The organism is Rhodoferax sp., assembly GCF_028689295.1.
Taxonomy (GTDB): Bacteria; Pseudomonadota; Gammaproteobacteria; order Burkholderiales; family Burkholderiaceae_C; genus Rhodoferax.
Genome location: NZ_JAQTWL010000010.1, coordinates 57,427 through 113,584 on the forward strand (window position 1 = coordinate 57,427; position 56,158 = coordinate 113,584).

Consider the following 56,158-nt stretch of genomic DNA (forward strand, 5'->3'; position numbering starts at 1 on the left):
ATGCTGCAGGTAGTTGCCCACAGGTGCTTCGTAGCTTTGATCAGGGCCGCCGATCTTGCCGCGCGGGTATTGGGTCCGGCTGCCGGGCTTCAGCGCGATGCGGCGTTTGGCCTCGGCCAGCAGATCCGATGTTTTGCCGTAGAGTGTGGCGCCGGTAGGGCACACTTCGGCACAAGCCGAATAGTTGCCATCTTTGTAGCGATGACGGCACAGCTCGCACTTGCCAATCTTGCCGGTGGGCGAGTCGTACTGGTATTTTGGGATGCCAAACGGGCATGCCACCACGCAGTAGCGGCAACCCACGCAGATGTCGGCATCGTAAGCCACGATGCCCGTCACCGGGTCTTTGGTCATGGCCGACACCGGGCAGGCCGACACGCACGAGGGGTCGGCGCAGTGCATGCAGGATGTCTTCATGAAGGCAAAACCGTTGTTTTCGGCATCCTTGGTTTCCATGGAGCCGTTGCGGTACATCTTGATGATGTTGAAGGTGTAGCCCGAGGTGTCGAGCGGGGTGTCCCACAACTGGTCTTCGGTCGAAAACTCGGCCGGGTTGTTGTTGGCGGCCTTGCAGGCGGCCACGCAGGCCTTGCAACCGATGCAAAGCGTGGAATCGTAGAGCAGGCCCAGGCCATCCACCGGGCGGATGTGCGTTTCGCGGGCGCAGGCTTCGGGTGCAACTGCGGTACCTGCCAGCGCCGCGCCGCTGGCCAGCAGCCCTTTGAGAAAGTGGCGACGGGAGTCCATGATCAGGCTCCGGCTTTGTCAACGTTCGTCGGCTTTGCACTGGCTTGGGCGGCTTCTTCGGCTGCATGCGAGCGTCCCAGGTTGCGCGCCAGCATGGCGGCCCCGCCGGCCGCCGCGCCCGCCAGCGCAGCCAGGGCTGCCGCAGCGGCAAAGCTGGCACCCTTGCCGTTTTCTTCGACGATGCGCGGGTATTGCTGCGGCGGCACGATGTTGATGACGGTGGCCACCTGATGAATGGGTTTGGTAAAGCCCACACCTTTTTCGGTGCAGCCAATGCAGGGGTGGCCGCAGCCGACCGGCCAGTTGTTTTCGCCGGCATCGCCAAAGCCGATGGTGGAGCAGTTGGCATAGGTCTCTGGCCCCTTGCAGCCGAGCTTGTACAGGCAATAGCCCTGGCGGTGACCGGCATCGCCAAACTCCATCGCAAAGCGACCGGCATCGAAGTGCGCACGGCGTTCGCAGTGCTCGTGAATCAGGCGCGAATAAGCAAACTTGGGACGACCCAATTGGTCAACATCCGGCAGTTTTCCAAAGGTCAAAAAGTGCACCACGGTCGCCAGGAAGTTGTAGGGGTTGGGTGGGCATCCCGGAATGGTCACCACCGGCTTGCCCAGCACTTCACCGACGCTGGATGCACCAGTGGGGTTGCCGCCCGAGGAAGGCATGCCGCCCCAGGAAGCACATGAGCCGATGGCAATCACGGCGGCGGCATCGGCAGCGCACTCCTTGACCAGATCAATCGCCTTGGTGCCGCCAATCTTGCAGTAAATGCCGTTGTCCTTGACTGGAATCGCGCCTTCTACTACCAGCACGTATTTGCCTTTGTTGGCTTTCATGGCGGCTTTACGGGCGGCTTCGGCCTGGTGCCCGGCAGCGGCCATCAGCGTCTCGTGATAGTCGAGCGAGATCACATCCAGAATCAGTTTTTCAAGCGTGGGGTGTTCGGCGCGCAACAAGGATTCCGAGCAGCCGGTGCACTCCTGAAAATGCAGCCAGATCACCGACGGCCGCTGGGCCGACTCAATGGCTTTGGCCACCGCCGCATCAGCGCCTTTGGGCAAGCCCATGGTGACGGCCAGTGTGGCGCAAAACTGCAGGTAGTCGCGCCGCGACATGCCCAGACGGTTTTCAATGCCCTGCAAGGCATTGCGCCCAAGCTCAAAAATTTCGTTCATGTTGCCCATGTTGTCTCCTCGTATAGTCAGGTGATGCATTGACCCGATCAATCCAAGAACCGCAATTTACGGGCCAAGCTAAAAAAGCAGGGTTTGAGCTTGAATTCAAGGGTTAACCCGGATTTTTTGCATCGTGTGAATCCTTGAAGTGGTTAGTAGATAGTCGGTCAACTAACCAGAGAAAACTTCATTTTTTTGACATCTGGAGAGCAGCATGGAACGCATCACCATTTCCATAGACAGCGCACTGGCGCTGGAATTTGACCGCCTGATTGCCGAGCGCGGCTACAAGAATCGCTCGGAGGCGGTGCGCGACCTGGTGCGTTCGCACCTGGAGGCCGCGCGCACGGTCCAGAGCCCGGCGGGGCATTGTGTGGCCAACCTGTCGTATGTCTATAACCACCACGAGCGCGACCTGGCCGAGCGCCTGACCGCCTTGCAGCATGAGCAGCATGATTTGACCGTGGCTACTTTGCACGCGCACCTGGACCACGACAACTGCCTGGAGAGTGTGATTTTGCGCGGCGCCACATCCGCCGTGCGCGCTTTTTCTGACGCCCTGATGGCCGAGCGCGGCGTGCGCCACGGCCTGCTCAACGTGGTGGCGGTGGAGGTCGGTGCAGGCCATACACATGCGCACGAGCATCCGCATGACCACCCGCACATGCATGGCCAGGACAAGCCCGCACACACGCATATTCACCTCAAGCCCAAGACCTGATTAAATCTGCCGCTGTCTGCCCAGTGGTAGCTCCAGATGGCAACGCGCCAGCAAGTTGGCATCGGCAAAAACAGCATCGGGAGTGCTGTCGGCTTCAATCATTCCTTCGCGCATCACCAGCACGCGGCTGCACAGGTCCTGCACCAAGTCCAGATCATGGGTGGCGATAAGCTGGGTGTGCTCCAAACTTGCCAGAAGGTTGATCAGGCTCCGTCGCGCCGCCGGGTCCAGGCCGGCGCTGGGCTCATCCATTACCACCACACCAGGGTTCATGGCTAGCACACCGGCCAACGCCACGCTGCGCTTTTCGCCTCCAGACAGGCGATATGGCGCACGATCTGCCAGGTGAGCGGCCCCCACCGTGGCCAGAGCTTGGGCGACGCGGGCCTGCACTTGCGCAGCGGGCAATCCGATGTTGACGGGGCCAAAGGCCACGTCTTCTTGCACGGTGGGCATGAACAACTGGTCGTCCGGATCCTGAAACATCATGCCAACCTGGCGGCGCACTTCCACCAGATGCGCGCCATCCACCGGCAACCCCTGCACCCGCACCTGTCCCGCACAGGGCAGCAACACGCCATTGAGGTGCAGCAACAAGGTCGATTTGCCAGCCCCATTGCTACCGATCAGACCCACGGTCTCGCCGGGTTGAATGGAAAAACTCACGCCACGCAAAGCCGCCTGGCCATCGGGGTAGCGGTAATGCACGCCCTGCACCTCGACAGCGGGGTGACTCACCGGACCATTCCCAGCACCAGTGCGCCCAGCTCGTGCACCAGATCAAGCTGGCGTACCAGCACAAACCCCAGCAGGCAAACCCCAACGAACACGGTGTCGCGGCGTTGCCAATCCATCACGGCGCGGCGATGCAACTGGCCGTTAAAGCCGCGCGCCAGCATGGCCTGATGAATGCGCTGGGCGCGTTGCAGCGCGCGCAGCAGCAGGTGGCCCAGCAGCGGACCATATACCGCCAGCGCCAAGGACCGGCCATTGGCACGCAGCTCGCGCGCCAGGCTCATGCGCGCCGCCTCATTGGCCAGCACCCAAGTAAAGCAGTGTAGCAGCAGCAATTGGGTGGTCATCACCTGCGGCAGGCCCAAGCGCCCCAAGCCAACACACAGGGGCGCAAAGCCGGTGCCCGCCACCAGGATCAGCCCGGCCGATACGGTCAGGGCAAAGCGAATCAGAATCGATGCAAAAGACAGCCAGCCACCGCCGATGCCGACACCAGCCACCCGCAGCTCCACTTGCGGGTCAAAGAGCGGGTTGAACGCCCCCAGCATCACGGCAAACGGCGAGGCCAGTAACACCGCTCGCCCGATCAAGCGCCCCGGGATATTGCCCAGAGCCGCCATCACCACCGGAAAAAATGCCAGCGGCAACAAGGCCGCCACAGCGTAGCGGTCAAACGACACCACGGTGACGATGAAGCCCAGCGTCACCAGAATCTTGGCTCTCGCGTCCAGCGCAGACAACGCAGAGTCTTTGGCCGCTAGCGACTCCAGCGACTGAAAGTCCTGCAACGCTTGCGCAATGGAGCTCACAACGGACGGGGTTTGCGCCGTTTGAGCCAATAGCACACGCCCATGACCAGGCCCAGGGTCACCAGGCCGCCCACCACACCCGCCAGCGAGGTGCCGGCATCGACTGCTGGCCAAGCTGCATCTGCTTCTTTTTTGGTGGCGTCTTTGGCTTGTTCCACTTCGGCCAGAGCCGATTTTGATCCAGAAGGCCAGGCGTAATCCGGGAACCATGCGGTGGCAGCCTGCCAAGCCGACAGCGTGGCGTGCACCGGTGAGGATGTCGCCAGTTCGGTCTGGCCCGTGGTGCGTTCAATCGACCATTCCAGCCCGTCTGGCTGGCTGGATGCAAACCACGAGAACACCCCTGCGGTCAACAACGCTACAGCGCCCAGCGCCGTCATCAGGCCCACCGGCCGTCGCGCCGACTGCGGTGCTGCCCGCGTGGTGGGCGCCAGCGGCGCAAACAGGTCGGGGCGTGCCTGGCGCACAAACAGCACCAGCGTGGCGGTCGCCAGCCCCTCCACCAGGCCGATGGCCAGATGAATCGGCTGCATCAACATCAGAAACGTCCCAAGGGGCAAACTGGTGATGCCAGAAAGCTGTGTCTCGGCAACGACTCCGAAGGCCCCCACCTGCAGCCCCAGCACCGCCGCCAGCAGCGCCGCCAACGTGAGGCGTTGGCGCGACGGCGACTGACCCCCGCGCTCCACCAGTGGCCGGTAAATCAGCGGATACGCCAGATAACAGGTGCACACACCCAGATTGAAGATATTCGCCCCCAACGCCAGCAGGCCACCGTCGGCAAAAAACAGCGCCTGCACCGTCAGTACCGAGGCCATCACGATCAGCGCCGCGTGCGGACCCAACAGAATCGACAGCAGCAGTCCGCCGCCCAGATGTCCGCTGGAGCCGGTGCCGGGGATGGTGAAGTTGATCATCATGGCGGCAAACACAAACGCCCCCAGCACCCCCATCAGTGGCACCAGATCGGGCCGGTCGTCGCGCTTGACCTGACGCGCCGACCAGGCCAGCGCAGCCCCCGAAGCCACCCAAAACGTCGCCCCGACGGCGGGGGAAAGCAGAGCATCGGCCATGTGCATGATGATTCCTTGTGGAATTAAAGGAAATTCATTGTATGACGAATTTATAAATTGTATGAATTGAGCGCAATCCAAGGCAAGGTGCGCGCCAAGCCGACGCGGTTTTCAGGCGCTGGCGCCCAGCACCAAACGGTTTTCCGACGCAAAGTGATACGCTGGAATGACCAGGTTGGCCGGTGCCGGCCCAACTTTGAAAACGCGCCCTGCCAGGTCGTAGTGCGAGGCATGGCACGGGCAGGTGAAGCCTTCAGCGCCGCGCAACTGGGGCGTGCAGCCAAGATGCGTGCACAGGCCCACGGCAACAAAAATGTCCGGCCTGAGCGAGCGGTGCCGGTTGCGGCAGGCTGGCGGCTGCACCGATTGTCGCGAGTCGGCGTCAAGCAGCAGCTCTTCGTGATCGGCCAGCGCAGCGATCTCAGCAGGCGAGCGGCGCATCACCCAGACGGGCTTGTCTTGCCAATTCAGGGTCAGCAGTTTGCCTGCCGGCAAGTCTTGCAGATCGACGGCCAATGGCGAACCCTGCGGAGCGTTGTCGGCGTGCTTTGCCTTCCACCAGTAAGCCAGCCCGGCGGCTGCGGCGCCCGCACCGGCTCCCAGCAGCAGGCCCCGGCGTTTGACGCGAACGGGTGCCACGTCGTCTCCGGTTTTTACAGGTTGTCGGTAAAGCTACGAAGCTTGTCGGAGCGGCTCGGGTGTTTGAGCTTGCGCAGCGCCTTGGCTTCTATCTGGCGGATGCGCTCACGCGTCACGTCAAACTGCTTGCCCACTTCTTCAAGCGTGTGGTCGTTGGTCATCTCGATGCCAAAACGCATGCGCAGCACCTTGGCTTCGCGCGGGGTCAGGCTGTCCAGAATGTCTTTCACCACATCGCGCAGACCGGCCTGCATGGCGGCTTCCATCGGGGCGGTGTTGGCGCCGTCTTCGATAAAGTCACCCAGGTGGCTGTCGTCATCGTCGCCAATCGGGGTTTCCATGGAGATCGGCTCTTTGGCGATTTTCATGATCTTGCGGATCTTGTCCTCGGGGATCTCCATGCGCTCGGCGAGCACCGAGGCATCTGGTTCGTAGCCAAATTCCTGCAAATGCTGACGGCTGATGCGGTTCATCTTGTTGATGGTCTCGATCATGTGCACCGGGATGCGAATGGTGCGCGCCTGGTCGGCAATGCTGCGGGTGATGGCCTGGCGAATCCACCAAGTGGCGTAGGTACTGAATTTGTAGCCGCGGCGGTACTCAAACTTGTCCACCGCCTTCATCAGGCCAATGTTGCCTTCCTGAATCAGATCGAGGAACTGCAGGCCGCGGTTGGTGTATTTTTTGGCGATCGAGATCACCAGGCGCAAGTTGGCCTCGATCATTTCCTTTTTGGCCGCGCGCGAGGCGTATTCGCCTTCGTTCATGCGCTTGTTGATGTCCTTGAGCTGGTCCAGCGGCACCACCACCTTGTTTTGCAGGTCCATCAGGCGCTGCTGCAGCTCTTGCACCGGCGGAATGTTGCGGCCCATCACCGCGCTCCAGGGTTTACCAGCGGAGGCGTGCCTTTCGATCCACTTCAAGTCCAGCAAATGGCTGGGAACCTTGTGGTGGTGTTTGTCGCGACCGCTGAATTCGGCAATGAAATGCTCTTGCGGGTAGCCGCATTTGTCGACAATGATGCGCCGCAGTTCGCGCTCTTTCTTGCGGACCTCGTCGACTTGGCCGCGCACCATGTCACAGAGTTTTTCGATGGTTTTGGCGGTAAAGCGGATCGACATCAGCTCGTCAGACAGGAGTCGCTGGGTCTTGAGGTAGCTGGGGGTGCCGTAACCTTCCTTGTCGTAGGTTTTGAGAATTTTTTCGTGGTATTCACGCAGGCGGTCGAAGCGGCTCATGGCCTCTTTTTTCAGCTCCTCGAGCTTCTTGGTCAGCGCTTTGGAACCGCCATTGCCATCGTCGTCGTCTTCGGCATCAAACTCGTCGAAATCTTCTTCGGCCACATAGTCGTCAGCCTCGTTGGGGTTGGTGAAGCCATCAACAATGGTCGTGATCACCACTTTGTCACTGCGAATGTCTTCGCCCAATTTCAGAATTTCGACAATGCTGGCGGGTGAGGCAGAGATGGCCTCCATCATGGCCATCAGGCCGCCTTCAATACGCTTGGCAATCTCGATCTCGCCCTCACGCGTGAGCAGTTCGACCGTGCCCATTTCGCGCATGTACATGCGCACCGGATCGGTGGTGCGGCCAAACTCGCTGTCCACCGTGCTCAGGGCGGCTTCAGCCTCTTCTTCGGCCTCTTCCTCGGTGGCGGCGGTGGGGCCGTTCTGGTTGAGCAGCAGGGTCTCGGCATCGGGGGTGTGTTCGTACACCGCAACACCCATGTCATTGAGCATCGAGATCACGACCTCGAGCGTTTCGGCATCGACCAGCTTGTCGGGAAGGTGGTCGGAAATCTCGCCGTGGGTCAGGTAGCCGCGGGTTTTGCCCAGCTTGATCAGGGCCTTGAGGCGCAGTCGGCGCTTGGCCAGGTCTTCTTCGGACAGCACCGTCTCGTCCAGGCCGAATTCCTTCATCAAGGCGCGTTCTTTGGCCTTGCTGATCTTCATGCGCAGGGGTTTGACCTTTTCGGTCGAGGCTTCCACTACCTCGGGTTCACCCACCAGGTCGTCCTCGATGTCGCTCATGTCGACATCATGGTCCTCGGCTTTGTTGCCGGCCTTTCCGGCCTTGACTTTTGGGCCGCGCTTGGCCGCAGCCTTGGCAGGGGCGGCAGCCTCGACTGCTTTGGCCGCCTTTTTCTTTTCGACAGGCTCAACCGATTTGACGGCAGTTTTTTTCTCTTCCGGGATGGCTTTGGCTTTGCTCTTGGAAACGGTCACAGGGGCGGCTTTCGGTTTGGAGGTGGATGCGGGAGGTTTGGCGGATTTCGCGGCAACGCTGGTCTGCACTTTGGACACAGCAGGTTTTTTGGGCTTGGTAGCAGGCATGGTGGCACCTCAAAAACAGTAACGGCAGAATGGGCTAACGCTATTGCAGCCAGCGTTGGGCAGGACGAGGCATGAAACGGGTCAGACAAGGTGGGTGGGCGAACATTTGGAATGCAGTCCTTGCGGTAAGTTGGCCGGATGAAAAGTAGGTCATCAATTGGCCGGGCCCGGAGGTGCTGCTGTCGCGCTTGTCAGAAGACGGCGGATTATACCTTTTGAGATCAACCCGGCAGGCGTTAAGGATTCAGGTGGCAGACTCCAGCAGCAAGCGTCGCGCCTGGAGTTCGCGGTAGCGTTTCAGGGAGCCGGGGTCCGTTTTTGCGGCTTCGATCGCTACTGTTTCTTCAGCTTTGAGGTGTTCGATCAGCATGCGGTTGATCAAATGGCGCAGTTCTTCGAGCTCTTCGCCGGCATCATCGTCTGCGCCCAACTCGTAGCCGGCCATCAGCTTGTAAGCGAAGTCTTCGCTCTCATGCCCGCGCAGTCCCTCGCGCAAGGCCGCCCAGGGCATCGGACCATATTCATGAAGCTGCCCTTCAAGCCAGGAAAAAAGCGGGCCATGCGGCGCTGCCAAGCCGCACAGCAGGGTGTGGTCTTCGGCCGACAACGACGCCAGCGCCGCCATGTTGTCCAGCAGGATGCGTGCGGCATGGTCGGCGCGGCTGGCAGGCAAGCGGCTGCTAGAGAGTCGCTCAAAGCCTTTGCTTTTGGACGTCCTGGCGCGGTAGTTTTTGGCCTCGCCTGTGGCGCTGCCCTCATTGAGATAAGGATCAAAACGCTCGCGTTTGACCTTGGCCTTGGCCAGCGCAGGGTGCCAGATGTCGCTGAGCTCGCGCGCGCTGAGCTGCACCAGATCGGCGATCTCTGTCAGCAGTTGTTGCTTTAGGGCGCCTGCGGGCAACAGTTCCCACAGCGGTTTGGCGTTGCTGGCAAGGTGGGCACGGCCCTCGGCGCTGTGCAAGTCGCAGCCGTCGCGGGCGGCATCAATCAGGAAACGGCTCAAGGGCACCGCTTCGCTGACATAGCGGGCAAAGGCATCTTTGCCATTTTCACGGATAAAGCTGTCGGGGTCGTGTTCGGGCGGCAGAAACAAAAACTTGACCGAACGCACGTCGGTGGCCAGCGGAAGCGCGGCGTCGAGCGCCTTGCGCGCCGCACGTCGGCCCGCGCTGTCACCGTCAAAGCTGAACACTACCGAATCGGTAAAACGAAACAGCTTGTGCACATGCTCCGCCGTGCAGGCTGTGCCCAGCGTGGCCACCGCGTTGGGAAAGCCCAGCTGCGCCAGCGCCACCACGTCCATGTAGCCTTCGGTCACCAGGGCATAACCGTACTCGCGCAGGGCGTTGCGCGCCTCGAACAGGCCGTAGAGTTCGCGCCCCTTGCTGAACACCGGTGTTTCAGGCGAGTTGAGGTATTTGGGTTTGTCGTCGCCCAGCACCCGGCCGCCAAAGCCGATGCACTCGCCCTTGATATTGCGGATCGGGAACATCACCCGGTCGCGAAAGCGGTCGTAGCGCCTGGCCTCCTGGCCCTCTTCCTCGCTCAGGATCACCAGGCCGCTCTCCACCAGCAGCGGGTCGTCGTAATTTGGGAACACGCTGGCCAGACTGTGCCAGCCCTCGGGCGCGTAGCCGAGGCCGAACTGCTTGGCAACCCGCCCCGAGAGGCCGCGGCCCTTGAAATAAGCCACGGCGCGCTCGGATGCCTTGAGGTGTTTTTGATACGCTTTGGACGCTTTCTCCAGCACCTCGTTGAGCGTGGTTTGTTTTTGCCGCTGCTCGGCGGCGCGCGCCCGGTCCTGCGGGCTGGCATCGTCTTCGGGCACCTTCATGCCAAATTGCTGGGCCAGATCATGCACCGCCTCAACAAAGCTCATGCCGGCGTGCTCCATCAGAAAACCGATGGCGTTGCCAGTTTTGCCGCAGCCAAAGCAGTGGTAGAACTGCTTGCTCGGGCTGACTGAAAAAGAAGGCGATTTCTCGCTGTGAAACGGGCACAGGCCCATGAAATTGGCGCCGCCCTTTTTAAGCGGCACATAGCGGCCGATAATTTCCACCACGTCGGCGCGCGCAAGCAATTCCTGAACGAAGGTCTGTGGGATGGACATGCCCGGATTGTAGAAACCCGCACGCCCAAGCTTCTGGCGCCGGTCAATGCGTCAGCGCGGGGCCAAACGAATGGCACCGTCAAGCCGGATCACCTCGCCGTTGAGCATGTCGTTCTCAAAAATGTGCACAGCCAGCTTGGCGTAGTCCTGCGGCGTGCCCAGGCGAGACGGAAACGGCACGCTGGCAGCCAGCGCGTCCTGCACTTCCTGCGGAAAGCCAAACAGCATGGGCGTGCCAAAAATGCCGGGCGCAATCGTCATGTTGCGGATGCCGTTGCGCGCCAGGTCGCGGGCAATTGGCAGCGTCATGCCGACAATGCCGCCCTTGGACGCGCTGTAGGCCGCCTGACCAATCTGGCCGTCAAAGGCGGCAACGGAAGCGGTGGAGATCAACACGCCGCGCTCGCCCGTGGCCTCGGGCGTGTTCTTGCTCATGGCGTCGGCGCTCAGGCGGATCATGTTGAAGCTGCCGATCAGGTTAACGCTAATGCATTTGCTGAACAGGGCCAGGGCGTGCGGACCGGTTTTGCCAACGGTCTTCTCGGCTGGCGCAATGCCGGCGCAGTTCACCAGCCCCATCAATTTGCCCAGGCCGGTGGCGCGTGCCACCACGGCCTGGCCATCGGCCTCGCTGCTGACGTCGCACTTGACAAACGCGCCGCCAATGGCTTGGGCCACCGCCTCGCCCTTGTCCGCCTGCATGTCGGCAATGACCACCTTGGCGCCCTTGCTGGCGAGCATGCGCGCCGTGCCTTCGCCCAGGCCCGATGCGCCGCCGGTAACGATGAATACTTTGCCTGCGATTTCCATTTGCTTCTCCAAAAATTGGTTGACGTTAACGTAAACGTCAATTATGTCGCAAGCGCCATCTGCGAATTTTCGGTCTCCCTGCTTTAGGGAGAGCAGATATTGCCGCTATACTCTCGTTCTCTTTTGAGACCCTTAGGCGCGTAGCTCAGCTGGTTAGAGCACCACCTTGACATGGTGGGGGTCGTTGGTTCGAGTCCAATCGCGCCTACCAAATTTGGTAGTTAAAACAAGCACTTAGCAATTTTGTTAGGTGCTTTTTTTTGTCGGTGTCTTATCAGTGTCCCATCTGCGTCCTGACATGCTGCAGCAATCCCCCGCTGGCATCTTCCGCAATGTCGAGCACCCGTTCAAAGTCATCCGCCTTGCCATAGAACGGGTCGGGCACATCCGGCCTGACCGGGTTGCTGCAGTACGCCGTGAAGTAGTCCAGCTTGTGCTGGTACTGTGGCGGGCAGCGCATGCGCAACGTCAGCAGATTGTTTTCTTCCATCGCAAGAATCAGATCGACGCGTTCAAAGTCCTCCGGCTGTAGCAGCCTGACCCTGAGGCTTGAGAGGTCATAGCCACGGCGCATCGCGTGTTTTTGGGCGTGATAGTCGATCGGCTCCCCCGCGTTAAGGTCGTGGGTGGCAGCCGATGCCACCTGCACCCGGCCAGCGAGGCCATTTTTGATGACCTTCTGGCGAATGACTTCCTCAGCCGTGGGGCTGCGGCACAGGTTGTCGGTGCATACGACGAGTATTGAATAGGTTTTCATGGAGATGGAGCGGGTGAAGAGAATCGAACTCTCGTATGAAGCTTGGGAAGCTGCCGTTCTGCCATTGAACTACACCCGCGAATGACCTGGAAGGTCTTCAAGAGGCGCTAGTGTACATGCTCGCATCGCCCGCCTTTGAGCGCTCCGCCTCGTCGCGATGGGCCGGCTATTTCAGGATGTCACCCAGGCACAGGTATTTGATTTCGACGTAGTCGTCGATGCCGTGGTGCGAACCCTCGCGGCCCAGGCCGGATTGCTTGACGCCGCCGAACGGCACATGTTCGGTCGCCAGAATACCCACATTGATGCCGACCATGCCGTATTCCAGCGCCTCGCTGACGCGGAAGATGCGGCCCACGTCGCGGCTGTAAAAATAGCTCGCCAGACCGAATTCGGTGTTGTTGGCCGCATCCACGGCTTCCTGCTCGGTCTGGAACTTGAAGATCGGGGCAAAGGGGCCAAAGGTCTCCTCCTTGGCGCACAGCATGTCGGCCGTGGCATCAGCCACCACGGTCGGCTCGAAGAACTGGCCGGGCAGGCGTTTGCCACCCACCAGCAGGCGGGCACCCTTGGCCACCGCGTCGGTCACATGGCGTTCCACTTTTTGCAGCGCGGCTTCTTCAATCAGCGGACCCTGGTTGACGCCTTCCTCAAAGCCATTGCCAACCTTGGCGGTCTTGACCTTGGCGGCGAACTTGGTGACGAATTCGTCGTACACGCCCGCCTGGACGTAAAGGCGGTTGGAGCAGACGCAGGTCTGGCCCGCGTTGCGGTATTTGGAGGCAAAGGCGCCTTCGACTGCGCTGTCGATGTCAGCGTCGTCAAACACGATGAAAGGCGCGTTGCCGCCGAGCTCTAACGAGAGTTTCTTGACGGTGGGCGCACTTTGCGCCATCAGAATGCGGCCCACTTCGGTGGAGCCGGTGAAGCTGATATGGCGCACCACATCGCTTGCGCACAGCACTTTGCCCACGGCGATCGAGTTGTCGGCGTCGGCGGTGATCATGTTGAGCACGCCAGCAGGAATGCCCGCGCGAATGGCCAGATCGGCAGCCGCCAAGGCGGTCAGCGGGGTCAACTCTGCCGGCTTGATGATCACCGTGCAGCCGGCGGCCAGCGCGGGCGCCACTTTGCGGGTGATCATGGCAATGGGAAAGTTCCAGGGCGTAATGGCGGCACAGACGCCGATCGGCTGACGCAGTACCATCAGGCGGCGGTTGTTGTCGAACTGGGGCAGGGTTTCGCCATTGATGCGCTTGGCTTCTTCGGCAAACCACTCGACAAAGCTGGCGCCATACGCCACTTCGCCCTTGGCTTCAGGCAGCGGCTTGCCCTGCTCGGCGGTCATGATGCGGCCCAGGTCGTCCTGGTTGGCCATCAGCAGGTCGTACCACTTTCGCAAAATGATGCTGCGCTCTTTGGCGGTCTTGGTACGCCAAGCCGGCCAGGCGGCGTTGGCTGCCGCAATAGCTTGCTCTGCGTCGGCCGCACCCAGGTTGGCCACATTGGCCAAATGGGCCCCGGTGGCGGGGTCGGTGACGGCAAAACGGCTGCTGCCCTGGACCCATTGGCCATTGATCAGGGCATCAGTTTTGAGCAGGCTGGGGTCTTTGAGAAGGGACAGTGGGGAAGCAGAGGTGGACATGAAGACTCCTGGTTTAATAGTTAAAGCGAGGTTTAACGCTGGTGGAATAAGCGTAAGATGCTATGAAAAAATAGTAAAAAAGGTGAGGCACGGTGCTTATAAAGTGGGACATACGGCATCAAACACGTTGACCACCATCAATGGCAATCTCGGCACCCGTGATGTAGGATGCCTTGGGGCTGCATAAAAACTCAATCAAATCCACCACCTCGCTGACTTCACCTAGGCGGTGCATCGGGATGTCGTTGTCGACAATCTTTGAGGTGCCTGGCGACAGGATAGACGTGTTGATCTCACCCGGTGCGATGGCGTTGACGCGCACGTTCATGCTGGCCATGTCGGCCGCCATTTCGCGTGTGAGCGCCGCCAAAGCCGCTTTGGAGGTAGCGTAGGCCGCGCCAGCAAACGGATGCACCCGGTAGCCTGCGATCGAACACAGGTTGACCACCGAGCCGTGCGCGTTGGACAACTCCTGCGCAAAGCCGCGGGTCAGGATCAATGGCGCGTAGAAATTGGCGTTGTACATCTGCTGCCACACGGTGAGGTCAGTGGTCAGCGAGTTGACGCGCTCGCCAGTCGGGCCTTTGGGTGACACCCCGGCGTTGTTAACCAGCGCATGGAGTTTGGAACTGCCCAGCAGCGGGCGCAGCGCCTCGACGGTGTGTTTGATCTGTTCCAGATCGGCCAGGTCTAGCTGCACATGGGTGTTGAGCTCACTGGCCCAGGGGCATTGGTCGGGCACCGGGCCGCGTGACACCGTAATCACTCGCCAGCCCAGATCGCGAAAGCGTTGGGCCACGCCGTGCCCGATGCCACGGCTGGCACCGGTGACGATGGCAACTTTTTGCTCTGACATCCGGCTTCAGGCTTTGCGTGCAGCGTTGCGACGCGAGCGACGTTGCAACATCTGCATCAGCAGGAACAGCGTGGTGGAAAAAATGATCATGATGGTAGCCACCGCCGTCAGCGCCGGGGTCATGCTGTCGCGCAGACCCGAGAACATTTCGCGCGGCAAGGTGCGCTGGTCGGGGCCAGCCACCAGCAATGCAATCACCACGTCGTCAAACGAAGCGGCAAATGCAAACAGCGCGCCCGATGCCATGGCGGGCATGATGCTGGGCAGCGTCACGCGAAAAAATGTCACAAGCGGTTTGGCACCACAGGCCGCTGCAGCACGCGCCAGATTGGGGTCGAGCAGTTCCAGTGCGGTGAGTACTGGCACCACCACAAACGGTACGGCGATCACCGTGTGTGCAATGACCATGCCGGTATAGGTGCTGGTCAGGTTCATTGGTGCGAGAAAGAAGTAGGTTGACACGGCGATCAAAATCACCGGCACGATCATGGGCGACAGCACGATCAGCTTGAGCGACTCGGCCCACCAGGTTTTCTTGCGCATCAGACCCAGCGAAGCCATGGTTCCCAGCAACACCGAGATGACGGTGGCCCAGGCCCCGATATACAGCGAGTTGCCCAAAGCGCCTAGCCACTTGCCACCAGTGAACACTTCCTCATACCAGCGCAGCGACAGTCCTGGCAGCGGATAGGTCAAAAATGAGCCACTGGAAAACGACAGTGGGATGATGGCTGCAATCGGCGCCAACAAAAAAACCAGCACACCGGCACAAAACAGCCAGTACAGCAGTTTCCAAGGAAATTTAAAGGTTTTCATGCGCAACTCATCCCATCGACAGCGCTCGGCCACCCGAGAGCTTGTGCGCCACGCCATACAACATCATGGTGGCACCCAGCATCACCAGACCGAGCGCCGATGCCATCCCCCAGTTGCCGGTATCGGTGGTGTAGGTGGCGACAAAGTAAGACAGCATCTGGTCTGACCCGCCACCCACCAGCGCTGGTGTGATGTAGTAACCCATGGCCAAAATGAACACCATCAGCGAACCGGCCACGATGGCCGGTGCCGCCATAGGCAAGTAGACGCGCAAGAACGCCACCACCGGCGGCGCGCCCAGGCTGGCCGCAGCCCGCATGTAATTGGGCGATATGCCTTTGAGCACGCCATACAGTGGCAGGATCATGAAGGGCAGCAGCACATGGGTCATGGCAATCAGCACACCCGTGCGGTTGTAGATCAGGGTGAGTGGTTCGGCGATCAGGCCCAGTTTCATGAGCACGGTGTTGATCAGTCCCTCGCGCTGCAGCACCACCACCCAGGCCGCAGTGCGCACCAGCAGCGAGGTCCAGAACGGTAACAGCACCAGAACCATGAGCCAGTTGGCGGTTTTTTCGGTGACTTGCGTGAGCAACATGGCCACCGGAAAACCCATCAGCAGGCACAACAGCGTCACGCTCAAACTGATGCCCAGAGTGCGCATCAGCACGTCGATATAGATCCGGTTGGATTCCGATGTCAGTTCGATGGCACCTTGGGCATCGCGCGTCAAGTCAAAGGCGGCCAGCAAGTAATAGGCGGATACCGGGCCGCGTGCGCGCTGCACGGCGGCGAAAAATTCCGGGGAAGCAAGGGTTGGGTCAATCTCGGCAAAAAAAGCAGCGGTAAACACAGTTTCGGGTTGGGCGGCACCCACTGCTCTGGCGGCACGCATCATTGTGCTGCGAACGCCATTGACCTCGTAGTTAAGGCGTCGCGCCGCATCGGCCAGCGTGTCGGCTTCACGCGCTTCAATCAGGTCTTTGGCCAGGCCCGCAAAGGCGGGTGCCGGCACGGGTTGACCGCCTTGCCAGGACTGCAAAGCCGTCAAGGTTCGGGGCAGCGCACGAGGCACCTCGGCCTCGCGCACCGCCAGTGACAACAGCCACAGCATCGGCACAACAAAAAATACCAGCAAAAACCCGGTCAGGGGAAGCAGCAGGGCAGTTCGTTGGCGGATCATCATGGTAGTGTCACTGTCTCAGATCAGCGGGCTTACTTGGTGCCGGCCCACTTGGTCCAGCGTTCAGCCAACTTGTCGCCGTTGTCGATCCAGAACTTGACATCTTCCGCAAAAGCGACTTTCAGGTTGTTCGGATTGGTGGGAAGGTCACCCAGCAAAGATTTGTCGACCATTGGGGCGGCTGCGGCATTGGTCACGCCATAACGCACGTATTTGGGCAGTTTGGCCTGGTTTTCAGCGCGGCCCATGAACTCTACCAGCTTCTCGGCGTTGGCCTTTTGAGGCGTGCCTTTCATGATGACCCAGCTATCCATGGTGTAGGGTGTGTCTTTCCAGACCATCTTGAAGTTCTTTTTGTCTTTGTCGTTGGCAGCCGTGATGCGGCCGTTGTAAGCGGTGGTCATGACCACATCGCCAGCAGCGAGCATCTGGGGTGGCTGGGCACCACTCTTCCAGAACACCAGATCACCCTTGATGGTGTCGAGCTTCTTGAACGCGCGCTCCACGCCATCATTGGTGCGCAACACCTTGTAGACATCTTTGGAGGACACGCCATCGGCGATCAGAGCCACTTCAAGATTCCACTTGGCACCGTTGCGAATAGAACGTTTGCCCGGAATTTTCTTGGTATCAAAAAAGTCAGCCCATCCATTGGGAGCGGTCTTCATCTTGTCACCGTCATAAGCCAGCACCAAGTTGTAGATGATGGCGCCAACACCGCAGGTATGGGTCGTGCCTGGCAAATAACGTGAGGCACCGCCGATTTTGTTGAGGTCGAGTTTTTCGTAAAGGCCTTCGTCGCAGCCGATTTCGAGCTCGTCTGACTCCACCTGCACCACGTCCCAGTTGTTGTTGCCACCCTTGATTTTGGTGCGCAAAACACCCAGACCACCATCCCATGCTTCGTCAGTCAGCTTGGTGCCGGTGGCATTGAATGGCTTGAAGAAGACTTCCTTTTGCCCGTCCTGATAGGCACCACCCCAAGACACGACGTTGAGGTCGCGCGACTGTGCCATGGCCTGACTGCCCATGCAGGCCATCGTAACGGCCCCGGCAACGGTGGCCCAAAGTTGTTTTTTCATGTAGTTTGCTCCAGAGTAATAAAGAAATGAACTTTTCGAACCATCAAAATACCCATGCGTCTTCAGGCCGAAAGCCCAGACACAGGTTTTGCCCCACCACCAAACCCTGAGGCAGCGCCCCGGGGTTGATCTTTGCAAACCATTGCGGCCGCTCATTGGCCTGACCCGTTGCGGCACCAGTGAGCTGTGCAACCAGGCGCCAGTGATCTCCCTGGTGGATCAGGTCTACCAAGGTTGCGCTGATGCAGTTACTGGTGCCAAGCGCCGAGGGGTCGCTTGCCACGCGCAAGAATTCGGGCCGCACACACAGCGTAGCGGCTGCGGCAGGTGCGCCGCTGAGGTCCTGGCGCTGGCGGGACACCAAGTTCAGGCCATCCGACGTTTTCACCACCGCATGGGTGTTGTCGCCGCTTGAGCCGGGCACCACCGAAATCATGTTGTTGTCGCCAAGAAAGCTGGCCACGAAGGGATTGATCGGCGCGTCATAGAGCTCTTTGGGCGAAGCGAGTTGCTCGATGCGCCCATGGTTGAACACCGCCACCCGATCCGACAGCGTCATGGCTTCAGATTGGTCGTGGGTGACGAACACCATGGTGACACCGAGCTCGCGGTGCAGGCGGCGGATTTCAAGTTGCATTTCCTCACGCAGCTTTTTGTCCAGCGCGGACAGCGGTTCGTCCATCAGCACCAGACGCGGCTCAAACACCAGCGCACGGGCCAGTGCCACCCGCTGCTGCTGACCGCCAGATATCTGGTTGGGCTTGCGCTGGGCAAAGGCTTCGAGCCGAACTTTCGCCAAAGCTGCGCGCACTCTCTCGGTAATCTGATCCTGGGGCAACTTGCGCACCGACAGCGGAAAGGCCACGTTCTCAGCCACCGTCATGTGGGGGAACAGCGAGTAGCTCTGAAACACCACACCCATGTTGCGTTGATGCGGTGGCAGCGATTCGATGGACTTGCCCTCGAAGCGGATGGCACCCGAAGTTGGTGCCTCAAAGCCGGCCAGCATCATCAGCGTGGTGGTTTTGCCAGAACCCGAAGGGCCTAGCAAGGTGAGGAATTCACCCGCTTCAATGTGCAAGTTCAGGTCATCCACGGCAGCTTGGTTACTGCCGACATAGTGCTTGAAGACGTGGTCAAACTCGATCAATGCCATCGTGTACCAACTTTCAGGTAGATCAGTCGCGCCAGGATTGCACCCAGGCCAGCGTGTCAGCCAGCGCCAGTGCGGTGCGTTCCATCATGGTGTCAATTTCGGCTTCGGTAATGATCAGGGGTGGCGAAAAGGCAATCACATCGCCCATGAGCACCCGCAATATCAATCCGTGCGCCTGCGCCCGGCGCACAAAGTAAGCACCAACGCCCCGCTTGGGGTCAAACGGCAGGCGCTTGGACGGGTCGGCGGCAAGCTCCAGCGCGCCAATCAGACCCAGGCCGCGCGCCTCGCCAACAATGGGGTGACCGGCAAACTTTTGCAGTCCGGCCTGCAGGCTTGGGGCGACCTTTTGCACATGACCGATCACGTTGTCTGATTCATAAATACGCAGGGTTTCGATGGCCACGGCACAGGCCAGCGGGTGGCCACTGTAGGTGTAGCCATGTCCAAAAATGCCAATGGCGGCGCTGGCATCGGCTACAGCCTGGTAAATTTTGTCCGACACATACAGCGCCGACAGCGGCACATAGGCAGAGGTGACCATTTTGGCCACGGTGATGATGTCGGGCTTCAAATCAAACACCTGGGTACCAAAAGCCTGGCCGAGCCGACCAAAGCCGGTGATGACCTCGTCGACAAGGAACAAGATATCGTGGCTCTTCAATATGGCCTGCACCCGGTCAAAGTAACCTGCGGGCGGAATAAGCACCCCACCGGCACCCTGAACTGGCTCGGCAATGAAAGCGGCGATGGTGTCTGCACCTTCGCGGGCGATGGTGTCTTCAAGCTCTTGCGCCAGTCGCTCGACAAACTCAGCTTCAGTTTCACCTGGCAGGCCAAACTGGTACAGGTGCGGGCAGCTCACCCGAACAATGCCAGGTATCGGCAGGTCAAAGCCCTGGTGCATGGTGCTCAGGCCCGACATGGAGGCAGCTGCCACGGTAACACCGTGGTAGGCCTTGTTGCGGGCAATGATTTTTTTCTTGTTGGGCCGACCCAGTGCGTTGTTGTAATAATGCACCAGTTTGAAAGCAGTGTCATTCGACTCCGACCCCGAGTTGGCAAACAGCACGCGTGCCATTGGAACCGGTGACCACTTGATCATGGCCTTGACCAGTTCGGTCACCGGGCCCGGAACCTTGCCGGTGAAAGAGTGGTAGTAGGGCAGGGTGGACATCTGCCGCGTGGCGGCATCGACCAGGCGTTTTTCGGAGAAGCCCAGGGATGCACACCATAGACCGGCCATACCCTCGATGTAGGCCTTGCCATGTTCGTCAAACACCTGCACACCTTCGCCGCGAACGATCACCAGCGGGCCTTCTTGTTCGAGCTCGCGAAGTTGGGTATAGGGATGAAGGTGGTGGCGGGAGTCGTTTTCGCCAGCGATGGTCATTGGTTTAGCAGTTTCGGTCATGACGGTTTTTCTTCAATGTCCTTGGGATGGCAAAACGCTCGTGTAAAAAGGATGACAAGCGGTTTTAGCGACGCAAATAGTGTGCCAGTCAGACCACTGCGGCCAGGCTGGCTTCGATGATGTCCAGCCCTTCGTTCACGATCGCATCGCTGGCCGTCAGAGGCACCAGAATACGCACCACATTGCCATAAGTGCCGCAGGTCAGCAGAATTAAACCGCGCTTGGTGGCCTCTGTCGCCAGGGCCTTGGCCAAATCAGCATTGGGAGCGTGAGCGTCGCCGTTTTTGCACAGCTCAATCGCCACCATGGCACCCAGGCCGCGCACATCACAAATGCGTTTGTCTTTGGTGGCCATGGTTTTCAGGCGCGCCATCATGTGGGCTCCGAGCTTGCGACTGCGCTCCAAAAGGTTTTCTTTCTCGAACACATCCAGCACCGCCAGCGCGGCCGCACAGGCAATGGGGCTACCGGCATAAGTGCCACCCAAACCCCCGGCAGCGGGCGCGTCCATAATCTCGGCGCGGCCCACCACGCCAGAGATCGGATACCCCCCCGCCATGGATTTGGCCACCGTGATCATGTCGGGGGCGACACCGCTTTGCTCAATGGCAAACCAGGTGCCGGTGCGGCCTGCCCCGGTCTGAATTTCGTCGGCAATCATCACAATGCCATGCTGGTCACACAACGCGCGCAGGCGCTGCAAAAAGTCTGTTGGGGCCACGTTAAAGCCGCCCTCACCTTGGACGGGTTCGACAATGATGGCGGCCACGCGACTGGCTTCAATGTCGTTCTTAAAAATGGTTTCTACAGAAGCTATAGCATCATCCACAGATACACCATGCGCTGCATTGGGAAACTGGGCGTGAAAGATTTCACCAGGGAAAGGGCCAAAACCCAGCTTGTACGGTGCCACTTTGCCTGTCAGGCCCAAGGTGAGCAGGGTGCGGCCGTGGTAGCCACTGGTAAAAGCGATGACACCGGGGCGCTTGGTGTATGAGCGAGCAATTTTGATGGCGTTTTCTACCGCCTCAGCGCCGGTGCTTAAAAATAAGGTTTTTTTGGCGAAGTTGCCTGGTGCCAATGCATTAAAGCGCTCAGCCAGTTCCACGTAGGGCTCATAGGCCAACACCTGAAAGCAGGTGTGGGTGTAAAGGTCGATTTGTTTTTTGACCGCTTCCTTGATTTCTGGGCGGCAGTGGCCGGTATTGAGCACCGCAATACCACCGGCAAAGTCGATGTAGCGTTTGCCCTCGACGTCCCACACCTCGGCGTTTTCGCCGCGTGCAATGAAGACTTCGTGGCTTTGGCCGACGCCACGGGGAATGGCAGCGCGGCGACGTTCCATCAGGGCGGCGTTGGTTTTTTGGGTTTGGGTCAGCATATCGCTCCTGATCAGTTGGCTGGCGTTGATAAAGTGGCGCAACTGTAGTTGTGACTCCCTTGCTTAACCATATACAGTTAGATCTTTTTTAAGGATGTACTGTGCAGCCTTGGCCGCCAATACAGACAAACCCTAATAGACCGATGTTCACGCTCAATCCGCAAAGTTCCACACCCCTGGTGATGCAAATCGTGGCAGGTTTCTGCAAAGCCATTGACGAGGGTGAACTGCGACCGGGCTCCAAGGCGCCGTCGATTCGCCAGTTTGCCCACGCCCACAACGTCAGCGTCTTCACCGTGGTCGACGCCTATGACCGGCTGGTGGCGCAGGGCTACTTTGCGTCACGCCCGCACTCGGGGTTTTTTGTCAAGCAGAGGCCGACCTCTGTGACAGTCCTGCCGGGGCACGGCCCCAACTTCAGTTTTGACTCGATGTGGTACCTGCGCCGCATTTTCGAGAACCGCGCCCTGCGCATGAAACCCGGCTGCGGCTGGCTGCCGGGCGACTGGCTGTTTCAGGACGGGGTGCGCCGCGGCCTGCGCAGTCTGGCCACCGACGAGGTGGATCTGGGTGGATATGGCGAGCCCAAAGGCTACCTGCCGTTACGCAAAATGGTGCGTGAAATGCTGGCCGAGCAGGAAATTGCCGTCACGGCCGATCAGGTGCTGCTCACCCAAGGTTCCAGCCAGGCCATGGACCTGGTGGCGCGCCGTCTGGTGCGCCCGGGCGACGCGGTGCTGGTCGATGACCCCGGCTATCCCAACCTGTTGTTTTCATTGCGATTTCTGGGCGCTCGTCTGATCGGCGTGCCGCGCACCCCGACGGGCTACGACCTGGTGACGCTGGAGCGGCTGGTGCTGGAAGAAAAACCCAAGGTCTTTTTTACCCAGCCCCGTTTGCAAAGCCCCACCGGCTCGGTGGCACAGCTGGCGCACCTGCACCGGGTGATGCAACTGGCGGACAAGCACGATTTCCTGGTGGTTGAAAACGACATCTATGCCGAACTGGATCCGGAACCGCGGCCTTCGCTGGCCAGTCTGGACCAGCTCAACCGGGTGATCTATATCAGCAGTTTTTCCAAAACCATTTCGCCCAACATCCGCGTCGGCTACCTGGCAGCCAACCCTGATTTGCTCGAAGACCTGGCCCAGCTCAAAATGATTTCAGGCTTGACTTCCTCAGAGTTCAGTGAGCGGTTGGCGCATGGCGCCCTGACTGACGGACGCTGCCGCAAACATGTGAAAGGGCTGCGTGAGAGGCTGGCCAAGGCGCATGTGGACGCCGCCTCACGCCTGCTGAAGGTCGGTTTCGAGATTTTTTGCGAACCCAAGGCGGGCATTTTTCTGTGGGCGAGGCACCCGGCCATTGCCGATTCGGCCGAACTGGCCTACAAGGCCGCCGAGCAGGACATTTTGCTGGGTCCCGGGCACTTGTTCAGCCCCGATTTGCAGACCAGCCCGTGGCTTCGCTTCAACGTGATCTTCTGTGACGAGCCGGCCCTGTTTGCCTTTTTGGAGGCGCAGTGCAAAGCGCCCTGATCACCTAAAATCCGTGGCTTTGACATCAAACCAGGTCTTTCACGCCATGAATCCAACCGCCACCCCGGTGACCGTCGCCGACATTCGCAAGACCTTTCTCGACTTTTTCGACTCCAAAGGCCACACCGTGGTGGCCAGCAGCCCGCTGGTGCCGGGCAACGACCCCACGCTGATGTTCACCAACTCGGGCATGGTGCAGTTCAAGGACGTGTTTTTGGGGTCTGACAAGCGCAGTTACGTGCGCGCCGCCTCGGTGCAGGCCTGCCTGCGCGCGGGCGGCAAACACAACGACCTGGAAAACGTGGGCTACACGGCGCGCCACCACACCTTTTTCGAGATGCTGGGTAACTGGAGCTTTGGCGACTATTTCAAGCGCGAATCGATCCATTGGGGCTGGGAATTGCTCACGCAGGTTTTCAAGCTGCCGCCCGAGCGACTGCTGGCCACCGTGTATGCCGAAGACGACGAGGCTTATGACATCTGGACCCGGGAGATCGGCCTGCCGCCCGAACGCGTGATCCGCATCGGCGACAACAAGGGCGCGCGCTACAAGTCCGACAATTTCTGGATGATGGCCGACACCGGCCCCTGCGGCCCGTGCTCCGAGATTTTTTACGACCACGGCGACCACATCCCCGGCGGCCCCCCGGGCAGTCCGGATGAAGATGGCGACCGTTTCATCGAAATCTGGAACCATGTGTTCATGCAGTTCAACATGGCCGAAGACGGTTCGGTCGCGCCTTTGCCAGCGCCCTGCGTCGATACCGGCATGGGCCTGGAGCGCCTGGCTGCCATCCTGCAGCATGTGCACAGCAACTACGAGATCGACCTGTTCGACGCCCTGATCAAGGCCGCCGCCCGCGAAACCCGTTGCGACGACCTGGGCAACAACTCGCTCAAGGTGATTGCCGACCACATCCGAGCCACCGCTTTTCTGGTGAGCGATGGTGTGTTGCCTGGCAATGAGGGCCGCGGCTATGTGCAGCGCCGCATCATCCGCCGCGCCATTCGCCATGGCTACAAGCTGGGACAGAAAACCCCGTTTTTCCATAAGTTGGTGCCCGATCTGGTTGCCGTCATGGGCGCTGCCTACCCCAGTCTGGCGACCCAGGCGGACCGCATCATCGACGTGTTGCGGGTCGAGGAAGAGCGCTTTTACGAGACCCTCGAAGTGGGCATGCAGATTCTGGACGAGGCTCTTGCCGATGGCATCAAGGTGTTGCCAGGTGACGTGGCTTTCAAGTTGCACGACACCTTTGGCTTTCCGCTGGACCTGTCGGCCGACGTCTGCCGCGAGCGCGGCTTGACTGTCGATGAGGCGGGTTTTCATGCCGCCATGGAAAAGCAGAAGGCGCAGGGGCGTGCTGCCGGCAAATTCAAGATGGACAAGGCGCTGGACTACAGCGGGGTGGGCAATGCATTTGTCGGTTACGAACAATTGACGGCTGCCACGGACGTTGTGGCGATCTATGTGGACGGTGTTAGCGCCACTGAAATCAAGGCGGGTCAAAACGGTGTGGTCGTGCTGGCCACAACGCCTTTTTATGGCGAAAGCGGCGGCCAGGTCGGCGACGCCGGGGCTATCTTCAGTGATGCCGCCCTGTTCGAAGTCGCAGATACGCAAAAAATCAAGGCCGATGTGTTCGGCCACCACGGCGCGCTCAAGACCGGCGCGCTCAAGTTGGGCGACACGGTCACGGCGCATGTCAACACCAGTCTGCGCCTGGCCACCCAGCGCAACCACTCGGTCACGCACCTGATGCACAAGGCCCTGCGTGAGGTGCTGGGCGGCCATGTGCAGCAAAAGGGCAGTCTGGTGAATGCAGACCGCACACGCTTCGACTTTGCCCACAATGCGCCGGTCACTGACCCGGAAATTCGCGAGATCGAGGCCCGCGTGAATGCCGAAATTCTGGCCAACACCGCCACCCAGGCGCAGGTGATGGACATCGAATCGGCGCAAAAAACCGGCGCCATGATGCTGTTCGGAGAAAAATACGGTGAATCGGTGCGTGTGCTCGACATTGGCAGCAGCCGAGAGCTTTGCGGCGGCACCCATGTGGCGCGCACCGGTGACATCGGTCTGTTCAAGGTGGTGGCCGAGAGCGGCGTGGCCTCGGGCATTCGCCGCATCGAGGCCGTAACCGGCACCCATGCGCTGCTGTATTTGCAGCAGTTGGAAGACACCGTCGGCCAGACCGCCAGCGCGCTCAAAGCGCCGGTCGCCGAGGTCAATGAGCGCCTGGTGTCGGTGCTGGAGCACGTCAAAACACTGGACAAGGAATTGGCCGCACTCAAGGGCAAGTTGGCCAGCGCCCAGGGAGACGACCTGCTCAGCCAGGCGCAAGACATCAAGGGCGTCAAGCTGCTGGTGGCCCGCCTTGAGGGTGCCGATGTCAAAACCCTGCGCGACACCATGGACAAGCTCAAGGACAAGCTCAAAACTGCGGTCATCGTGCTCGGCGTGGTTGATGGCGCCAAGGTGCAGATCGCCGTGGGCGTGACGCCTGACATCACGGCCAAGGTCAAGGCGGGTGAGCTGGTCAACTTTGTTGCCGGCCAGGTGGGCGGCAAGGGCGGTGGCAAGCCCGACATGGCCATGGCCGGCGGCACCGAACCCGCCAAATTGGCATCGGCCTTGGCCAGCGTGCTGGGCTGGGTGGAGCCCAAGCTTTGATGAACGCCACCGATGAACCCATTTCTTTGTAGGAACGGCGCCCGCGCCGCGATTGCCCCATTTTTTGGCTTTAACTTAAACAACATCCCATGAGTGCATTTTTGAATGAAACTGTTTTAAGCGTCCACCATTGGACCGACCGCCTGTTCAGCTTCACCACCACGCGCGACGAGACGCTGCGCTTTTCCAACGGCCACTTCACCATGATCGGCCTGCGTGTGGACGGCAAGCCGCTGCTGCGCGCCTACAGCATCGTCAGCCCCAACTACGAAGACCACCTGGAGTTTTTGAGCATCAAGGTGCAAGACGGCCCGCTCACGTCCAAGCTGCAGCATATCAAGGTCGGCGACAAGATTGTGGTGGGTAAAAAACCCACCGGCACGCTGCTGATCGACTACCTGCTGCCTGGCAAAAACCTGTACCTGTTTGGCACCGGCACCGGCTTGGCGCCGTTTTTGAGCATTGTGCGCGACCCCGATACTTACGAAAAATTTGAAAAAGTGATCCTGGTGCACGGTGTGCGCCAGGTGGCCGAGCTGGCCTATCACGACTACCTGACGCTGGAACTGCCCGACCATGAGTTTCTGGGTGACATGGTGACCGAGCAAATGTTGTACTACCCCACGGTGACGCGCGAGCCCTACAAAAATCAGGGTCGCATCACGGATTTGATTGAATCGGGCAAATTGCAGGCTGATTTGGGCTTGCCCAAGTTCGACCCCGCCACCGACCGCGCCATGCTTTGCGGCAGCCCCGCCTTGCTCAAAGACCTGAAGGTTATTCTGGAGAAGCGTGGTTTCCTCGAAGGCAACACCACCAAGCAGGGTGACTTTGTGGTCGAACGCGCCTTTGTGGAACAGTAAATATGACCTATCACCTCTACGCCATCGGCAACGCGCTGGTCGATACCGAATACGAAGTCTCCGAAGATCAGCTACTGACGGCCGGTGTTGCCAAACGCCACATGACCCTGATCGACTCGCCGCGCCGAGCCGAGTTGCTCCAGCATGTGCACAGCGTCAAGTCACACCGCACCGGCGGCGGCTCAGCCGGCAACACTGTGGTCGCGTTGGCACAACTGGGTGGACGCGCGTTTTACTCGTGCCGTGTGGCCGATGACGAGCTGGGTGACTTTTATACCAAAGACCTGCTCGCGCATGGCGTCGCCACCAACCTCACGCACACCAAACCGTCCAAGGGCCAGACCGGCAGCTGCATGGTGATGGTGACGCCAGACGCCGAGCGCAGCATGAGCACTTTTCTGGGCGCCACCGCCGACATCGACGCCACCGCGCTGCATCCGCACGACATCGTCAAGGCCCGCGTGTACTACATGGAAGGCTACCTGGCTGCCTCTCCCACCGGCCTGGCCGCAGCTTTGCAGGGCAGGGCGATCGCGGCGCAGGCGGGGGTCAAGCTGGCCACCACGCTGAGCGACATGAGCATGATCAACTTCTGTCGCACCGGTCTGGACGCCATGGTAAGTGACGACCTCGATTTCTTGTTCTGCAACGAAGAAGAAGCCCAAGTCTGGTGCGGCACCACGGATCTGGCGCAAATCTGTCAGCACATGGCCCGGCAGGCGCGCACCGTGTGCCTGACGCGCAGCGCCAAGGGCTGTCTGGTGCTTGAAGGCGGCACCATCACCGAAGTGCCCGCAGCTCAGGTCAAGGCCATCGACACCAACGGCGCCGGGGATATGTTTGCCGGCGCTTTTTTGTATGCTGTCACGCACAGCCACAGCCACGCTCAGGCCGCCTGGCTGGCCAATCAATGCGCCGGGCGCGTCGTCGCCCAATACGGCAACCGCCTCAGCCATGAGGCGATGGCCAGCCTGAAAGGCGACTTCGCCCAGCACATTGCCAACAGTTAATGCGGAATCTGCCCGTGAGAAGTCACGGTAAAGATGCGTTAAACCTGCCCGATCAACCCTAATTTATAGGGTTTTCGTTCATCGTCTGTTCAGGTTCAAGCGTTAAACTCGCACCCATGCAGGCTCGGCTGCAAATTTTTTTTTCAACTCTAAAGGAAATTTAGCTATGACAACGCGTCGCGTATTCATGATGCAATCGGTTCTGGGTGCCAGCGCTTTGGCTTCAGGTGTGGCAATGGCTGCGGTCCCCATGGTGGCCGAAACCGATGCCAACGCCAAGGGCCTGGGTTACGTGGCTGACTCTGCCAAAGCTGATGGCAAGAAGTATCCCAAGCACGCTGCCACGCAAGCATGCAACAACTGCGCCCTGTACCAAGGCAAGGCTGGTGCCGCTTCCGGTCCGTGTCCGCTCTTTGCCGGCAAAGAAGTGTCGGCCAAAGGCTGGTGCAGCGCCTACGCCAAGAAGGCCTAAGCCCGCCAACTGGATTCGTCCGGTTCACGCAAAACCCACCCTCGCGGTGGGTTTTGTTTTTGGGCATGTCGTGTCAGGGCGATACTAAATTTCGGATAATCGACGCATGAACCCATCTATCAATGCTGACCCGGCCGAACTGGCCAAATTTTCTGACCTGGCCCACCGCTGGTGGGATGCCGACGGCGAATTTCGTCCGCTGCACCAAATCAACCCCTTGCGCCTGGCCTGGATCAACGGTTTGTGCCCGCTCCCGGGCAAAACCGCGCTCGATGTGGGCTGTGGCGGCGGCATCCTGACTGACTCGCTGGCGCGCTCGGGCGCGATGGCCACCGGCATCGATCTGTCCACCAAGGCACTGCGCATTGCCCAACTGCACGCCATGGATGCGCAAACCGACCACGTGCAATACCGCGAGATCAGCGCCGAAGCCATGGCGCTTGAGCAGCCCGCGGGGTTCGACGTGGTGACCTGCATGGAAATGCTTGAGCACGTGCCCGACCCGGCATCCGTGGTGCAGGCCTGCGCCACCCTGGTCAAGCCGGGTGGCTGGGTATTTTTCTCCACGCTCAACCGCAACCCCATGTCCTTCCTGCAGGCCATCGTGGGGGCTGAATATGTGCTCAACATGCTGCCACGCGGCACCCACGAATTTGCCAAGTTCATCCGACCCAGCGAACTCGCGGGCTTTTGCCGCCGCGCCGGCCTGAATGTGATGCAATCGCGCGGCTTGTCGTTCAATCCGCTCACCCAGCGCTACTGGCTCAACAGCAACACCAGCGTCAATTACCTGCTGGCCACACAAAAACCGGCAGGCCTGCCAGCGTGACGGCCCAGCGCGCCCGTTTTGCCAATGTGCAAGCCGTGCTGTTCGACCTGGACGGCACGCTGATCGACAGCGCCCCCGACCTGGCCGCCGCCGCCGATGCCATGCGCGTGGTGCGCGGTCTGCCATCCTTGCCGTTCGCGCAATACCGACCCATGGCTGGCGCCGGCGCCCGGGGCCTGCTGGGCGTGGCGTTCGGCATGACTCCCGAGCACGCTGATTACGACACCTTGCGCGAAGAGTTTTTTTGCATTTATGAGCGCAACCTGACCCAACGCACCCAAATTTTCGACGGCGTGCCAGAGTTGCTGGAGAGTTTTGCCAGCCAAGGTGTGAAGTGGGGCGTGGTGACCAACAAGTCAGAGCGCTTTACCCTGCCGCTGACCGCCTCGATGACGTTGTTCGCCACGGCGGGCGCCATTGTCAGTGGCGACTCCACGCCCTTTGCCAAGCCGCACCCGGCACCCTTGCTCGAAGCCGCCCGCCGCATGGGAGTGGATGCCAGCCGCTGCGTCTATGTGGGCGACGACGAACGCGACATCGTGGCTGGTCTGGCCGCTGGCATGGCCACCGTGGCAGTCACCTATGGCTACCTTGGCGCGCAGGCAGACACCAGCCGGTGGGGCGCTAATGCCACAATTCATTGTGTGAATGAACTGCTGCCGCTCTTGCAATTTTCCGGCATGGCCTAAAATAGCTAACTTGGGGCTGCACTGGTTTCGACGTGGATTCGGACGCGCGGCAGGGCATGTCGAGCTGAATGGGCTCGTAAAACAGATTCAAAAAAACTAACTGCAAACGACGAACGTTTCGCACTCGCTGCTTAATTGCACGTGAGCCTCACAACAGTCAGCCGATCGGCTGGGCAAGGGTAGCGCAAGCTGTCCAGGCTGTGGGGTAATCTTATTCGGCTGGGCCTGCCTTGGGTAACTTAGGGTGGGTTGAGAAAATAGGTTGCTGGCGATTTGCATAGCGTGCCACTGCGCGATGTGAAAAGCGAGATCTAAATCAGACGGCTACACATGTAGAACTGTTCGAAGAAGGTTTGCGGACGCGGGTTCAAATCCCGCCAGCTCCACCATACATAGAAAGCCCAACTGTTTTCAGTTGGGCTTTTTCTTTGGAAAATAACCAATGTTTACGAGCACTTACGCGAATTGCCCCTTGAGTTTTTTGCTTTGAAACTTGGGTATCTTTGGCAACTGACTGCGATTACCGGCCCGGGCGGCTGGAGCCGCTGATTTTGAGCCGGATGCTTTTGACGTCAAGCCCTTTGACCCGCAGCTGCGATTCGAAAGCGGGAACAAGCTGGCGCAGTTTGGCGGCCGTGGTGGTGTTGGTCAGCAGCAGGCACCAGACCCCTTCGTCAAGTGGGCCAGCGGTGACGTTTGGACGGAGTGTGTCGGGGATCAGGGGGAAAATTGCGTCCAGGCGCGCCTTGGAGGCGCGGTTCAGCTCCATCAGTTTGGCCAGGCTGGTGTTGTTCTGGCTGGCTTGCAGCAAGGTAACAGATGGCTGGCGTCGATTCATGTTGACAGGGGGTGATGAGAGATGCCAATGATTATCAAGGATGACTGGGTGGCCAAAACAGCCGCCAGTGGATCAGACAGGCGCTTGGTGTGCGTGGCCCGTACACGGGTAAAATCAGCGTGTTTGTTGGTGTTGTCCTAAGCTTGACTTCGGTTGCACCGTCCCCATTTCAGTCAGATTGTAAAAAAGGATTGCGTTGCAGGTTGACCCCAAAGGTTGGCACTGCGCGCCGCGTATTCATGGCCACCAACTTCCTCACCAAAATTTTCGGCAGTCGCAATGACCGCCTGATCAAAAAATACCGCAACACGGTAGCCAAAATCAATGCCTTGGAAGCCGGCTTCGAGAAACTCTCGGATGACGACTTGCGGGCCAAAACCGAGGCTTTCAAAGACCGGTTGGCCAAGGGAGAATCGCTCGATGCCTTGCTGCCCGAAGCCTTTGCCGTGGTGCGCGAGGGCTCCAAACGCGTCATGAAAATGCGCCCGTTCGATGTGCAATTGCTCGGCGGCATGTCCTTGCACAACGGCAAGATTTCCGAAATGGGCACCGGCGAGGGCAAAACCCTGACCGCCACCTTGCCCGTTTATCTGAACGCCCTGAGCGGCAACGGGGTGCACGTGGTCACGGTCAACGACTACCTGGCCAATCGCGATGCGCAATGGATGGGCCGGCTGTACAATTTTTTGGGCTTGTCGGTGGGCATCAACCTGCCCAACATGTCGCGCGAAGAAAAACAGGCCGCCTACCGTTCCGACATCACCTACGGCACCAACAACGAATACGGCTTCGACTACCTGCGCGACAACATGGTTCATGAGGCCGGCGACCGGGTGCAGCGCGGCCTGAACTACGCCATCGTCGATGAGGTGGACTCGATTTTGATCGACGAGGCGCGCACGCCGCTCATCATCAGCGGCCAGGCCGAGGACCAGACCGATTTGTATGTGGCCATCAACCGCATCGTGCCGCAACTGGAAAAGCAGGAAGGCGAGGCCGACCCGCACACCGGCGAAGGCATCACCAAGGTGGGCGACTTCACGCTCGATGAAAAAACCCGTCAGGTATTTCTGACCGAGCGCGGCCACGAAAACGCCGAGCGCATCCTGTTCGAGATGGGCCTGCTGGCCGAAGGCGCCAGCCTGTACGACCCCGCCAACATCACGCTGATGCACCATCTGTACGCGGCACTGCGGGCCAACCACCTGTACCTGCGTGACCAGCATTACGTGGTGCAGGCTGGCGAGGTGGTGATCGTGGACGAGTTCACCGGGCGCCTGATGAGCGGGCGGCGCTGGAGCGAAGGCCTGCACCAGGCGGTGGAAGCCAAGGAAGGCGTGGCGATCCAGCCCGAAAACCAGACCTTGGCGTCGATCACGTTCCAGAACTACTTCCGGCTCTATGGGAAGCTGGCCGGCATGACCGGCACCGCCGATACCGAGGCCTACGAGTTCCAGGAAATTTACGGTCTCGAGACGGTGGTGATGCCGCCCAACAAGCCCAGCCGCCGCGATGACCAGCTCGATCGCGTCTATAAGACCACCAAAGAAAAATACGACGCAGCCATCAGGGATATCCGCGAATGTTATGAGCGCGGTCAACCGGTGCTGGTGGGCACCACCTCGATCGAAAATTCCGAGGTGATTGCCGAGTTGCTGGAAAAGGCAAAGCTGCCGCACCAAGTGCTCAATGCCAAGCAGCACGCCCGCGAAGCCGATATCGTGGCGCAGGCGGGCCGCGCCAAGATGATCACCATCGCCACCAACATGGCGGGCCGCGGCACCGACATCGTGCTGGGCGGCAACATCAGCAAAACCATCGAGGCGATCGAGGCGGATGAATCGCTCGATGCCGCGCAGAAGCAGCAGCAGATCGACGCCTTGAACGCCCAATGGGCCAAGGACCACGAACTGGTGACTTCGCTGGGTGGCCTGCGCATCATCGCCACCGAGCGTCATGAGTCGCGCCGCATCGACAACCAGCTGCGCGGCCGCTCGGGGCGCCAGGGCGACCCCGGGTCGTCGCGCTTTTACCTTAGCCTGGACGACGCGCTGATGCGCATCTTTGCCGGTGAGCGCGTCAAGGCGATCATGGACAAGCTCAAGATGCCAGAAGGCGAAGCCATCGAAGCGGGGATGGTGACGCGCTCCATCGAGAGCGCCCAGCGCAAGGTGGAGGCGCGCAACTTCGACATGCGCAAGCAATTGCTTGAATACGACGACGTGGCCAACGACCAGCGCAAAGTGATCTACCAACAGCGCAACGAGATTCTGGACGCGACCGACCTGTCGGCGCAAATCCAGTCGCTGCGCGAAGGTTGCTTTGAAGACGTGGTGCGCCAGTATGTGCCGGTGGAGTCGGTGGAAGAGCAGTGGGACTTGCCGGCGCTGGAACGCGTGCTTTCCGATGAGTGGCAGCTCACTTTGCCGCTGCAGCATCAGGTGAACGCAGCAAGCGCCATCACGGACCACGACATTCTGGACACCGTGCGCAACCATGCGAACACCGTGTTTGACGAAAAAGTGACTTTGGTGGGCAATGAGAACTTCACCCAGTTCGAGCGCATGGTGCTGCTGCAAACCATCGACAGCAACTGGCGCGACCACCTGAGTTCGCTGGACTACCTGCGCCAGGGCATCCACTTGCGCGGTTACGCCCAGAAGCAACCCAAGCAGGAGTACAAGCGTGAAGCATTCGAGCTCTTCGGTCAGATGCTCGATGCCGTCAAGAACGAAGTCACCAAGATTCTGATGACGGTGCGCATCCAGTCCAACGAAGATGCGGCCGCCGCTGCCGTCGAGCTGGAAAACCGGGCCGAGCGCATCAGCAACGTCACCTACACCGCGCCCACCGAGACCGGCGAGGTGCAAATCAAGGTGGACGAAACGACCATGCCGGTTGTTGTGCCGCGCGTGGGACGCAACGAACCCTGCCCCTGCGGCAGCGGCAAAAAATACAAGCAGTGCCACGGCAAACTGGCCTGAGAAAGTATCTGCCATGTCCGTTCACCTGGCTCCCCCCAACCCTGCTGAATTGTTTCCAATTGCCGGCGTGCGCATCGGTGTCACCGAGGCCGGTATCCGCAAGGCCAACCGCAAAGACCTGACCGTTGTGCTGATCGACGACGGCGCTTCGGTGGCTGGCGTTTTCACGCAAAACCGCTTTTGTGCCGCGCCGGTACAGCTTTGTCGGGAACACTTGGCAGCAGGCCAAGGCATTCGCGCCATGCTGATTAATACCGGCAACGCCAATGCCGGCACTGGTGATGACGGGCTGGCGCGGGCGTCCAGCACTTGTCAGGCCCTGGCCGACCGGCTGGCCTTGATCAAGCAGCAGGTGCTGCCGTTTTCGACCGGGGTCATCATGGAAACCCTGCCGATTGAACGCATCGAAGCCGGGCTGGACGCGGCGCTGGCCGATGCCAAAGTGGATAACTGGCTGCGCGCGGCCGAGGCCATCATGACCACCGACACCGTGCCCAAGGCCTTTGGTGCGCAACTGATGCTTGACGGCACGCTCGTGAGCATCACTGGTATCAGCAAGGGGGCCGGCATGATACGCCCCAATATGGCGACCATGCTGGGTTTCATGGCGACCGATGCCTGCGTCAGCCCAAGCCTGATGAAGCAATTGGCCACCGAGCTGGCCGAGGGCTCGTTCAACCGCGTCACTGTCGATGGCGATACCTCGACCAACGACTCTTTTGTAGTGATTGCCAGCAACCGGGCGGCGCACGCGCCGATCACCTCGCTGACTAGCCCCGCTGGCCAGGCGCTCAAGGCCGCCATGCTGGGCGTGGCGCGCCAATTGGCGCAGGCCATCGTGCGCGACGGCGAGGGCGCCACCAAGTTCATCACCATCCAGGTCGAAGGCGGCAAGACCCGGGCCGAGTGCCGCCAGGTGGCTTATGCGATTGCGCATTCGCCCTTGGTCAAAACCGCATTTTTTGCCAGTGACCCCAACCTCGGTCGGATTCTGGCCGCCGTGGGTTATGCCGGCATTACCGACCTGGACCAAACTGGCATCGACTTGTACCTGGACGAGGTGCCGGTGGCGCTCAAGGGCGGCCGCAACCCCGACTACCGCGAGGAAGACGGCCAGCGTGTCATGAAGCAGGCCGAGATCACGGTGCGCGTGGGCTTGGGTCGGGGCGACGCGGTAGATACCGTGTGGACTTGCGACCTGAGCCACGACTATGTGTCGATCAACGCCGATTACCGCTCATGAATGCCAGTTTCGAGCATTTGCTGTTGCGTGCCGAGCAACTTATCACCCGCATCGAATCGGTCTTGCCACAGCCGCTTAAGGCACCCGACTGGAACGCGTCGAGCGCCTTTCGTTACCGCAAGCGCAGCTCCGGCCGGGCCACGCTGGAGCCGGTGCGCCATATCGGCGCCATGGCCTTGGCCGACCTGAAGGAAATCGAACCGCAAAAGGAAAAAATCCGTCGCAACACGCTGCAATTTGTCAACGGACAACCGGCCAATAATGTGCTGCTGACCGGCGCGCGCGGCACCGGCAAATCGTCGTTGATTCGCGCCTGCCTGAATGAATTTGCCGCGCAGGGCCTGCGCCTGATCGAGGTGGACAAGGCTGATCTGACCGACCTGCCCGACATCGTCGATCTGGTGTCGGAGCAGCCCTTCAAGTTCATCGTGTTTTGCGACGACCTGAGCTTTGACGAGGGCGAGCCCGGCTACAAGGCGCTCAAGTCGATCCTGGACGGCTCGGTGGCCGCCACCACCGCCAATGTGCTGATTTACGCCACCAGCAACCGGCGTCATTTGCTGCCCGAATACATGAAGGAAAACCTGAGCTACACCCACTCCGCCGACGGTGAAGTGCATCCGGGCGAGGTTGTGGAAGAAAAGATTTCGCTGTCCGAGCGCTTCGGCCTGTGGGTGAGTTTTTACCCGTTCTCACAAGACGAGTACCTGACCATCGTGGCCCAGTGGCTGGCGTCCTTCGGCGTGTCGACTACCGCCATTGAGGCCGCGCGGGCGCAAGCACTGGTGTGGGCACTGGAGCGCGGTTCGCGCAGCGGCCGCGTGGCTTACCAGTTCGCCCGTGACTACGCCGGTCAGCACGCGATGGCCGAATGAGCGCACGCGAGGCATCGATGCCGCTGGTGGCTGATGCTGCCCAGCCGCGCCAGGGTGGCGCCGACCGTGCTGTGGTGGATGTGGCGGTGGGTGTGCTGATCCGGCCCGATGGTGATTTTTTGCTCACATCGCGCCCGGCAGGCAAAGTCTATGCCGGTTACTGGGAATTTCCGGGCGGCAAGTTCGAGCCAGGTGAGTCGGTGCAACAGGCGCTGCAACGTGAGTTGCAGGAAGAACTGGGCATTCACATTGACCGCATTGAAGCCTGGCGGCAGGAACTGGTGGACTACCCGCACGCTCTGGTGCGCCTGCATTTCTGCAAGGTAAGGGCTTGGTCGGGTGAACTGCAAATGCGCGAGGCCCAGTCGTTTGCCTGGCAGCGCCTGCCGGTGTCGGTCAGCCCGGTGCTGCCCGGCACGGTGCCGGTGCTGCAGTGGCTGGCGCAGGAGCGCGGCGCTTAGTCGGGCAAAAAATCTTCGGGGGGCTCCACGGCGGGCACGGCAAACTGCTCGCTGGCCCATGCGCCCAGGTCGAGCTGTTTGCAGCGCTCCGAGCAGAACGGGCGATAGCGGTTGCTGGCGGCATAGACGCTGATGCCGCCACACCCCGGACAGGTGACTATTCTGGTGGGTGCGACGGGTTCAAGGTCTGGCTGGCTCATGCGCACAAGGCCAGTTCCAGGCTGACGTCTTCGGTGATGGCTTGCAGACGATTGTCTTCGCCTTGATGCATCAGCCGCACCGACACCATCAGACGGTTGCCGCTGATTTCAGGCACCATTTCCAGTGCTTCATCGATCGCCAGACGCAGCAATAAAAAGGTGCGTCCTTGCGGCAGGCTTTGTTGCAACTGCCCGCTGTTGACAATGACCTTTTGCGGTGCGCCGGAGTCGCGCAATAATTTGAGCAACAGGTGCACCGCGCCGGCCAGCGGTGCAAGGGTCAGGGACCATTGATGCAATTGCGCCTGCCTGACCGCACTGGGCTTGTGCTGCCATGCGTGGTAGGAGGGCAGGTCAAAACCGCAGGTGCCACCCGGGATGACAATGCGGCTGCGAATGGCCATGAGCCATTCGTTTTCGGTCAAGGGCTGGCCAATTTTGCCGGGCAAGATGTTCAGAGCTTCAAAGCACTGGTCGATTTGCCCGACCACGTCATCGAGCACTGACTCGGCAATGGCCGGGTTGCCGCGGTAGCTGTCAAGGATATGCTTTTGCTTGTCCAGGTCTTTCAGCAGATCGGATTTGAGGTCGGAGCGCATGCTGACTTCGAGAATCTCGAACAGGGTTGCCAGCGCAAAGTGGTGATCCATGGCATCGACGCGCGGCAACAATTGTTGCAGGTGGATGAAAAGATGCTCCAGCCGCAAATAGGTGCGAATGCGTTCTTGCAAAGGGAATTCGTAAAGGATCACGCTAATTCTTCAATCGGTCAGGTCGTAAGCTGCAATGATAGCCGGAAGCGCGGTGCCAGGGCCTCCACTTCCAGGCTCAAATCCTCAAGCGTCACACCCTCATTGAAGATCACGCTGTCGGCTGCCTTCAGGCGGCGCAAGCGGCTGCTCTGGTTGACCATGATGGCCTCGACCACCTGGCGTGTCATGGCATTGCGCGCCATGACACGCGCGATCTGGGTTTCCGCCAGGCAGTCCACCACCAGCACATGGTCCACCTTTTGGCGCCAGGTGAGTGACTCCACCAGCAAGGGGACATCGAAAACGATACAGCAATGACCGGCTGCCCGGGCAGCGCTGGCCTGTTGCCCGGTTTCTTTGGCCACCAGCGGGTGGATGATGGCTTCGAGTTGCTGTCTGGCATCGGGATCGGTGAAAGCCAGAGCGCGCATTCGGTCGCGATTCAGCGCCCCGTCGGCGGAGAGGAAGCCGGCGCCAAAATTCCGGGCAATGGCCGCCATGGCTGCACCCTCGGGAGCGGTGAGCTGGCGCGCAATGGCATCGGCATCGATCACGGCTGCACCAATCCGGGCCAGCAGGGCAGCCACGGTACTTTTGCCGCTGCCAATGCCGCCGGTCAGGCCGACATGAAACGGTGCCTGCACGTTTTTATAACCCGACGGCCTTGAGGATGGCGTTGGGTCCGAGCACCATGGCCGTGATGCCGGCCATCGACAAAAAGGGCCCAAACGGGACGTAACCGCCTTCGCGCAGCTTGCTGGAGAACTTCATTGCGATGCCCACCACGGCGCCGATCACCGAAGCCATCAGGATGATGGGAATGAGGGCTTGCCAGCCAAACCAGGCACCCAGAGCGGCAAACAGCTTGAAGTCACCATAACCCATGCCCTCCTTGCCGGTCACCAGTTTGAAGGCCCAGTACACCAGCCAGAGCGACAGGTAGCCGCCCACGGCACCCCAGAAGGCATCTGACAGATCGATCGAGGTCAGATTCAGTGCGGCACATGCCAGACCGGCCCACAGCAGCGGCAGCGTCAAGTCATCCGGCAACAGCGTGGTGTCCCAGTCGATCAGGGTGAGCGCCAGCAAGGCCGCACAAAAGGCGCACCAGGCCAGCCCGGTGGCATTGATTCCCCACTGCCAGCCACACCAAAAAAACAGCAGCCCGGTGACCCCTTCAACCAAGGGATAGCGCAGGCTGATGCCCACCTTGCAATGTCCGCAGCGCCCGCGCAGTACCAAGTAGCTCAGTAGCGGGATATTTTCATACCAACTGAGCTGATGGCAGCAACTTTGACAGCGCGAGCGCGGCACCACCAGATTGAAGGGGGCGCTCTCGGGCGGGGTTTGACCCTGCAGGTCGGCGCACTCGGCTTTCCACTGGGCTTCGAGCATGACCGGTAAGCGGTAAATGACCACGTTGAGAAAACTGCCGATCAGCAGCCCCAAAATACCCAGCAGACTGGCATCCATGCCTGGCGAGCCACTCATCAGACCACCTGTCCGAGCTTGAAGATGGGCAGGTACATGGCGACCACGATGCCGCCGATGACGGTGCCCAGGATCACGATGATGATGGGTTCCATCAGGCTCGAAATACCAGCGACCATGTCGTCCACCTCCGACTCGAAAAAGTCGGCTGCCTTGCCCAGCATGTGATCAATGGAGCCGGATTCTTCACCAATGGCGGACATTTGCAGCACCATGGACGGGAACAGGTTGGTATTGGTCATGGCCGCTGTGAGCGCGGTGCCGGTGGAAACTTCCTGCTGAATTTTGACCGTGGCCAATTCGTACACCGAGTTGCCGGACGCGCCACCCACCGAGTCCAGCGCTTCGACCAGCGGCACGCCGGCGGCAAACATGGTGGACAGCGTGCGCGTCCAGCGAGCGATGCATGATTTTTCGACCAAGGTCCCGAATATGGGCAATTTCAGCATGATGCGGTCCATCACGAGCTGCATTTTTTTGCTGCGCCGCCACGCCTGCATGAAGAAATAAAAACCACCACCGATGCCGCCAAAAATAAGCCACCAGTACTGCACGAAAATTTCACTGATGGCAATCACCATCAGGGTCGGCGCCGGCAGGTCGGCGCCGAAATTGGAAAACACTTCCTTGAATGCCGGCACGACAAAAATCATGATCACCGCAGTCACCACAAAAGCCACGACCAGCACCGAGATGGGGTACATCAGGGCCGATTTGATCTTGGATTTCATGGCCTCGGTTTTTTCCATGTAAACCGCCAGCCGGTCCAGCAATTGGTCCAGGATACCGGCGGCTTCGCCGGCCTCGACCAGGTTGCAGTAAAGGTTGTCGAAGTACAGCGGGTACTTGCGAAAGGCCACGCTCAGCGAGGTTCCGGTTTCGACATCGTTGCGGATGTCGTTGAGCAGTCGGGTCATGCTGGGATTGGGGTTGCCACGGCCTACGATGTCAAAAGCCTGTAGCAGCGGCACACCCGCTTTCATCATGGTGGCGAGCTGGCGCGTAAATATGGCGATGTCCTTGGGTTTGATGGAGCGGCCAGCACTCATGCGCCTTTTTTTGATTTTGGTAGGCATGATGCCCTGGCGGCGCAAGGAGGCTTTAACCTGGTTTTCACCTCCAGCGCGTGTCTCTCCGCGCACCTGCTTGCCGTTGCGGTCCTTGCCTTCCCACTCAAAGACAAATTCCTTGATGGATTTTTTTTCGGTTGCCATAGGATGTTGAAAGGTTGAGTTAATTGTTGCTGACAGCAAGCACTTCTTTCAGCGAAGCAAGCGCTATTTTCACTTTATTCAAGTCAAATTCGCGCTGGCTGACCAAACCAGCGGGCGCAGGGGTTGCTTTCAGACCACTTCCGGGGTCAACACCCGGGTCAAAAAGACGGCGATATCAGCCACTTCATGCGGGTGCACGCTGTGCGGCATCGGGTAGCTGTGCCATTCCACCGGGTACCCCAGCCGGGTCAGCAGGTCGCGGCTGGCGGCGCCGCGCGCCGGGTCCACCACCGGGTCCTGGTTGCCATGCGCCATGAATATGGGTGTGTGGGCGTTGGCTGGCGCGCGCTCGGTGGCAAAGTGCTCGGCCAGCGGCAGGTAGCCTGACATTGCCATGATGCCGGCCAAAGCCTGGGGAAAGCGCAGTCCGGTATGCAATGCCATGGCGCAGCCTTGGGAAAAACCTGCCAGCACGATGTTTTTGGGTGGGATGCCCCGTGCGATTTCGCGCGCAATCAGCGCCACGATGGCTCGCTCTGAGGTGCGAATACCTGCCTCATCCTGGCGACTGGTCAAGTCCGCGCCACGAATGTCGTACCAGGCGGGCATGACGTATCCGCCGTTGATCGTGACCGGCATGCTCGGGGCGTGCGGGAAGATGAAGCGGATGGCAGGGCAGCCGGACAGGTCGAGCTCGGGTACCAGGGCGGCAAAGTCGTTGCCGTCAGCGCCCAGGCCATGCAGCCAGATCACGGCGACACTGGGGTTGGGGGCGGTTTCGATCTGGATGTGGGGTAGCAGTGCGGTCATGTGGGTCGGGTGGGGTGGGTTGCAGAAGATCAAGCTATGAGAGCAGCGCCTGGGCAAATTCGCGAGCGTTGAAAGTCTCCAGGTCTTCCAGTTTTTCGCCTACGCCGATGAAATACACGGGCACCGGCCGCTCGCGCGCGATGGCCGCCAGCACGCCGCCCTTGGCCGTGCCGTCGAGCTTGGTCACGATCAGGCCGGTCAAACCCAGCGCGTCATCAAAAGCCTTGACTTGCGTGAGCGCGTTCTGGCCAGTGTTGCCGTCAATCACCAACAGCACCTCATGAGGCGGCGTGGCAAGCTTGGTTGCATCCTGGTCATCGGCAGCTACGGCCATCCCCACATTGTCCTGGGCTGGCCCGGCTTTTTGAATCACGCGCTTGATCTTGACCAGTTCCTGCATCAGGTGCAACTGGGTCGGCAGGCGCCCGGCAGTGTCCACCAGCACCACGTCGCGGCCACGCGCCTTGCCGGCGCTCACGGCGTCGAAGGCCACGGCAGCCGGGTCGCCGCCGTCCTGGCTGATGATGTCCACAGCGGTGCGGTCGGCCCACACCCCGAGTTGTTCACGCGCGGCCGCGCGGAACGTGTCGGCGGCAGCCAGCAGCACGCTGGCGTGGCGGGCGGCCAGATGCCGGGTGAGCTTGCCGATAGAGGTGGTTTTGCCAGCCCCATTGACGCCCGCGACCATAATCACGGTGGGCTTGAAGCGGCCGATCACCAACGGCTTTTGCAGGGGCGCCAGAAGGTCGGTGAGCGACGCCACCAACAGCCCCTTGACGGCCGCCGGGTCGGTGGTCTTGCTCTCCTTGACGCGGCGTTTCAGGTCTTGCAGCAAATGCTCGGTGGCCTTTACCCCGGTGTCGGCCATCAGCAGCGCGGTTTCCAGGTCTTCATAAAGCGCGTCGTCAATCTGCGTGCCGGTAAAGACGGTGGCAATGCTGGCGCCGGTCTTGCGCAAACCGGTCTTGAGTTTGTCGATCCAGGATGTCCTCGCCTGAGTCGGCACAGGCGCCTGGTCACCCGCCGAGGGTGGCGGCTCCGGCACGGCATTGGCTGGTAACACGTCGGCGGGCAGGGGCGGGGCCAGCGCTTCAGGCGTCGTCGGGGTGACGGCCGGGGCAGAAGCGGGGGATTTTTTTCTGAAAAAACTGAACATTTGGTGTGATCGTGGTGTCACTGCATTCTATGAAACACAACGCACCTACTTTGAGGCCCAGAAACTTGATCCTTTTGGGCGCGGCCTGCTTGGTCTGGGCCACCCTGACATCTGCCAGCGCGCTGGCGCCAACTGCGTTTGAATCGTCTTCCAGCCAGGCGCAGCAGTTCACGCTGGCCAACGGCATGAGCCTGATCGTCAGGCCTGACTGGCGCGCGCCCACGGTGGTGCACATGCTGTGGCTGCGCGTGGGCTCGATGGACGAGGTCGATGGCACTTCGGGCGTGGCGCATGTGCTTGAGCACATGCTGTTCAAGGGCACGCCGAGCGTGCCTGCGGGCGAGTTCTCACGTCGTGTGGCTGCCCTGGGTGGCCGTGACAACGCCTTTACCAGCCATGACTACACCGGCTACTACCAGCAAATCCCGGCCGCCAAGCTGGCCGACGTGATGCAGCTCGAAGCCGACCGCTTCGCCCATAACCAGTGGCCCGATGAAGAGTTCAAAAAAGAGCTTGAAGTGGTCAAGGAGGAGCGCCGCATGCGCACCGAGGACAACCCGAGGGCGCTAATGGATGAAGCCCTCAATGCCACGGTGTTTGTCGCCTCGCCTTATCGGCGCCCGATCGTCGGCTGGATGAGCGACCTCGAGGCCCTGAAGCCCGAGGATGCCCGCGCCTTTTACCAGCGCTGGTACGTGCCCGCCAATGCCGCGGTGGTGGTGGCCGGTGATGTCGATGTGGCCGAGGTGCGTCGCCTGGCTGAAAAATACTATGGCGGCATCCCGAGCCGGGCCTTGCCTGAGCGCAAGCCACGCGTCGAGCCCGAGCAAACCGGCATCAAACGCATGGCTTTCAAGGCACCGGCCGAGCAGGCCATGGTGACGCTGGCCTATAAAGTGCCGTCATTCCAGTCCTTCGAGGGCGGGCCGGACGAGGCCGACGCGCTGGCCCTGACTGTGCTGTCCGCGGTGCTCGACGGCTACAGCGGCGCCCGCCTGGCGCGGGCCCTGACCCAGGGGCCGAACCGCGTGGCCGACAGCGCCGGGTCCGACAACGGCCTGTGGGGCCGCGGCCCGCAATTGTTCACGCTGTCGGCGGTGCCCGCCCAGGGCAAGACCACTGAACAGGTGGAAGCCGCGCTGCGCGAGCAGGTGGCGCGCATTGCCACCGAGGGCGTGTCCGAGGCAGAACTGAACCGTGTCAAGACGCAGTGGGTGGCCAGCGCCGTGTACAAGCTCGACTCGGTGTTCAACCAGGCGCGTGAACTGGGCGCAAGTTGGGTTCAGGGCCAGCCGCTCAATGCGCATGAGCGTTTGATCGAGCGCCTGCGCAGCGTGACGGCGGAACAGGTCAAGGCGGTAGCGGCCAAATACTTTGGCGACGACCAGTTGACCGTGGCCCGGTTGCTGCCCCAGCCCCTGAACAAAGAACGCAAGCCGCGCACCGCCGCAGCGGGCGCCCGGCATTGAAACAGCCACCGAATGAAACCCCATGATCAGTTTTAAAAAAATAGTCTGGCAAGCGGTTTCGATCGTCGCCACGAGTCTTGTTTTCATGCATGCGTCAATGGCCGGCATTGCCATCGAACACTGGACCCAGCCCAGCGGCGCCCAGGTGTTTTTGCTGCAAAGCCATGCCATTCCGATGGTTGATGTGCAACTCGACTTCGATGCCGGCAAACGCCGCGACCCGGTTGGCCAAGCCGGCCTGGCCAGCGTCACGGCCAGCATGAGCGGCATGGGCGTGCTGGCCAGTCCGGCACGGGGCGAGCCAGCGCTGGATGAGAACGCGCTGGGCGAGGCGTGGGCCGATCTGGGTGCCAGCTTTGGCGGCCACGCCAGCAGCGACCGCATGAGCTTTGGCCTGCGCTCGCTCACCTACCCAGATTTGCTGGCCCAAGCGGTACAACTGGCGGCGCGGCAACTTGCTGAACCGGCCTTTCCCGCAGACATCTGGCAGCGCGAGCGCGAAACCATGAGCGCCGCCATCAAGGAGGCCAACACGCGTCCGGCCACGCTGGCCCAGCGCGCTTTTGACCAGGCAGTGTATGGTGTGCACCCCTACGGTTACGACACCACCGAGGACAGTCTCAAGCGCATTGAGGTGACGCACATGGCTGAGCTGTATCGCCAATCGGTTCTGCCGTGCCGCGCCAAGGTCACGCTGGTGGGGGCATTGACGCGTGCCCAAGCCGATGCGTTGGTGGCGAGATTGCTCGCCGGGCTGGCGGGTTCGCAAACAACACCTGCTGGGGAGGCGCACTGCCCGGCGCTGCCCGCCGTGGCTGAAGTGGCGCCCCTGACCCGGGCCAGCGAGCTGCGCATCGCGTTCGACTCGGCGCAAGCCCATGTGCTGCTGGGCCAGCCCGGCTACAAGCGCAACGACCCCGATTTTTTTGCCCTGCTGGTCGGCAATTACATTCTGGGTGGCGGTGGTTTCGTCTCGCGGCTGACTAACGAGGTGCGTGAAAAGCGAGGCCTGAGCTACAGCGTTTACAGCTACTTTGCGCCCGGCCTGCATGCAGGCGCCTTCACCATTGGTCTGCAAACCCGCCCGGACCAGGCTGATCAGGCGCTGCAAGTCTCGCGCGAGGTGCTGGCCCGTTTTGTCGCCGACGGACCGACCGAGGCCGAGCTTCAGGCTGCCAAAGACAATTTGATCGGTGGCTTCGCCCTGCGTCTGGACAGCAACCGCAAGCTGCTCGACAACGTGGCCAACATCGCCTGGAACAACTTGCCGCTGGAATATCTGGACAGGTGGACGCAGCGCGTGCAGAAGCTCACTGTGGCTGACATCAAGGCAGCCTTCCAGCGCAAGCTGCAGCCCGACAGGATGGTCACCGTGGTGTTGGGTGGAACTGGGGCAAGCGCTCAGTGATGCCCGTGCCCCCGCAGGTAAGATGCGGCGCATGAAGCGAACCCCATCAACCACCAAGCCCCGTCCGCCCCGTCCGCCCCGTCCGCGGGCCGTGCAAAGCCACGAAGTGCGCATCATCGGCGGCCAGTACAAGCGGACCAAGTTGCAGGTGGCCGACAAACCCGGTTTGCGGCCGACGCCGGACCGGGTGCGCGAAACCCTGTTCAACTGGCTGGGCCAGGACCTGAGCGGCTGGCGCTGTCTGGATGCCTTTGCCGGCACCGGCGCGCTGGGCTTCGAGGCGGCCTCGCGCGGTGCGGCGCAGGTGTTGCTGGTCGAGCAGGATGCCGCCCTGGTGGCGCAACTCAAACGCGTCCAGGAGCAGCTCATGGCCGCTGCGGTGCAGGTGATTCGTGGCGATGCCGTGGCAGCGCTGCGCCATGCCTCTCCCGGCAGCCTGGAGCTGGTCTTGCTGGATCCACCGTTTGACTCGAATCTGTTCGAGTCGGCCGTGCAGGCGGCCGAGCCCGCGCTGGCAGTGGCTGGCTTTGTCTATCTGGAAGCCCCCAGGCGCTGGCTTGATGCCGAGCTGCAGGGACTCGGTTTACAACTGCATCGCTACCTCAAGGCGGGCATGGTGCATGCGCATCTGCTCAGGCGCATGGACGTAGCGCAAGCGGGTTGATAATGGCACGATGTCAACTGCAACCCACTCTTTGCCATGTCCAATGATCTGATCGTCGTCTATCCGGGTACCTTTGATCCGATCACGCTGGGCCACGAAGATGTGGTGCGTCGTGCGGCCCAGTTGTTTGGGCAGGTGATTGTGGCGGTGGCAGCCGGGCACCACAAGAAGGCCATGTTTTCACTGGCGGACCGGATCGACATGGCACGTGAGGCAGTCAAGACCTACTCCAACGTGCAAGTGGCAAGTTTTGACGGCTTGATGCGCGACTTTGTGGTCAAGAGCGGGGCCAAGGCGATGGTGCGCGGCTTGCGCGCCGTGACCGACTTTGATTACGAATTTCAGTTGGCCGGCATGAACCGCAGCCTGATGCCCGATGTGGAAACGGTATTTTTGACGCCTGGCGACAAGTACCAGTTTATTTCCAGCACCTTTGTGCGCGAAATTGCCACGCTCGGCGGTGAAGTGGATAAATTTGTTTCGCCCGCTGTCAACCAGCGGCTGCTGAAAAAAGTGCGCCACCTGGCTGGCGTCAATCCCTGAATTTCTGGAGAAAAAACATGAAGATCCTTTTGCCTTTTGATGGCTCGGCCGTGGCCCTGGAAGCGGTGCGCTTTGCCATTCGGATGGCCGCCGATGGCCTGCAGACCAGCGTGGTGCTGGCCAATGTGCAGGAGCCTGCCAGCCTGTATGAACTGATGGTGGCGCACGACCCGCAGGTGATCGAGCAGGTCAGCGCGGCAGCCGGGACCAACACCCTGCAAGCCGCACAGGCGCTGCTCGATGCGGCGGGTCTGGCGTACGAACTGGAAGTGGCCTCGGGCGACCCGGCGCACACGCTGGTGGATATCCTGGAAAACTACAGTTGCGATCTGGTGGTGATGGGCGCCAGCGGGACCAGCGCCCTGCGCAGTGCGCTGCTTGGCTCGGTCTCCAACGAGGTGCTGCACGCGGCCGCTGTGCCGGTGATGATCGTCAAGGGCACAGAGCAAGTCAATGCTGACGACACGGAATAAGCCGTACTTTTAAGATCAGGGCACTATTACTTTTGCCTGATTGCGCTTATGGCCCTTTGGATCACTGACGAATGCATCAACTGCGACGTGTGCGAGCCGGAATGCCCCAATGACGCCATTTTCATGGGTCAGGAGATCTATGAAATCGACCCGCTCAAATGCACTGAATGTGTTGGCCATTTTGACGAGCCTCAATGCGTGCAGGTGTGCCCGGTGAACTGTATTCCGGTCAATCCGGATTTTGTCGAAGACCAGGAAACCCTGTGGCAGAAGTACCGGCGCCTGCAAGCGCAAAAGGCGCCCGACCCAACGGTTTAAACGTGACGCAGTTGGCGGCTTACTTCTTCTGAAACATCCGGTATTCAGTGGCTGGCATTTTTTGAGGTGGCGGCGACCGATTTTTTGGCTTTGAGCTTCGACCGTTTGGTTTTTCTGGTGCTGGATGCCTTGGCTCGCGCCTTGATCGGGGCGCTTGCGGCATTTTGGGGCAAGGGCTGGTTACCTGCCAGCAGACGTTGTTCTTCTGCCAGTCGTTCCTGCTCCATGATGTTGGCGAGCCGGGCATCGTTGATGGCAGCGGCCTCCGTCTGTTTCTTTTGCTCCGGCCGGCGTGCATCGCTCAGATTCATGGACACGGCACCCGGGCAGGGGATCTGGCTGAAGACGCTGCCGCAACGGTAGATGGTCTGGGATTGAACCTGCCACGCCAAAGCAACGCCAGCGATTGGTAACAAAGCTTGCCAGCACAGTTTTCGCATCAGAATTCCCCTTGCTCCCTGCAGGGTGGAGCATGACCTAGGGTATCACGAGCCGCTGACTGCAGGCGTCGAAGTTTCTGGAATGTCCGGCTTTGGCTTGTTGGGACGGGGCGGTTTGCTGGTGTGCACCAGACGCGTGGCCTGTTCCAGGTCGCCCGACAAGAAATACGGCAGCGCTTTGAGGGTGCGATCAACCGCTTGATCGATGGCGATGCGGTGGTCAATCGACGGTTTCTTAAGCACCCAGTGCAGCACGTCCGCTTTGTTGCCCGGATGGCCAATACCCAGGCGCAGCCGCCAGTACTGGTCGCTGCCTAGTTGGGCATGAATGTCGCGGAGCCCGTTGTGGCCAGCGTGGCTGCCACCCAACTTGAGTTTGGCCTCCCCCGGGGTAATGTCCAGATCGTCGTGGGCGACCAGGATTTCCTGCGGGGTGATCTTGAAAAAGTTGGCCAAGGCGGCCACCGACTTGCCGCTCAGATTCATGAAAGTCTGCGGCGCCAGCAGCCAGACAGATTGACCATGGACGCTGGTACGCGCCACCAGACCGTGGTAACTCTTATCAGGCATCAAACTTACCTTGAGCTCGCGCGCAACCGCATCAAGCCACCAAAAACCTGCGTTATGGCGGGTTTGTTCGTAATCCGGCCCCGGATTGCCGAGGCCTACAAAAAGTCTGATCATGGCGGCATTATTGAGCATTGGCAGGCAAAAAAAGGGCTCACCATGGTGAGCCCTTTGGGATAGGCGCTGAAAGGCTTATTTCTTGTTGGCTTTTTCTGCCGGTTTGGCGGTTGCCTTTGCGGCTGGCTTGGCAGCAGCTTCAGCAGCCGGTTCGGCAACGGCAGCGACTGGCTCGGCGCCGGCGACGGCCACCACAGAAACCACGACCGGGTTTTTGTCGCTGCCGTGCTTGACCACAGACACGCCTTTGGGCAGGCTGATTTCAGCCAGGTGCAGGGAGGCCCCCTTTTTCAGACCGCTCAAGTCAACCTTGATGAACTCGGGCAGGTCGGCCGGCAGGCACAGCACGTCAATTTCGCTGATCACGTGGTTGGCAATGCAGCCTTCTGTCTTGATGGCGGGCGAGTTTTCGTCGCCGAAGAAGTGCAATGGCACCTTCATGTGCAGTTTGGTGGTTGCATCCACACGTTGAAAGTCCACGTGCAAGATGAGTTGTTTGAACGGATGAACCTGGACATCGCGCAACAAGACCGGGCTGCTGGTGTCGCCAATTTCCATGGTCAACACGCTGGAGTGAAACGCTTCTTTTTTCAGCGCGTGCCACAGGGCGTTGTGATCGATTTCAACCACTTGCGGGGGCGTGGCCCCGCCATAGACAATGGCCGGCGTGCGGCCGGCGATGCGGAGACGGCGGCTCGCACCCGTACCCTGCTTGGAACGCTCATAAGCGGTAAATTTCATAACTGACTCCTGAAAGGGCTCACCGCGACCAGTGGGACCCTGATTGAAAAAACCGGGCACCTTTGACGGCGACACCGGCGACTTGAAATCCGATCAAAAAAGATTTTCCTGATCAGAAAAAAAACTCATCACCGACTTGCCCTTGGCAATGCGCTGGATCGTCTCGCCAATGAGCGGAGCTACATTGAGCTGGCGAATCTTGGGGCATGCCAGTGCGGCGGGCGACAAGGGAATGGTGTTGGTCACGACCACTTCATCGAGCACAGCGCCATTGGTGATGCGTTCTATGGCCGGGCCTGAAAAAATGGGATGCGTGCAATAGGCGTAGACTTTTTTGGCGCCACGCTCTTTCAGCACTTCAGCGGCTTTGACCAAGGTACCTGCTGTGTCGATCATGTCGTCCATGATGACGCAGTTGCGGCCTTCGATTTCGCCGATCACGTGCATCACTTCGCTGACGTTGGCCTTGGGGCGGCGCTTGTCGATGATGGCCAAATCACAGTTCAGTTGTTTGGCCAGCGCCCTGGCGCGCACCACACCGCCGACGTCGGGCGACACCACGATCAGGTCGTCGTAGTTTTTTTGCCGCAAGTCACCGAGCAGCACGGGTGAGGCGTAGATGTTGTCCACCGGAATGTCAAAGAAGCCCTGGATCTGATCGGCATGCAGGTCCATGGTCAAGACCCGGGCCACGCCCACGGCTTGCAGCATGTTGGCCACCACCTTGGCTGAAATTGGCACCCGGCTGGAGCGCGGACGGCGGTCTTGTCGGGCATAGCCAAAGTAGGGAATGACGGCGCTGATGCGCTCGGCGGAGGCCCGTTTTAGGGCATCCACCATGATCAGCAGTTCCATCAGGTTTTCGTTGGTGGGGGCGCAGGTGCTTTGCACCACAAAGACGTCACGGGCACGCACGTTTTGTTTGATCTCGACGGTGACTTCGCCGTCCGAGAAGCGACCTACCTCTGCATCGCCAAGGTTGATATGGAGGTAATGCGCAATGTCATTGGCCAGGACGGGATTGGCATTGCCTGTAAAAACCATGAAATCAGGGGTTTGATCGGCGTGCATGGAAATCCCAACTTATGAATCGCTAATTGCATGTCACATTTGGACATGTGTAAATTTTGGCAGGGGAGGAAGGATTCGAACCTTCGCATGCTGGAATCAAAATCCAGTGCCTTAACCAGCTTGGCGACTCCCCTACACGGGTTGAGCATGAGACATGCTCAACCGATAACTCATTGTGCAACCCAACCCTGAAGTGGATGAGCTGCCAAATTCCGGCATTCTTTGATCAGAAAACCAGCCTCATGGCCAATTTCAAAATCTCCCTCGATCCGGGCGAACACTGCGCTTCCGGAACCTGTCATCCTGCCATTCAACCCACGCTCGCTGCACCAGGCAAGTGCCTGCGTGACAGAGGGGCAAAGTAGCTCAGCAACAGGCTGCAAGTCGTTGTGACCAAAGTCAAATGCGTCTGCAGCGAAGTCCAAGATTGTAGCGGTTTTGGTATCTATTTTTAAGGCTGGATGTGAAAAAATTCGCCCGGTTTGCAGTCCATCGCGGGGTTTCACCACCACAAAACTGGCGGGTGGCAGCGTGATGGGCGTGATCTGCTCGCCAATGCCGCTCACCCACGCGTTATGGCCATTGAGAAAGAAGGGCACGTCGGCTCCCAGTTGCAGGCCGACTTGCTGGAGTTGCGCCAGGCTCAGCCCGAGCCCCCATAAACGGTTGAGCGCCAGCAGGGTCGAGGCCGCATCAGACGAGCCGCCGCCCAGCCCGGCCTGCTCCGGAATGTGTTTGGCAATGCCGATGTGAACGCCGTGCGGTGTGCCGCTGAGGGCTTGCAAGGCGCGGGCGGCGCGCACGATCAAGTCGTCGGCGGGCAGCGGCGTGGTCAGGTCTTCGCGGCTGATGGCACCGTCGGCCCGCAGGTCGAAGTTCAGTGTGTCGCACCAGTCGATCAGCATGAACACCGATTCCAGCAAATGGTAGCCGTCGGCCCGGCGGCCAACGATGTGCAAAAACAGGTTGAGCTTGGCTGGAGCCGGGACGTCAAAGAGGGATTTCATCAAGCGGTCTGGGTTCGAGGATGACGCGAATTTCAGCCTGGGGCGCGGGACTGATGCGTCGCGCCGTAATTCTGCCACTGTCGAATTGCGACTGATCCACCTGCCAGCCGTCCATGCTTGCCCGGTCGCCTGCCAGCCAGGCAAACAGAGCCGACACCGGAACGGGTGTGCCCAGCACGCGAGCGATCAAAACGTCGATGGTGCTGAAATACTGGATGTCATTGCCGGTCTGCATTTGTGCTCGTTCGGGCGACCAGGCAATGGCCGCCACGGTGCTGCCCAGTGGCGTGTAAAAGTGCAATTGCCCTTGTTGCGGCTGGCCTTGCAGCTCAAAAGTTGACGAAAACGCCTGGGATGCGAGCGATTCAGTGGCTTCCACGCGCACCGCCAGGCGGCCATTCCAGCTCGGGATGTGAGCGATTTCAGGGCTGGTAATGGGAGCTGCGCAGCCAACCGTCAAATAAAGCGTCAACAGGCACAACAGCAGTGATGCAAGGCGCTTGTTCACAGTTTCACGCGCAGCCGCTGCAGTGTTTCGCTCAAGGTCTCGTTGTCGGGATTCGCAACCAGGCCTTCGCGCCAGATTCGCAGCGCCTCATCGCGTTGCCCGCTCACCCACAACACCTCGCCCAGATGGGCAGCAATTTCGGTGTCCGGCCGTTGGCTGTAAGCGCTGCGCAGTAAATCAAGCGCCTCCTGGGTCCGCCCCATGCGAAACGCGACCCAGGCCAGACTGTCGACAATGAAAGGATCGCCGGGTGAGAGTGTTAGCGCTTTCTCTATCAGCTGCCGGGCCTCGGGCAAGCGCAGATTGCGGTCAGCCAGCGCATAGCCCAGGGCGTTGTAGGCTTGGGCATCATCTGGTTTGCTGGCGATCGACTGCCGCAGCAGTCGTTCCATCTCGGCAATATCTCCCATTTTTTCAGCCAGCATGGCCAGGTCGTAAACGATATCGGTATCGTTCGGGTGGTCGGCCAGCGCCACTTCGAGCAGTCTGCGGGCACGGGCGAACAGCTTCTGGTCGCGCAGAATTTCCACTTCGGTGCTGCGCTTGAGTCGAATGTCCGCATGCGATTGTTCCGGCAGACTGTGGATCAGTGTCAGCGCTTCCTCAATCATGCCCTGCTTGGCCATCAGACCGGCGCGCTTGAGTTGTGCCGCCAACAGGTCGTCCGGGTGATCGACGCGTTGCAGCCAGACCTGGGCTTGCTGCAGGTCTTTGCGTTGCACTGCAATTTGCGCCAGCGACAAGTAGGCCTGCGACAGGCCCCGGGGTGTCTGTGTGCCTGTGTACGCCTGTGCCGGCACTTTCATCAACTCAAGGTAGTGTAAAAAATGGCTTTCTGCGCTTTCCCACTGGCGCATTTGCAGATGCATCGCCCCCTGCATCAACCAGGCCGGGGCATAGTCGGGCTGCTGCTGGTTGATGTTGCGCAGTACGGCGTTGGCCTCGGCGCTGCGTTTGGACAGCAGCAGGGTTTGCGCGTAAGCCATTCGAAAATCAGTGCTGGGGGCGTTTGCCAGATGGTTTTTGACCAGGTCTTCGGCCTTGGCCACATTGGCCCGCATCAGCGTCAGGGCCAACCAGGCCGGGTGATCCTGGTGAACATGAAAGGTTTGCCCTTTTTCGGCGGCATGCAAAGCTGTCTCCAGGTCGCCGGCGTTGACCCACATGCGGCCCAGCGTCGCCCAGGCCGTGGCACCCAGGGCAGGATCAGTCAGCATGGAGGCCAGGGCTTTTTGCACCACCGAGACCGCCAGTTGCTTGTCGCTGGCGCGCTCGTAAAGAGAAGGAATTGCCCAGATCGTGTCCACACGCTCGGCCTTGGGCGTCAGCGTCAGCAAGCGTTTGAGCGGCTCCTGGGTTTCCGCCAGTCGATTCAGGTTCAACAGAATCTGGAGGACATAGCGGCTGGCGTCCAGGGAGGCAGGAATGGTTTCCTGCCAGGCTTTGGCAGACTGGAGTGCGGAGTCACCCGAGCGCGCTCGTAGCGCAATTTGCACCGATCGCCTGAAAAGTGCTTCATCGCCAGTTTGACGCGCGGCATCCAGCAGCAAGGAAAAAGCAGCGGCGGGCTCCTGCGCCTGGGCGTTGAGTTCGCCGAGCAGCAATTGGTAAAAGAGCGCACTGTCGAGTGCGGAACTTTGGGCAGGAGTTTCGGGCGGAATTGCCGGTTGGGCCTGGACGCTGTGGCTGCAAGCCAGCAGCAGGGGCAAGAGTAGGCGGAGGTGTTGACGCATGTGGTCATAATAATTCATGTCTGTCAGATGAGAAGAAGGCCATGCCTGAATTACCCGAAGTCGAAGTCACCCGGCGCAGTTTTGCCCATGCCATTGAAAACGCCACCGTGCAGGCAGTGCGTCTGGGTAAACCCCTGCGCTGGCCGCTGGGCTGTGCTCCCGAACTGCTGGTCGGTCGCAAGGTGCTGTCGGTGGGGCGGCGCGGCAAGTATTTATTGATCGGCCTGGATCATGGCGTGGTGCTGGTGCACCTGGGCATGTCGGGCAGCTTGCGTTTTGCCCCGGTATTGCCTGCCGCGGGCGTGCACGACCATTTTGATCTGGTGACCTCGCTTGGTACCTTGCGTTTGCACGATCCGCGCCGCTTTGGCGCCGTGGTGCATGTTGACAGCCTGGACGACCCGCAAGCGCGCAGGCTGCTGGGCCGACTGGGACCGGAGCCCTTGTCGGATGCGTTCGATGTGGCGCAGTTCCAGGCGCAGCTCAAGCGCCACCAGAGCGCCATCAAGACGGTGCTACTGGCCGGCGAGGCGGTGGTGGGCGTTGGCAACATCTATGCGTCTGAGGCGCTGTTTCTGGCGGGTATTCGCCCTACGGCGCGGGCTGCCAGGCTGAGCCGACCCAGGGCTGCGCGCCTGCATGCGGCCATTGTGAAAGTGTTGGGCCAAGCCGTGACCCTGGGCGGCAGCACGCTACGCGATTTCTCCAGCGCTAGCGGCCAGGCTGGCCATTTCCAGCTGCAGACCATGGTTTATGGCCGGGCCGGTTTGCCCTGCCATCTCTGTGCCAGCCCGGTGCGCTTGATCAAGCAAGGCCAGCGTTCCACCTTCTATTGCGCCACTTGCCAAAAGCCCTGACATGTTTGTTGTGAGATTTTTCTGATGGACGGCTTTCTGGGATCGCAAGTGGTGCACTGGCAGGCGCTTTTCGGGCGCCACGATTTGCCCTGGCAAAACACGCGTGACCCGTACCGCGTCTGGCTCTCGGAGATCATGCTGCAGCAAACGCAGGTGGTGACGGTGCAAGCCTACTTTGCGCGCTTTCTGGCGCGGTTCCCCGAAGTGCATGCGCTGGCGCAAGCGCCGCTGGACGATGTGCTGCACCTGTGGGCCGGCATGGGCTATTACAGCCGCGCGCGCAACCTGCACCGCTGCGCACAGGATGTGATGAGCCTGCACGGTGGCGTCTTTCCACGCACCGCGCAGCAATTGCAGACCCTGCCGGGAATTGGCCGCTCTACGGCTGCGGCCATTGCCGCGCTGTGCTTTGGCGAGCGGGTGGCCATTCTGGATGGCAATGTCAAACGAGTGCTGACGCGCTATCTGGGCTTTGCCGATGATCTGGCGCAGCCCGCGCACGAGCGCCGCTTGTGGGAGCTGGCCACGCAACTGTTACCTTCCGCGCCGGTGTTGCGCGATATGGCGCGCTACACCCAGGGCATGATGGACTTGGGGGCGACGCTGTGCAACAGCAAAAATCCGGCGTGCCCGGCTTGCCCGCTGGCGACGCGCTGTGTGGCCAAGGCTTTGGGTTCGCCCGAGAAATTCCCGGTCAAGACGCGCAAACTCAAACGCAGCGCCCAGTCGATCTGGCTGTTGTGGGCGCTGGCCGATGATGGTGCGGTCTGGCTGAGCCCGCGGCCCACGCCCGGCGTCTGGGCGGGCCTGTATTGCCTGCCCTTGTTCGAGGACCGGCGGGAATTGCAAGCCGTGGTGGGACAGCCCGGCGGGTCAGCGCTAAAAGACTTGTCACCGTTCAAGCATGTGCTGACACATAAAGACCTGTATTTGCACCCGGTGCTGCTCCGGTTGCAGGAACGGCAAATACTGCCGATTGAGGGGCAATGGGTTGACGCCGCGCAACTGGCTCGGCTCGGCTTGCCAGCGCCGATCAAGAAATTACTGTCCTGATGCTTTGCGGGTCAGACCACTCGCGCAGCAACGTGCTCTGAACCCAACTCATCTGATGCTTTGAGGGTCAGACCACTCGCGTAGCGACGTGCTCTGACCCCAACTGATCAAGATGCCAGCTCGCGGTGCCGCTTGAGCGTGCTCCAGCGCGGAGCGAACAGGACGTTCAACTGCTCCACCAGATAGACCGAACGGTGCTGACCACCGGTGCAGCCGATAGCCACGGTCACATAGCTGCGGTGGTTGCGCGCCATCGCTTCCAGCCAGTGGCCCAGAAAGGCATGGATCTGATCCAGCATGGCTTGCACATCGGTTTGTTTTTGTAAAAATTCGATCACCGGGTCGTCGCGCCCGGTCAGCTCGCGCAGGCCCGGTTCGTAATGCGGATTGGGCAGCATGCGAACGTCAAAGACAAAGTCGGCATCGTTGGGCACGCCGCGTTTGAAGGCAAACGATTCGAACACCAGCGTCAATTGGTCATCGGGGGCACGGATGAAGGACTTGACGTAGCTTTGCAGTTGGGTGGGACGGATGATGCTGGTGTCGATGACGTGGGCATCGGTGCGCAGTTCGGTCAGCAGCTCGCGTTCCAGCTCAATGGCTTCGGCCAGCGCCCGGTGCTGGTCCTGGCCGTGGTTCGGTGCGTCGGTTTTGGACAGGGGATGGCGCCGCCGGGTCTCGGAAAAACGGCGCATCAGCGTGTCGGTGCTGGCATCCAAAAAAATGGAGTCCACCTGCAAACCCTGGTTCTTGAGCTGGGTCAGTTGTTTGGGAACCAGCGGCAAGGAGCCCGCGCTGCGCACATCCATGGCAATGGCGAGCTGGCCGGCATGGTTGGTGCGTTCCAGTTCGATCAGGGGCAGCAGGAGCTCGGGGGGCAGGTTGTCAACGCAGTAAAAGCCCAGGTCTTCCAGCGCATTGAGCGCCACCGACTTGCCCGAGCCAGACATGCCCGTGATCAGTACCAGATGCATTTTGTTGGTTGGCAGGCTCATGTTGATCTAGCTTTCCTGACTTTGCAGCATTTCGCGCGCATGGGCCAGCGTGCTGTTCAACAGGCGCTCGCCGCCCAGCATGCGCGCCAGTTCTGCCACGCGCGCCTCGTTGTCCACCGCGCTGACCGAGCTTAGGGTGATACCGCCCTGTAGCTGTTTGCTCACCACCAGATGGTGGTCGGCGCAAACCGCCACTTGCGGCAGGTGCGTGACGGCCAGCACCTGGCGGTCCTGCCCAAGTTGCTTCATTAACAGCCCCACGGTTTCTGCCACGGCGCCGCCAACGCCGGCATCCACCTCGTCAAAAATCAGCGTTTGGGCCGTGCCTAGCTGGCTGGTGGTGACCGAGATGGCCAGCGCGATACGCGACAACTCGCCGCCGGAGGCCACCTTGTTGACCGCTCGCGGTGTGCTGCCCGCGTGTCCCGCCGCCAGAAACGTTACCTCTTCGAGGCCGCTTTGCAGCGCCTGGCCAGCGCGCTGCACATCCACCTCGAATTGCCCGCCCGGCATGCCCAGACTCTGCATGGCGCGGGTGATGGCCTGCGCCAGTTTGGGCGCGTTTTGGGTGCGTGCCCGGGTCAACCCTTGGGCTTCATTCGCATAAGCCTGCCAGGCTGCCTCCAGCGCGTTTTCCAGCGCCTGCACGT

The 56,158-nt window shown here is 60.4% G+C and carries 55 protein-coding genes, 3 tRNA genes and 1 other RNA gene (2 of these 59 running past the window's edge); 22 read left to right on the forward strand and 37 right to left on the reverse strand.

Translation table 11 applies throughout. From position 1 onward, the window contains the following. Nucleotides 1–747, reverse strand: the 5' portion of a protein-coding gene (hybA, locus tag PHF15_RS10235) for a hydrogenase 2 operon protein HybA (protein WP_300120866.1). Its footprint begins 240 nt before the window's first position; 747 of the gene's 987 nt are visible here — the first part of the coding sequence; it begins with the start codon at nt 745–747; its stop codon lies beyond the left edge, outside the window. A gap of 2 nt (nt 748–749) precedes the next feature. Next, a complete protein-coding gene (locus tag PHF15_RS10240) occupies nt 750–1,931 on the reverse strand; it encodes a hydrogenase small subunit (protein WP_300120867.1) in 1,182 nt (393 codons plus the stop codon). 205 nt (nt 1,932–2,136) lie between these two features. Here PHF15_RS10240 and nikR point away from each other — a divergent pair, with 205 nt between their 5' ends. Continuing rightward, nucleotides 2,137–2,643 (forward strand): nickel-responsive transcriptional regulator NikR, encoded by a 507-nt coding sequence (gene nikR / locus PHF15_RS10245; RefSeq protein ID WP_300120869.1) that lies wholly within the window; start codon nt 2,137–2,139, stop codon nt 2,641–2,643. Here nikR and PHF15_RS10250 read toward each other — a convergent pair whose 3' ends face one another. From PHF15_RS10250 to PHF15_RS10280, 7 genes are all read right to left on the reverse strand, one after another. Next, the gene (locus PHF15_RS10250; protein ID WP_300120871.1) at nt 2,644–3,381 is read right to left on the reverse strand and encodes an ABC transporter ATP-binding protein; all 738 of its coding nucleotides are present in this window, start codon (nt 3,379–3,381) and stop codon (nt 2,644–2,646) included. Then, on the reverse strand, nt 3,378–4,187 hold the full coding sequence (locus tag PHF15_RS10255; RefSeq protein ID WP_300120873.1) for an energy-coupling factor transporter transmembrane component T: 810 nt from the start codon (nt 4,185–4,187) through the stop codon (nt 3,378–3,380). Before PHF15_RS10255 ends, PHF15_RS10250 begins: the two co-directional genes overlap by 4 nt. Beyond that, nucleotides 4,184–5,266, reverse strand: coding sequence for an energy-coupling factor ABC transporter permease (locus tag PHF15_RS10260; RefSeq protein ID WP_300120875.1), 1,083 nt, complete (start codon nt 5,264–5,266; stop codon nt 4,184–4,186). The genes PHF15_RS10255 and PHF15_RS10260 overlap by 4 nt, the downstream gene beginning before the upstream one ends. A gap of 105 nt (nt 5,267–5,371) precedes the next feature. Next, a complete protein-coding gene (gene petA / locus PHF15_RS10265; protein ID WP_300120877.1) occupies nt 5,372–5,899 on the reverse strand; it encodes a ubiquinol-cytochrome c reductase iron-sulfur subunit in 528 nt (175 codons plus the stop codon). A gap of 14 nt (nt 5,900–5,913) precedes the next feature. Further along, the gene (gene rpoD / locus PHF15_RS10270; protein ID WP_300120879.1) at nt 5,914–8,232 is read right to left on the reverse strand and encodes an RNA polymerase sigma factor RpoD; all 2,319 of its coding nucleotides are present in this window, start codon (nt 8,230–8,232) and stop codon (nt 5,914–5,916) included. 244 nt (nt 8,233–8,476) lie between these two features. Then, the gene (gene dnaG / locus PHF15_RS10275; RefSeq protein ID WP_300120881.1) at nt 8,477–10,342 is read right to left on the reverse strand and encodes a DNA primase; all 1,866 of its coding nucleotides are present in this window, start codon (nt 10,340–10,342) and stop codon (nt 8,477–8,479) included. A gap of 51 nt (nt 10,343–10,393) precedes the next feature. Further along, entirely contained in the window at nt 10,394–11,152 is a 759-nt protein-coding gene (locus PHF15_RS10280; protein WP_300120883.1) for a 3-hydroxyacyl-CoA dehydrogenase, read from the reverse strand. A gap of 134 nt (nt 11,153–11,286) precedes the next feature. On the opposite strand from PHF15_RS10280, the gene PHF15_RS10285 reads away from it, so the two are divergent. Next, nucleotides 11,287–11,363: transfer RNA gene (locus tag PHF15_RS10285), tRNA-Val, on the forward strand. A gap of 63 nt (nt 11,364–11,426) precedes the next feature. On the opposite strand, the gene PHF15_RS10290 is transcribed toward PHF15_RS10285, so the two are convergent. The 10 genes from PHF15_RS10290 to gabT form a co-directional block, all read right to left on the reverse strand. After that, nucleotides 11,427–11,909, reverse strand: coding sequence for a low molecular weight protein-tyrosine-phosphatase (locus PHF15_RS10290; protein WP_300120885.1), 483 nt, complete (start codon nt 11,907–11,909; stop codon nt 11,427–11,429). Nucleotides 11,910–11,914: 5 nt separating this feature from the next. Beyond that, a tRNA-Gly gene (locus tag PHF15_RS10295) sits at nt 11,915–11,988 on the reverse strand. Nucleotides 11,989–12,075: 87 nt separating this feature from the next. Next, complete coding sequence (locus PHF15_RS10300; RefSeq protein WP_300120887.1) at nt 12,076–13,554, reverse strand: NAD-dependent succinate-semialdehyde dehydrogenase; 1,479 nt, start codon at nt 13,552–13,554, stop codon at nt 12,076–12,078. A 118-nt stretch (nt 13,555–13,672) separates the two neighbouring features. Continuing rightward, the gene (locus PHF15_RS10305; protein ID WP_300120889.1) at nt 13,673–14,410 is read right to left on the reverse strand and encodes an SDR family oxidoreductase; all 738 of its coding nucleotides are present in this window, start codon (nt 14,408–14,410) and stop codon (nt 13,673–13,675) included. A 6-nt stretch (nt 14,411–14,416) separates the two neighbouring features. Continuing rightward, nucleotides 14,417–15,226, reverse strand: coding sequence for an ABC transporter permease (locus PHF15_RS10310; RefSeq protein ID WP_300120891.1), 810 nt, complete (start codon nt 15,224–15,226; stop codon nt 14,417–14,419). Between the two features lie 7 nt (nt 15,227–15,233). After that, nucleotides 15,234–16,412, reverse strand: a complete 1,179-nt coding sequence (locus PHF15_RS10315) for an ABC transporter permease (RefSeq protein WP_300120893.1) — start codon at nt 16,410–16,412, stop codon at nt 15,234–15,236. A 29-nt stretch (nt 16,413–16,441) separates the two neighbouring features. Then, the gene (locus PHF15_RS10320; RefSeq protein ID WP_300120895.1) at nt 16,442–17,491 is read right to left on the reverse strand and encodes an ABC transporter substrate-binding protein; all 1,050 of its coding nucleotides are present in this window, start codon (nt 17,489–17,491) and stop codon (nt 16,442–16,444) included. A gap of 43 nt (nt 17,492–17,534) precedes the next feature. Further along, nucleotides 17,535–18,647, reverse strand: a complete 1,113-nt coding sequence (locus PHF15_RS10325; RefSeq protein ID WP_300120897.1) for an ABC transporter ATP-binding protein — start codon at nt 18,645–18,647, stop codon at nt 17,535–17,537. A gap of 22 nt (nt 18,648–18,669) precedes the next feature. Next, on the reverse strand, nt 18,670–20,061 hold the full coding sequence (locus PHF15_RS10330; protein ID WP_300120899.1) for an aminotransferase: 1,392 nt from the start codon (nt 20,059–20,061) through the stop codon (nt 18,670–18,672). Between the two features lie 88 nt (nt 20,062–20,149). Beyond that, a complete protein-coding gene (gene gabT, locus PHF15_RS10335; RefSeq protein ID WP_300120901.1) occupies nt 20,150–21,442 on the reverse strand; it encodes a 4-aminobutyrate--2-oxoglutarate transaminase in 1,293 nt (430 codons plus the stop codon). A gap of 143 nt (nt 21,443–21,585) precedes the next feature. Between gabT and PHF15_RS10340 the strand changes: the two genes are divergently transcribed. The 8 genes from PHF15_RS10340 to ssrA all read left to right on the forward strand — a co-directional run bounded on the left by PHF15_RS10340 (nt 21,586) and on the right by ssrA (nt 29,909). Further along, nucleotides 21,586–22,980 carry a PLP-dependent aminotransferase family protein gene (locus tag PHF15_RS10340; protein ID WP_300120903.1) on the forward strand — a complete coding sequence of 465 codons (1,395 nt, stop codon included), beginning with the start codon at nt 21,586–21,588 and terminating at the stop codon, nt 22,978–22,980. A gap of 46 nt (nt 22,981–23,026) precedes the next feature. Continuing rightward, nucleotides 23,027–25,657: an alanine--tRNA ligase gene (gene alaS, locus PHF15_RS10345; protein WP_300120995.1), complete on the forward strand. Its 2,631-nt coding sequence runs from the start codon at nt 23,027–23,029 to the stop codon at nt 25,655–25,657. Between the two features lie 89 nt (nt 25,658–25,746). After that, nucleotides 25,747–26,520 carry a ferredoxin--NADP reductase gene (locus tag PHF15_RS10350; protein ID WP_300120905.1) on the forward strand — a complete coding sequence of 258 codons (774 nt, stop codon included), beginning with the start codon at nt 25,747–25,749 and terminating at the stop codon, nt 26,518–26,520. Between the two features lie 2 nt (nt 26,521–26,522). Further along, complete coding sequence (locus PHF15_RS10355) at nt 26,523–27,530, forward strand: adenosine kinase (protein WP_300120907.1); 1,008 nt, start codon at nt 26,523–26,525, stop codon at nt 27,528–27,530. A gap of 166 nt (nt 27,531–27,696) precedes the next feature. Further along, a complete protein-coding gene (locus PHF15_RS10360) occupies nt 27,697–28,002 on the forward strand; it encodes a high-potential iron-sulfur protein (RefSeq protein ID WP_300120909.1) in 306 nt (101 codons plus the stop codon). 106 nt (nt 28,003–28,108) lie between these two features. Next, complete coding sequence (gene ubiG, locus PHF15_RS10365) at nt 28,109–28,831, forward strand: bifunctional 2-polyprenyl-6-hydroxyphenol methylase/3-demethylubiquinol 3-O-methyltransferase UbiG (RefSeq protein WP_300120911.1); 723 nt, start codon at nt 28,109–28,111, stop codon at nt 28,829–28,831. Next, entirely contained in the window at nt 28,828–29,520 is a 693-nt protein-coding gene (locus tag PHF15_RS10370) for an HAD-IA family hydrolase (protein WP_300120913.1), read from the forward strand. Before ubiG ends, PHF15_RS10370 begins: the two co-directional genes overlap by 4 nt. A gap of 12 nt (nt 29,521–29,532) precedes the next feature. Continuing rightward, nucleotides 29,533–29,909, forward strand: a transfer-messenger RNA (tmRNA) gene (gene ssrA, locus PHF15_RS10375). 131 nt (nt 29,910–30,040) lie between these two features. Here ssrA and PHF15_RS10380 read toward each other — a convergent pair. Next, nucleotides 30,041–30,358, reverse strand: a complete 318-nt coding sequence (locus tag PHF15_RS10380; RefSeq protein WP_300120915.1) for a hypothetical protein — start codon at nt 30,356–30,358, stop codon at nt 30,041–30,043. Nucleotides 30,359–30,597: 239 nt separating this feature from the next. On the opposite strand from PHF15_RS10380, the gene secA reads away from it, so the two are divergent. The 4 genes from secA to PHF15_RS10400 are packed head-to-tail and all read left to right on the forward strand — an operon-like array spanning nt 30,598 to nt 35,921. After that, nucleotides 30,598–33,342 carry a preprotein translocase subunit SecA gene (secA, locus tag PHF15_RS10385; protein WP_300120917.1) on the forward strand — a complete coding sequence of 915 codons (2,745 nt, stop codon included), beginning with the start codon at nt 30,598–30,600 and terminating at the stop codon, nt 33,340–33,342. A gap of 13 nt (nt 33,343–33,355) precedes the next feature. After that, nucleotides 33,356–34,585: a bifunctional glutamate N-acetyltransferase/amino-acid acetyltransferase ArgJ gene (gene argJ, locus PHF15_RS10390; protein ID WP_300120919.1), complete on the forward strand. Its 1,230-nt coding sequence runs from the start codon at nt 33,356–33,358 to the stop codon at nt 34,583–34,585. Continuing rightward, nucleotides 34,582–35,460, forward strand: coding sequence for an ATP-binding protein (locus PHF15_RS10395; RefSeq protein ID WP_300120921.1), 879 nt, complete (start codon nt 34,582–34,584; stop codon nt 35,458–35,460). The genes argJ and PHF15_RS10395 overlap by 4 nt, the downstream gene beginning before the upstream one ends. Beyond that, nucleotides 35,457–35,921, forward strand: coding sequence for an NUDIX domain-containing protein (locus tag PHF15_RS10400; RefSeq protein WP_300120923.1), 465 nt, complete (start codon nt 35,457–35,459; stop codon nt 35,919–35,921). Before PHF15_RS10395 ends, PHF15_RS10400 begins: the two co-directional genes overlap by 4 nt. On the opposite strand, the gene PHF15_RS10405 is transcribed toward PHF15_RS10400, so the two are convergent. The 7 genes from PHF15_RS10405 to PHF15_RS10435 form a co-directional block, all read right to left on the reverse strand. Continuing rightward, the gene (locus PHF15_RS10405) at nt 35,918–36,121 is read right to left on the reverse strand and encodes a DNA gyrase inhibitor YacG (RefSeq protein ID WP_300120924.1); all 204 of its coding nucleotides are present in this window, start codon (nt 36,119–36,121) and stop codon (nt 35,918–35,920) included. The two genes, PHF15_RS10400 and PHF15_RS10405, sit on opposite strands and share 4 nt — an antisense overlap. Beyond that, nucleotides 36,118–36,873, reverse strand: a complete 756-nt coding sequence (zapD, locus tag PHF15_RS10410; RefSeq protein WP_300120925.1) for a cell division protein ZapD — start codon at nt 36,871–36,873, stop codon at nt 36,118–36,120. Before zapD ends, PHF15_RS10405 begins: the two co-directional genes overlap by 4 nt. Before the next feature lie 17 nt (nt 36,874–36,890). Continuing rightward, entirely contained in the window at nt 36,891–37,517 is a 627-nt protein-coding gene (coaE, locus tag PHF15_RS10415) for a dephospho-CoA kinase (protein ID WP_300120926.1), read from the reverse strand. Between the two features lie 4 nt (nt 37,518–37,521). Next, a complete protein-coding gene (locus PHF15_RS10420; RefSeq protein ID WP_300120927.1) occupies nt 37,522–38,364 on the reverse strand; it encodes an A24 family peptidase in 843 nt (280 codons plus the stop codon). After that, nucleotides 38,364–39,578: a type II secretion system F family protein gene (locus PHF15_RS10425; RefSeq protein ID WP_300120929.1), complete on the reverse strand. Its 1,215-nt coding sequence runs from the start codon at nt 39,576–39,578 to the stop codon at nt 38,364–38,366. The genes PHF15_RS10420 and PHF15_RS10425 overlap by 1 nt, the downstream gene beginning before the upstream one ends. Nucleotides 39,579–39,707: 129 nt before the next feature. Continuing rightward, nucleotides 39,708–40,388, reverse strand: coding sequence for an alpha/beta fold hydrolase (locus PHF15_RS10430; protein ID WP_300120931.1), 681 nt, complete (start codon nt 40,386–40,388; stop codon nt 39,708–39,710). 34 nt (nt 40,389–40,422) lie between these two features. After that, nucleotides 40,423–41,544, reverse strand: a complete 1,122-nt coding sequence (locus PHF15_RS10435; protein WP_300120932.1) for a signal recognition particle receptor subunit alpha — start codon at nt 41,542–41,544, stop codon at nt 40,423–40,425. Between the two features lie 29 nt (nt 41,545–41,573). Here PHF15_RS10435 and PHF15_RS10440 point away from each other — a divergent pair, with 29 nt between their 5' ends. Genes PHF15_RS10440 through PHF15_RS10465 form a run of 6 tightly spaced genes read left to right on the forward strand, consistent with a single transcriptional unit; the run spans nt 41,574 to nt 46,419 of the window. Continuing rightward, nucleotides 41,574–43,013: a pitrilysin family protein gene (locus PHF15_RS10440; protein ID WP_300120934.1), complete on the forward strand. Its 1,440-nt coding sequence runs from the start codon at nt 41,574–41,576 to the stop codon at nt 43,011–43,013. A 22-nt stretch (nt 43,014–43,035) separates the two neighbouring features. Then, complete coding sequence (locus PHF15_RS10445) at nt 43,036–44,421, forward strand: pitrilysin family protein (protein ID WP_300120936.1); 1,386 nt, start codon at nt 43,036–43,038, stop codon at nt 44,419–44,421. A 31-nt stretch (nt 44,422–44,452) separates the two neighbouring features. Further along, nucleotides 44,453–45,085 (forward strand): 16S rRNA (guanine(966)-N(2))-methyltransferase RsmD, encoded by a 633-nt coding sequence (rsmD, locus tag PHF15_RS10450; protein WP_300120937.1) that lies wholly within the window; start codon nt 44,453–44,455, stop codon nt 45,083–45,085. A 36-nt stretch (nt 45,086–45,121) separates the two neighbouring features. Beyond that, nucleotides 45,122–45,628, forward strand: coding sequence for a pantetheine-phosphate adenylyltransferase (gene coaD, locus PHF15_RS10455; RefSeq protein ID WP_300120939.1), 507 nt, complete (start codon nt 45,122–45,124; stop codon nt 45,626–45,628). Nucleotides 45,629–45,645: 17 nt separating this feature from the next. Beyond that, entirely contained in the window at nt 45,646–46,101 is a 456-nt protein-coding gene (locus PHF15_RS10460; protein ID WP_300120941.1) for a universal stress protein, read from the forward strand. A gap of 48 nt (nt 46,102–46,149) precedes the next feature. Then, a complete protein-coding gene (locus PHF15_RS10465) occupies nt 46,150–46,419 on the forward strand; it encodes a YfhL family 4Fe-4S dicluster ferredoxin (protein WP_300120943.1) in 270 nt (89 codons plus the stop codon). Nucleotides 46,420–46,463: 44 nt separating this feature from the next. On the opposite strand, the gene PHF15_RS10470 is transcribed toward PHF15_RS10465, so the two are convergent. From PHF15_RS10470 to PHF15_RS10505, 8 genes are all read right to left on the reverse strand, one after another. Further along, nucleotides 46,464–46,859, reverse strand: a complete 396-nt coding sequence (locus tag PHF15_RS10470) for a hypothetical protein (protein ID WP_300120945.1) — start codon at nt 46,857–46,859, stop codon at nt 46,464–46,466. A gap of 45 nt (nt 46,860–46,904) precedes the next feature. Further along, nucleotides 46,905–47,543 (reverse strand): aminoacyl-tRNA hydrolase, encoded by a 639-nt coding sequence (gene pth / locus PHF15_RS10475; protein WP_300120947.1) that lies wholly within the window; start codon nt 47,541–47,543, stop codon nt 46,905–46,907. A gap of 75 nt (nt 47,544–47,618) precedes the next feature. Then, nucleotides 47,619–48,284, reverse strand: coding sequence for a 50S ribosomal protein L25/general stress protein Ctc (locus PHF15_RS10480; RefSeq protein ID WP_300120949.1), 666 nt, complete (start codon nt 48,282–48,284; stop codon nt 47,619–47,621). 93 nt (nt 48,285–48,377) lie between these two features. Continuing rightward, nucleotides 48,378–49,355, reverse strand: coding sequence for a ribose-phosphate pyrophosphokinase (locus tag PHF15_RS10485; protein ID WP_300120951.1), 978 nt, complete (start codon nt 49,353–49,355; stop codon nt 48,378–48,380). Nucleotides 49,356–49,412: 57 nt separating this feature from the next. Continuing rightward, a tRNA-Gln gene (locus PHF15_RS10490) sits at nt 49,413–49,489 on the reverse strand. Between the two features lie 36 nt (nt 49,490–49,525). After that, nucleotides 49,526–50,362 (reverse strand): 4-(cytidine 5'-diphospho)-2-C-methyl-D-erythritol kinase, encoded by an 837-nt coding sequence (ispE, locus tag PHF15_RS10495; RefSeq protein WP_300120953.1) that lies wholly within the window; start codon nt 50,360–50,362, stop codon nt 49,526–49,528. After that, a complete protein-coding gene (locus tag PHF15_RS10500; protein WP_300120955.1) occupies nt 50,346–50,870 on the reverse strand; it encodes a lipoprotein insertase outer membrane protein LolB in 525 nt (174 codons plus the stop codon). The genes ispE and PHF15_RS10500 overlap by 17 nt, the downstream gene beginning before the upstream one ends. Continuing rightward, complete coding sequence (locus PHF15_RS10505; protein ID WP_300120957.1) at nt 50,867–52,603, reverse strand: tetratricopeptide repeat protein; 1,737 nt, start codon at nt 52,601–52,603, stop codon at nt 50,867–50,869. Before PHF15_RS10505 ends, PHF15_RS10500 begins: the two co-directional genes overlap by 4 nt. A gap of 41 nt (nt 52,604–52,644) precedes the next feature. Between PHF15_RS10505 and mutM the strand changes: the two genes are divergently transcribed. Next, nucleotides 52,645–53,460, forward strand: a complete 816-nt coding sequence (mutM, locus tag PHF15_RS10510; RefSeq protein ID WP_300120959.1) for a bifunctional DNA-formamidopyrimidine glycosylase/DNA-(apurinic or apyrimidinic site) lyase — start codon at nt 52,645–52,647, stop codon at nt 53,458–53,460. A 24-nt stretch (nt 53,461–53,484) separates the two neighbouring features. Next, nucleotides 53,485–54,513, forward strand: coding sequence for an A/G-specific adenine glycosylase (gene mutY, locus PHF15_RS10515; protein WP_300120961.1), 1,029 nt, complete (start codon nt 53,485–53,487; stop codon nt 54,511–54,513). Nucleotides 54,514–54,620: 107 nt separating this feature from the next. Here mutY and rapZ read toward each other — a convergent pair whose 3' ends face one another. Further along, nucleotides 54,621–55,508 (reverse strand): RNase adapter RapZ, encoded by an 888-nt coding sequence (gene rapZ / locus PHF15_RS10520; protein WP_300120963.1) that lies wholly within the window; start codon nt 55,506–55,508, stop codon nt 54,621–54,623. A gap of 6 nt (nt 55,509–55,514) precedes the next feature. Next, nucleotides 55,515–56,158, reverse strand: partial view of a DNA repair protein RecN gene (gene recN, locus PHF15_RS10525; RefSeq protein WP_300120965.1) — the 3' end only. 1,009 nt of this gene lie beyond the right edge of the window; 644 of the gene's 1,653 nt are visible here — the last part of the coding sequence; its start codon lies beyond the right edge, outside the window; the stop codon is at nt 55,515–55,517.

Excerpts from the sequence above, each read along its gene's own strand:
- PHF15_RS10240 (WP_300120867.1), bottom strand. The coding sequence starts at position 1,931 with ATGGGCAACATGAACGAAATTTTTGAGCTTGGGCGCAATGCCTTGCAG.
- nikR (WP_300120869.1), top strand. The coding sequence starts at position 2,137 with ATGGAACGCATCACCATTTCCATAGACAGCGCACTGGCGCTGGAATTT.
- PHF15_RS10260 (WP_300120875.1), bottom strand. The coding sequence starts at position 5,266 with ATGCACATGGCCGATGCTCTGCTTTCCCCCGCCGTCGGGGCGACGTTT.
- rpoD (WP_300120879.1), bottom strand. The coding sequence starts at position 8,232 with ATGCCTGCTACCAAGCCCAAAAAACCTGCTGTGTCCAAAGTGCAGACC.
- dnaG (WP_300120881.1), bottom strand. The coding sequence starts at position 10,342 with ATGTCCATCCCACAGACCTTCGTTCAGGAATTGCTTGCGCGCGCCGAC.
- PHF15_RS10280 (WP_300120883.1), bottom strand. The coding sequence starts at position 11,152 with ATGGAAATCGCAGGCAAAGTATTCATCGTTACCGGCGGCGCATCGGGC.
- PHF15_RS10290 (WP_300120885.1), bottom strand. The coding sequence starts at position 11,909 with ATGAAAACCTATTCAATACTCGTCGTATGCACCGACAACCTGTGCCGC.
- PHF15_RS10300 (WP_300120887.1), bottom strand. The coding sequence starts at position 13,554 with ATGTCCACCTCTGCTTCCCCACTGTCCCTTCTCAAAGACCCCAGCCTG.
- PHF15_RS10305 (WP_300120889.1), bottom strand. The coding sequence starts at position 14,410 with ATGTCAGAGCAAAAAGTTGCCATCGTCACCGGTGCCAGCCGTGGCATC.
- PHF15_RS10310 (WP_300120891.1), bottom strand. The coding sequence starts at position 15,226 with ATGAAAACCTTTAAATTTCCTTGGAAACTGCTGTACTGGCTGTTTTGT.
- PHF15_RS10315 (WP_300120893.1), bottom strand. The coding sequence starts at position 16,412 with ATGATGATCCGCCAACGAACTGCCCTGCTGCTTCCCCTGACCGGGTTT.
- PHF15_RS10320 (WP_300120895.1), bottom strand. The coding sequence starts at position 17,491 with ATGAAAAAACAACTTTGGGCCACCGTTGCCGGGGCCGTTACGATGGCC.
- PHF15_RS10325 (WP_300120897.1), bottom strand. The coding sequence starts at position 18,647 with ATGGCATTGATCGAGTTTGACCACGTCTTCAAGCACTATGTCGGCAGT.
- PHF15_RS10330 (WP_300120899.1), bottom strand. The coding sequence starts at position 20,061 with ATGACCGAAACTGCTAAACCAATGACCATCGCTGGCGAAAACGACTCC.
- gabT (WP_300120901.1), bottom strand. The coding sequence starts at position 21,442 with ATGCTGACCCAAACCCAAAAAACCAACGCCGCCCTGATGGAACGTCGC.
- PHF15_RS10340 (WP_300120903.1), top strand. The coding sequence starts at position 21,586 with ATGTTCACGCTCAATCCGCAAAGTTCCACACCCCTGGTGATGCAAATC.
- alaS (WP_300120995.1), top strand. The coding sequence starts at position 23,027 with ATGAATCCAACCGCCACCCCGGTGACCGTCGCCGACATTCGCAAGACC.
- PHF15_RS10350 (WP_300120905.1), top strand. The coding sequence starts at position 25,747 with ATGAGTGCATTTTTGAATGAAACTGTTTTAAGCGTCCACCATTGGACC.
- PHF15_RS10355 (WP_300120907.1), top strand. The coding sequence starts at position 26,523 with ATGACCTATCACCTCTACGCCATCGGCAACGCGCTGGTCGATACCGAA.
- PHF15_RS10360 (WP_300120909.1), top strand. The coding sequence starts at position 27,697 with ATGACAACGCGTCGCGTATTCATGATGCAATCGGTTCTGGGTGCCAGC.
- ubiG (WP_300120911.1), top strand. The coding sequence starts at position 28,109 with ATGAACCCATCTATCAATGCTGACCCGGCCGAACTGGCCAAATTTTCT.
- PHF15_RS10380 (WP_300120915.1), bottom strand. The coding sequence starts at position 30,358 with ATGAATCGACGCCAGCCATCTGTTACCTTGCTGCAAGCCAGCCAGAAC.
- secA (WP_300120917.1), top strand. The coding sequence starts at position 30,598 with ATGGCCACCAACTTCCTCACCAAAATTTTCGGCAGTCGCAATGACCGC.
- argJ (WP_300120919.1), top strand. The coding sequence starts at position 33,356 with ATGTCCGTTCACCTGGCTCCCCCCAACCCTGCTGAATTGTTTCCAATT.
- PHF15_RS10395 (WP_300120921.1), top strand. The coding sequence starts at position 34,582 with ATGAATGCCAGTTTCGAGCATTTGCTGTTGCGTGCCGAGCAACTTATC.
- PHF15_RS10400 (WP_300120923.1), top strand. The coding sequence starts at position 35,457 with ATGAGCGCACGCGAGGCATCGATGCCGCTGGTGGCTGATGCTGCCCAG.
- PHF15_RS10405 (WP_300120924.1), bottom strand. The coding sequence starts at position 36,121 with ATGAGCCAGCCAGACCTTGAACCCGTCGCACCCACCAGAATAGTCACC.
- PHF15_RS10420 (WP_300120927.1), bottom strand. The coding sequence starts at position 38,364 with ATGAGTGGCTCGCCAGGCATGGATGCCAGTCTGCTGGGTATTTTGGGG.
- PHF15_RS10425 (WP_300120929.1), bottom strand. The coding sequence starts at position 39,578 with ATGGCAACCGAAAAAAAATCCATCAAGGAATTTGTCTTTGAGTGGGAA.
- PHF15_RS10430 (WP_300120931.1), bottom strand. The coding sequence starts at position 40,388 with ATGACCGCACTGCTACCCCACATCCAGATCGAAACCGCCCCCAACCCC.
- PHF15_RS10435 (WP_300120932.1), bottom strand. The coding sequence starts at position 41,544 with ATGTTCAGTTTTTTCAGAAAAAAATCCCCCGCTTCTGCCCCGGCCGTC.
- PHF15_RS10440 (WP_300120934.1), top strand. The coding sequence starts at position 41,574 with ATGAAACACAACGCACCTACTTTGAGGCCCAGAAACTTGATCCTTTTG.
- PHF15_RS10445 (WP_300120936.1), top strand. The coding sequence starts at position 43,036 with ATGATCAGTTTTAAAAAAATAGTCTGGCAAGCGGTTTCGATCGTCGCC.
- rsmD (WP_300120937.1), top strand. The coding sequence starts at position 44,453 with ATGAAGCGAACCCCATCAACCACCAAGCCCCGTCCGCCCCGTCCGCCC.
- coaD (WP_300120939.1), top strand. The coding sequence starts at position 45,122 with ATGTCCAATGATCTGATCGTCGTCTATCCGGGTACCTTTGATCCGATC.
- PHF15_RS10460 (WP_300120941.1), top strand. The coding sequence starts at position 45,646 with ATGAAGATCCTTTTGCCTTTTGATGGCTCGGCCGTGGCCCTGGAAGCG.
- PHF15_RS10465 (WP_300120943.1), top strand. The coding sequence starts at position 46,150 with ATGGCCCTTTGGATCACTGACGAATGCATCAACTGCGACGTGTGCGAG.
- PHF15_RS10470 (WP_300120945.1), bottom strand. The coding sequence starts at position 46,859 with ATGCGAAAACTGTGCTGGCAAGCTTTGTTACCAATCGCTGGCGTTGCT.
- pth (WP_300120947.1), bottom strand. The coding sequence starts at position 47,543 with ATGATCAGACTTTTTGTAGGCCTCGGCAATCCGGGGCCGGATTACGAA.
- PHF15_RS10480 (WP_300120949.1), bottom strand. The coding sequence starts at position 48,284 with ATGAAATTTACCGCTTATGAGCGTTCCAAGCAGGGTACGGGTGCGAGC.
- PHF15_RS10485 (WP_300120951.1), bottom strand. The coding sequence starts at position 49,355 with ATGCACGCCGATCAAACCCCTGATTTCATGGTTTTTACAGGCAATGCC.
- ispE (WP_300120953.1), bottom strand. The coding sequence starts at position 50,362 with ATGAAATCCCTCTTTGACGTCCCGGCTCCAGCCAAGCTCAACCTGTTT.
- PHF15_RS10505 (WP_300120957.1), bottom strand. The coding sequence starts at position 52,603 with ATGCGTCAACACCTCCGCCTACTCTTGCCCCTGCTGCTGGCTTGCAGC.
- mutM (WP_300120959.1), top strand. The coding sequence starts at position 52,645 with ATGCCTGAATTACCCGAAGTCGAAGTCACCCGGCGCAGTTTTGCCCAT.
- mutY (WP_300120961.1), top strand. The coding sequence starts at position 53,485 with ATGGACGGCTTTCTGGGATCGCAAGTGGTGCACTGGCAGGCGCTTTTC.
- rapZ (WP_300120963.1), bottom strand. The coding sequence starts at position 55,508 with ATGAGCCTGCCAACCAACAAAATGCATCTGGTACTGATCACGGGCATG.